This window comes from Capnocytophaga sp. oral taxon 863 str. F0517, assembly GCF_000466425.1.
In the GTDB taxonomy this organism is placed as follows: Bacteria; Bacteroidota; Bacteroidia; order Flavobacteriales; family Flavobacteriaceae; genus Capnocytophaga.
On record NZ_KE992174.1, the window covers coordinates 47,779 to 105,449 of the forward strand.

The 57,671-nt window shown below is 40.8% G+C and carries 51 protein-coding genes (1 of these 51 running past the window's edge); 36 read left to right on the plus strand and 15 right to left on the minus strand.

Features of this window, described 5'->3' with window-relative positions; translation table 11 throughout:
• The 3 genes from HMPREF1551_RS11275 to HMPREF1551_RS11285 form a co-directional block, all read left to right on the plus strand.
• Window positions 1–800, plus strand: an 800-nt coding sequence (locus tag HMPREF1551_RS11275; RefSeq protein ID WP_021629281.1) for a TaqI-like C-terminal specificity domain-containing protein, incomplete at its 5' end; no start/stop codon positions are given.
• A gap of 55 nt (window positions 801–855) precedes the next feature.
• The gene (locus tag HMPREF1551_RS11280; RefSeq protein ID WP_034544665.1) at window positions 856–1,140 is read left to right on the plus strand and encodes a hypothetical protein; all 285 of its coding nucleotides are present in this window, start codon (window positions 856–858) and stop codon (window positions 1,138–1,140) included.
• Entirely contained in the window at window positions 1,124–1,570 is a 447-nt protein-coding gene (locus HMPREF1551_RS11285) for a PIN domain-containing protein (RefSeq protein ID WP_021629283.1), read from the plus strand. Before HMPREF1551_RS11280 ends, HMPREF1551_RS11285 begins: the two co-directional genes overlap by 17 nt.
• 435 nt (window positions 1,571–2,005) lie before the next feature.
• Here the strand turns inward: HMPREF1551_RS11285 and HMPREF1551_RS14290 are convergent, their stop codons facing one another.
• The 3 genes from HMPREF1551_RS14290 to HMPREF1551_RS11300 all read right to left on the minus strand — a co-directional run bounded on the left by HMPREF1551_RS14290 (window position 2,006) and on the right by HMPREF1551_RS11300 (window position 11,996).
• The gene (locus HMPREF1551_RS14290; protein ID WP_021629285.1) at window positions 2,006–5,689 is read right to left on the minus strand and encodes an Eco57I restriction-modification methylase domain-containing protein; all 3,684 of its coding nucleotides are present in this window, start codon (window positions 5,687–5,689) and stop codon (window positions 2,006–2,008) included.
• An 8-nt stretch (window positions 5,690–5,697) separates the two neighbouring features.
• Window positions 5,698–9,042: a helicase-related protein gene (locus HMPREF1551_RS11295; RefSeq protein WP_196800725.1), complete on the minus strand. Its 3,345-nt coding sequence runs from the start codon at window positions 9,040–9,042 to the stop codon at window positions 5,698–5,700.
• A gap of 455 nt (window positions 9,043–9,497) precedes the next feature.
• The gene (locus HMPREF1551_RS11300) at window positions 9,498–11,996 is read right to left on the minus strand and encodes a TonB-dependent receptor (RefSeq protein WP_021629287.1); all 2,499 of its coding nucleotides are present in this window, start codon (window positions 11,994–11,996) and stop codon (window positions 9,498–9,500) included.
• Window positions 11,997–12,281: 285 nt separating this feature from the next.
• Here HMPREF1551_RS11300 and map point away from each other — a divergent pair, with 285 nt between their 5' ends.
• Together map and HMPREF1551_RS11310 are read left to right on the plus strand one after the other, a co-directional pair.
• Window positions 12,282–13,088 (plus strand): type I methionyl aminopeptidase, encoded by an 807-nt coding sequence (map, locus tag HMPREF1551_RS11305; RefSeq protein WP_034544666.1) that lies wholly within the window; start codon window positions 12,282–12,284, stop codon window positions 13,086–13,088.
• A complete protein-coding gene (locus tag HMPREF1551_RS11310; protein ID WP_021629289.1) occupies window positions 13,088–13,852 on the plus strand; it encodes a class I SAM-dependent methyltransferase in 765 nt (254 codons plus the stop codon). Before map ends, HMPREF1551_RS11310 begins: the two co-directional genes overlap by 1 nt.
• Window positions 13,853–13,885: 33 nt before the next feature.
• Here HMPREF1551_RS11310 and HMPREF1551_RS11315 read toward each other — a convergent pair whose 3' ends face one another.
• Window positions 13,886–15,562 (minus strand): putative transporter, encoded by a 1,677-nt coding sequence (locus HMPREF1551_RS11315; protein WP_021629290.1) that lies wholly within the window; start codon window positions 15,560–15,562, stop codon window positions 13,886–13,888.
• Window positions 15,563–15,651: 89 nt separating this feature from the next.
• Window positions 15,652–16,719, minus strand: a complete 1,068-nt coding sequence (gene pdxA / locus HMPREF1551_RS11320; protein ID WP_196800726.1) for a 4-hydroxythreonine-4-phosphate dehydrogenase PdxA — start codon at window positions 16,717–16,719, stop codon at window positions 15,652–15,654.
• Between the two features lie 73 nt (window positions 16,720–16,792).
• On the opposite strand from pdxA, the gene HMPREF1551_RS11325 reads away from it, so the two are divergent.
• From HMPREF1551_RS11325 to HMPREF1551_RS11385, 13 genes are all read left to right on the plus strand, one after another.
• Window positions 16,793–17,392 (plus strand): riboflavin synthase, encoded by a 600-nt coding sequence (locus HMPREF1551_RS11325; protein WP_034544680.1) that lies wholly within the window; start codon window positions 16,793–16,795, stop codon window positions 17,390–17,392.
• A 5-nt stretch (window positions 17,393–17,397) separates the two neighbouring features.
• The gene (locus HMPREF1551_RS11330; RefSeq protein ID WP_021629293.1) at window positions 17,398–18,066 is read left to right on the plus strand and encodes a hypothetical protein; all 669 of its coding nucleotides are present in this window, start codon (window positions 17,398–17,400) and stop codon (window positions 18,064–18,066) included.
• Between the two features lie 46 nt (window positions 18,067–18,112).
• Entirely contained in the window at window positions 18,113–18,895 is a 783-nt protein-coding gene (locus HMPREF1551_RS11335; RefSeq protein WP_021629294.1) for a DUF695 domain-containing protein, read from the plus strand.
• An 89-nt stretch (window positions 18,896–18,984) separates the two neighbouring features.
• The gene (locus HMPREF1551_RS11340; RefSeq protein WP_231374982.1) at window positions 18,985–19,752 is read left to right on the plus strand and encodes a hypothetical protein; all 768 of its coding nucleotides are present in this window, start codon (window positions 18,985–18,987) and stop codon (window positions 19,750–19,752) included.
• A gap of 32 nt (window positions 19,753–19,784) precedes the next feature.
• Window positions 19,785–20,825 carry a DUF445 domain-containing protein gene (locus HMPREF1551_RS11345; RefSeq protein WP_021629296.1) on the plus strand — a complete coding sequence of 347 codons (1,041 nt, stop codon included), beginning with the start codon at window positions 19,785–19,787 and terminating at the stop codon, window positions 20,823–20,825.
• Between the two features lie 44 nt (window positions 20,826–20,869).
• Window positions 20,870–22,000 carry a tRNA guanosine(34) transglycosylase Tgt gene (gene tgt, locus HMPREF1551_RS11350; RefSeq protein WP_021629297.1) on the plus strand — a complete coding sequence of 377 codons (1,131 nt, stop codon included), beginning with the start codon at window positions 20,870–20,872 and terminating at the stop codon, window positions 21,998–22,000.
• Between the two features lie 23 nt (window positions 22,001–22,023).
• A complete protein-coding gene (locus HMPREF1551_RS11355) occupies window positions 22,024–23,103 on the plus strand; it encodes an LptF/LptG family permease (RefSeq protein WP_021629298.1) in 1,080 nt (359 codons plus the stop codon).
• A gap of 63 nt (window positions 23,104–23,166) precedes the next feature.
• Entirely contained in the window at window positions 23,167–23,865 is a 699-nt protein-coding gene (locus HMPREF1551_RS11360) for a carboxypeptidase-like regulatory domain-containing protein (RefSeq protein ID WP_021629299.1), read from the plus strand.
• A gap of 22 nt (window positions 23,866–23,887) precedes the next feature.
• Complete coding sequence (gene fabG, locus HMPREF1551_RS11365; RefSeq protein WP_021629300.1) at window positions 23,888–24,640, plus strand: 3-oxoacyl-[acyl-carrier-protein] reductase; 753 nt, start codon at window positions 23,888–23,890, stop codon at window positions 24,638–24,640.
• Between the two features lie 133 nt (window positions 24,641–24,773).
• Complete coding sequence (locus HMPREF1551_RS11370) at window positions 24,774–25,544, plus strand: ParA family protein (RefSeq protein ID WP_021629301.1); 771 nt, start codon at window positions 24,774–24,776, stop codon at window positions 25,542–25,544.
• A gap of 3 nt (window positions 25,545–25,547) precedes the next feature.
• Window positions 25,548–26,471: a ParB/RepB/Spo0J family partition protein gene (locus tag HMPREF1551_RS11375; RefSeq protein WP_021629302.1), complete on the plus strand. Its 924-nt coding sequence runs from the start codon at window positions 25,548–25,550 to the stop codon at window positions 26,469–26,471.
• Window positions 26,461–27,051: a DUF5683 domain-containing protein gene (locus HMPREF1551_RS11380; protein WP_021629303.1), complete on the plus strand. Its 591-nt coding sequence runs from the start codon at window positions 26,461–26,463 to the stop codon at window positions 27,049–27,051. Before HMPREF1551_RS11375 ends, HMPREF1551_RS11380 begins: the two co-directional genes overlap by 11 nt.
• 48 nt (window positions 27,052–27,099) lie before the next feature.
• On the plus strand, window positions 27,100–28,125 hold the full coding sequence (locus HMPREF1551_RS11385) for a DUF3078 domain-containing protein (protein WP_021629304.1): 1,026 nt from the start codon (window positions 27,100–27,102) through the stop codon (window positions 28,123–28,125).
• 2 nt (window positions 28,126–28,127) lie between these two features.
• Here HMPREF1551_RS11385 and hemW read toward each other — a convergent pair whose 3' ends face one another.
• The 3 genes from hemW to HMPREF1551_RS11400 are packed head-to-tail and all read right to left on the minus strand — an operon-like array spanning window position 28,128 to window position 30,790.
• On the minus strand, window positions 28,128–29,261 hold the full coding sequence (gene hemW, locus HMPREF1551_RS11390) for a radical SAM family heme chaperone HemW (RefSeq protein WP_034544667.1): 1,134 nt from the start codon (window positions 29,259–29,261) through the stop codon (window positions 28,128–28,130).
• Window positions 29,262–29,264: 3 nt separating this feature from the next.
• The gene (gene ruvC, locus HMPREF1551_RS11395; protein ID WP_034544681.1) at window positions 29,265–29,816 is read right to left on the minus strand and encodes a crossover junction endodeoxyribonuclease RuvC; all 552 of its coding nucleotides are present in this window, start codon (window positions 29,814–29,816) and stop codon (window positions 29,265–29,267) included.
• A gap of 11 nt (window positions 29,817–29,827) precedes the next feature.
• Window positions 29,828–30,790, minus strand: a complete 963-nt coding sequence (locus HMPREF1551_RS11400; RefSeq protein ID WP_021629307.1) for a type I phosphomannose isomerase catalytic subunit — start codon at window positions 30,788–30,790, stop codon at window positions 29,828–29,830.
• Window positions 30,791–30,961: 171 nt separating this feature from the next.
• On the opposite strand from HMPREF1551_RS11400, the gene HMPREF1551_RS11405 reads away from it, so the two are divergent.
• The 12 genes from HMPREF1551_RS11405 (at window position 30,962) to nadD (ending at window position 39,352) form a co-directional block, all read left to right on the plus strand.
• A complete protein-coding gene (locus tag HMPREF1551_RS11405) occupies window positions 30,962–31,600 on the plus strand; it encodes a hypothetical protein (RefSeq protein WP_021629309.1) in 639 nt (212 codons plus the stop codon).
• Window positions 31,601–31,698: 98 nt separating this feature from the next.
• Complete coding sequence (locus HMPREF1551_RS13525) at window positions 31,699–31,983, plus strand: hypothetical protein (RefSeq protein ID WP_021629310.1); 285 nt, start codon at window positions 31,699–31,701, stop codon at window positions 31,981–31,983.
• Window positions 31,973–32,359, plus strand: coding sequence for a hypothetical protein (locus tag HMPREF1551_RS11415; RefSeq protein WP_021629311.1), 387 nt, complete (start codon window positions 31,973–31,975; stop codon window positions 32,357–32,359). Before HMPREF1551_RS13525 ends, HMPREF1551_RS11415 begins: the two co-directional genes overlap by 11 nt.
• A gap of 627 nt (window positions 32,360–32,986) precedes the next feature.
• Window positions 32,987–34,015 (plus strand): hypothetical protein, encoded by a 1,029-nt coding sequence (locus HMPREF1551_RS11420; RefSeq protein WP_021629312.1) that lies wholly within the window; start codon window positions 32,987–32,989, stop codon window positions 34,013–34,015.
• Between the two features lie 154 nt (window positions 34,016–34,169).
• A complete protein-coding gene (locus HMPREF1551_RS13740) occupies window positions 34,170–34,388 on the plus strand; it encodes a hypothetical protein (protein WP_021629313.1) in 219 nt (72 codons plus the stop codon).
• A 65-nt stretch (window positions 34,389–34,453) separates the two neighbouring features.
• Window positions 34,454–35,029, plus strand: coding sequence for a hypothetical protein (locus HMPREF1551_RS11425; RefSeq protein ID WP_021629314.1), 576 nt, complete (start codon window positions 34,454–34,456; stop codon window positions 35,027–35,029).
• Between the two features lie 284 nt (window positions 35,030–35,313).
• Window positions 35,314–35,769: a 50S ribosomal protein L13 gene (gene rplM / locus HMPREF1551_RS11430; protein WP_034544668.1), complete on the plus strand. Its 456-nt coding sequence runs from the start codon at window positions 35,314–35,316 to the stop codon at window positions 35,767–35,769.
• The gene (gene rpsI / locus HMPREF1551_RS11435) at window positions 35,769–36,155 is read left to right on the plus strand and encodes a 30S ribosomal protein S9 (protein ID WP_021629316.1); all 387 of its coding nucleotides are present in this window, start codon (window positions 35,769–35,771) and stop codon (window positions 36,153–36,155) included. The genes rplM and rpsI overlap by 1 nt, the downstream gene beginning before the upstream one ends.
• Before the next feature lie 132 nt (window positions 36,156–36,287).
• On the plus strand, window positions 36,288–37,013 hold the full coding sequence (gene rpsB, locus HMPREF1551_RS11440) for a 30S ribosomal protein S2 (protein ID WP_021629317.1): 726 nt from the start codon (window positions 36,288–36,290) through the stop codon (window positions 37,011–37,013).
• Window positions 37,014–37,082: 69 nt separating this feature from the next.
• Entirely contained in the window at window positions 37,083–38,048 is a 966-nt protein-coding gene (tsf, locus tag HMPREF1551_RS11445) for a translation elongation factor Ts (RefSeq protein WP_021629318.1), read from the plus strand.
• Window positions 38,049–38,185: 137 nt separating this feature from the next.
• Window positions 38,186–38,749, plus strand: a complete 564-nt coding sequence (gene gmk / locus HMPREF1551_RS11450; RefSeq protein ID WP_021629319.1) for a guanylate kinase — start codon at window positions 38,186–38,188, stop codon at window positions 38,747–38,749.
• A 15-nt stretch (window positions 38,750–38,764) separates the two neighbouring features.
• Entirely contained in the window at window positions 38,765–39,352 is a 588-nt protein-coding gene (nadD, locus tag HMPREF1551_RS11455; RefSeq protein ID WP_021629320.1) for a nicotinate (nicotinamide) nucleotide adenylyltransferase, read from the plus strand.
• 76 nt (window positions 39,353–39,428) lie between these two features.
• On the opposite strand, the gene HMPREF1551_RS11460 is transcribed toward nadD, so the two are convergent.
• The 3 genes from HMPREF1551_RS11460 to HMPREF1551_RS11470 form a co-directional block, all read right to left on the minus strand.
• On the minus strand, window positions 39,429–40,124 hold the full coding sequence (locus tag HMPREF1551_RS11460) for a metal-dependent hydrolase (RefSeq protein ID WP_021629321.1): 696 nt from the start codon (window positions 40,122–40,124) through the stop codon (window positions 39,429–39,431).
• A gap of 27 nt (window positions 40,125–40,151) precedes the next feature.
• The gene (gene bshC, locus HMPREF1551_RS11465) at window positions 40,152–41,792 is read right to left on the minus strand and encodes a bacillithiol biosynthesis cysteine-adding enzyme BshC (protein ID WP_021629322.1); all 1,641 of its coding nucleotides are present in this window, start codon (window positions 41,790–41,792) and stop codon (window positions 40,152–40,154) included.
• A gap of 176 nt (window positions 41,793–41,968) precedes the next feature.
• Entirely contained in the window at window positions 41,969–42,445 is a 477-nt protein-coding gene (locus tag HMPREF1551_RS11470) for a cytidine deaminase (protein WP_021629323.1), read from the minus strand.
• 156 nt (window positions 42,446–42,601) lie between these two features.
• Here HMPREF1551_RS11470 and HMPREF1551_RS11475 point away from each other — a divergent pair, with 156 nt between their 5' ends.
• Both HMPREF1551_RS11475 and HMPREF1551_RS11480 read left to right on the plus strand, forming a co-directional pair.
• Window positions 42,602–43,165, plus strand: coding sequence for an NfeD family protein (locus tag HMPREF1551_RS11475; RefSeq protein WP_021629324.1), 564 nt, complete (start codon window positions 42,602–42,604; stop codon window positions 43,163–43,165).
• Between the two features lie 93 nt (window positions 43,166–43,258).
• Window positions 43,259–44,812, plus strand: a complete 1,554-nt coding sequence (locus HMPREF1551_RS11480) for a flotillin family protein (RefSeq protein ID WP_021629325.1) — start codon at window positions 43,259–43,261, stop codon at window positions 44,810–44,812.
• 55 nt (window positions 44,813–44,867) lie between these two features.
• On the opposite strand, the gene HMPREF1551_RS11485 is transcribed toward HMPREF1551_RS11480, so the two are convergent.
• Window positions 44,868–47,789 carry a VIT domain-containing protein gene (locus HMPREF1551_RS11485; RefSeq protein WP_021629326.1) on the minus strand — a complete coding sequence of 974 codons (2,922 nt, stop codon included), beginning with the start codon at window positions 47,787–47,789 and terminating at the stop codon, window positions 44,868–44,870.
• Between the two features lie 72 nt (window positions 47,790–47,861).
• A complete protein-coding gene (locus tag HMPREF1551_RS11490) occupies window positions 47,862–50,840 on the minus strand; it encodes a VIT domain-containing protein (protein WP_021629327.1) in 2,979 nt (992 codons plus the stop codon).
• Between the two features lie 97 nt (window positions 50,841–50,937).
• Here HMPREF1551_RS11490 and HMPREF1551_RS11495 point away from each other — a divergent pair, with 97 nt between their 5' ends.
• Entirely contained in the window at window positions 50,938–52,611 is a 1,674-nt protein-coding gene (locus tag HMPREF1551_RS11495; protein ID WP_034544684.1) for a murein L,D-transpeptidase, read from the plus strand.
• Between the two features lie 11 nt (window positions 52,612–52,622).
• On the opposite strand, the gene lipB is transcribed toward HMPREF1551_RS11495, so the two are convergent.
• Window positions 52,623–53,315, minus strand: a complete 693-nt coding sequence (gene lipB / locus HMPREF1551_RS11500) for a lipoyl(octanoyl) transferase LipB (RefSeq protein ID WP_021629329.1) — start codon at window positions 53,313–53,315, stop codon at window positions 52,623–52,625.
• A gap of 89 nt (window positions 53,316–53,404) precedes the next feature.
• On the opposite strand from lipB, the gene HMPREF1551_RS11505 reads away from it, so the two are divergent.
• Together HMPREF1551_RS11505 and HMPREF1551_RS11510 are read left to right on the plus strand one after the other, a co-directional pair.
• The gene (locus tag HMPREF1551_RS11505; protein ID WP_021629330.1) at window positions 53,405–53,653 is read left to right on the plus strand and encodes a hypothetical protein; all 249 of its coding nucleotides are present in this window, start codon (window positions 53,405–53,407) and stop codon (window positions 53,651–53,653) included.
• Window positions 53,653–53,997, plus strand: coding sequence for a Txe/YoeB family addiction module toxin (locus HMPREF1551_RS11510; RefSeq protein WP_034544685.1), 345 nt, complete (start codon window positions 53,653–53,655; stop codon window positions 53,995–53,997). The genes HMPREF1551_RS11505 and HMPREF1551_RS11510 overlap by 1 nt, the downstream gene beginning before the upstream one ends.
• A 668-nt stretch (window positions 53,998–54,665) precedes the next feature.
• Here the strand turns inward: HMPREF1551_RS11510 and HMPREF1551_RS13245 are convergent.
• Complete coding sequence (locus HMPREF1551_RS13245; RefSeq protein WP_021629332.1) at window positions 54,666–55,205, minus strand: hypothetical protein; 540 nt, start codon at window positions 55,203–55,205, stop codon at window positions 54,666–54,668.
• Between the two features lie 400 nt (window positions 55,206–55,605).
• Between HMPREF1551_RS13245 and HMPREF1551_RS11520 the strand changes: the two genes are divergently transcribed.
• Window positions 55,606–57,671, plus strand: partial view of a gliding motility-associated C-terminal domain-containing protein gene (locus HMPREF1551_RS11520; RefSeq protein WP_021629333.1) — the 5' portion only. 10,468 nt of this gene lie beyond the right edge of the window; the window shows 2,066 of its 12,534 coding nt (coding positions 1–2,066); the start codon lies at window positions 55,606–55,608; its stop codon lies off the right edge, out of view.

Below are 57,671 nucleotides of genomic sequence, written 5' to 3' on the forward strand. Positions count from 1 at the left end.
CAAAGATAGAAGCTATAGGGACACCACTCAAGGATTGGAATGTTAATATTTATAGGGGTATTCTAACAGGATACAACGATGCTTTCATTATTGATAAAGCTAAGAAAGAGGAAATTTTAGCCAATTGTCAAAGTGAAGAAGAACGTAAGAAAACAGACGAACTTATAAGGCCGATACTTCGTGGTCGTGATATTAAGCGATACGGATATGAATTTGCGGATCTTTATCTCTTATTCATTCCTTGGCATTTTCCTCTTCATCAAAGAACACCTGAAATAAAAGGAGCTTCTAAAGAGGCAGAGAAAGCATTTGAAAATCAGTATCCTGCAATTTATAATCATCTTTTACAATACAAAGAAGAGCTTTCTAATAGAAATAAAGCAGAGACAGGAATACGCTACGAATGGTATGCTTTACAACGTTGGGGGGCAAATTATTGGGAGGATTTCTTTAAAGAAAAACTGTTATATAGTGAGATAGTGAGGGAGCCTCAGTTTTTTTTAGACAAGAATGGGCAATTTTTTGCAGAAGCAACAACTTTTATTATGACAGGGGAAAATTTGGAGTATTTATATCATTTATTACATTCTAAAACAATTACTTATTTCTTTAAAACTTTTTATGCAGGAGGAGGTCTTGGTAGTGATGGATATAGATATAAAAAAGTATTTTTAGAGAAACTACCAATTCCTAAACCTATATTATCTATCTCTTTAGAAGAAAGCGCCATAGAAAATTCTATTTATAAACTTTATGGCTTTTCAGAAGAAGAGATAAAGTTTATTGAAAACCAAAAATAGACTGTTGCTTATTTTGATTTTTAATCGTATTTTTGCACTTAAAAATAATACTATTATGACTGTTACATTTACAATTACGGATGATAATTCATATTCTTTGGCTTTTTTGGAATATATTAAAAAACTTGATTTTATAAAGAATATAAAAATAAAAGATAAAAAAGTAACTTCCGTTAAGCCCATAGAAGAGGACTTAGAAGAAGATGAGTATGGTATGCCTATCAAATACCGAGATGAGATTATGGCTCTTTCCAAACAAGCCAATCGAAATATGACTAAACGTTGGGAAGCAGCCATTGCAAAAAAAGAAAAAGAGCAAGAACATGATAGTCATCTCTGATACAAATATTATCTTTAGTTGTTTCTATACACCTAATGGAGCCATGGCAACCATTCTAAAAAATGAAAAAAATAGGTTACAGTTTATTGCTCCATCCTATCTCTTGGAAGAGGTAAAGGAACATCTGCCTATTCTGATGGAACGTAATCATCTCACTAAAAAGAAAGCGATTGATATTCTAAAGGAAGCTACAAAGAATATTACCTTCTATGATTTAGAAGAAATTAAAAAGAAAAATAGAGAAAAAGCTGCTGAAGTAGCTAAGGATATAGACCCTGATGATTATCTATTTATAGCACTTCATTTTGAGACGGGACATAAGATTTGGACTTGCGATGCTAAACTTGCTAATGGGTTAAAAGAAAAAGGGTATGATATGTGTATAACAACTAATGAAATTAGAGAAAAAACCTATAAAAAGAAAGAGTAAAAAATTCTTCTATAAGGGAGGATTTTTATAAACAGAAAATTGCTTGGGCTAGTGTTGGTGAAACATACTATTCATTAATCCCTGAAGGAACCTTCCTATTAGATACAAATTACTTCTTTTCAACAGAAGATAGTTGGTTTTTAGGATTCCTAAATTCAAAACTGATCACCTATTGGATAAATAGTGAAGATACTCCCATCGGTAATGGAGGTGCTTATAGACATTATAAGTATAATTTAGAGAAACTTCCTATTATAGAAATAGATGATTTGATAAAAACATCAATAATGGAATTAGTTAAAAGTAAGGAATATAATAAAATAGACCAATTACTCTACAAACTTTATAATCTATCAGAAGAAGAAATAATTTTCATTGAAAGTATCTGATTAAAGATGCCATAATTTACTTTTTATGATTTATGGCATCTAAAAATCAAAAAGATCTGATAAAATCAATCTCTTCAGGGCTTAAACTAAGGATATTATTTATAATTTCATCAAGTTTATTTTCTAAAAGTATTGTATCTATATTTTCTTTTTTCCCCTCAATGATTTCAGAGATTATATTTTCAACCTCTTCCTGATTGTTTATAGAAGGTTGAGGTATAGGTATTTTTACTAGGGATTGTATATTCAACATAATATCACCAGCTCCTGTTGTATCACTATTATTGTAAATAAAATACTTTGCAAAAGAGCTACATAAAAAACCTAAAATATAATATAAACTATTTTCAGAAGTGATAAAAGATGCTGGGGCTGTTACAAATTTCCCTTCCTCTAGAATAGAAAAAGCTAAATTTCGTCCTACAGCTTTCCACACGATTTTCTGTTTATAAAAATCCTCGATATAAGCACAGTTTCTTAGATTATAGGGAGTGTCCCCTTGGTCAGCACGCTTTTCCAACTGTGGATAATACAAATCTAAATGAGCCTTTACGGCTGGATAATCCTCTATATGAATACGTTTTATGTCTTTCTCCTTTACACCATTATGAGTGTTTATAAGGTACAAATCAGCGAAGTCATACCCATAGCGTTTTATATCCCTGCCGCGTAAAATCGGCCTTATAATCTCGGCACTTTTAGGGTCTTGAGCGATAAGTTCAGCACGCTTCTCTCCATTGATGATAAAAGCATCATTGAAACCTGTCTTTATGCCATAGTTTATCTGTATATCCCACTCCTTGAGTGGTGTCCCTATAGCTTCTATCTTTGCTTTGATACGTTGTTCTATCTCGGAGAGAATCACCCAACTTTCGTCTGAGGAAAAGGAGGTTTTTCCTCCATGTTGCCGAACATAAAGGCTCAATTTTTTTAACTCATTGTCCTTGATGGTACAGCCCCAAGTGTTAAAAGTGGGTTTTTCTTTGACATATAACAGGATATTAACATCCACAGTGGCGGTTTCGAATACCTTTATTCCTGCAAAGTCTATCAGGATAAGTGGATTGGTATGTTCTATGAAAAACTTACGAGTGGCTTGTCCATAGCCTGTACGCATCCACTTATTGGAGGTGATAAAATTGCAAATACCACCTTGCTTTAGTAATTGGTAAGCCTTCTCATAGAATAAACAATAGATATCTCCTGTACGGGCAAAGGTTTCATAGCCTTGTTTTTCATAAAGAGTATTATGCTTTATGGGAGTCCCTGTTCTTTTGTCTTTTTCAGGACTATCTGTTGTTAAAGAAAAGTATGGTGGATTTCCTATAACTATATCAAAGCCATCGGAGATACCGAACATCCATTCGGGATCAAAGAATTTAGCTTCACCATTTTGCTCATAAGGATTCCAAGAGGCAAGGGAGTTCAATTCTTCTTGAAGTCCTTTAGGAGCTACCTTGTGATATTCCTTTTCAATAAGAGCTTGTAAATATCTTATTCTATCTTCAATATCTCTACGTTTGGTTCCGTTTAAATCTATTCTAATTAGAGTGATTTCTCCAAAGAGATCTGATTGTTGGATTTCTTCCCATTTTTCATCTTTATATTTTTCAAATTCTTTCTGTAAGCGTAGAATTTCTTTTTCCCATATACCAATATGCTCTGTATTGGGTTTAGTGAGATTATCCCATATATGTTTCTTTATCTGATTACGTTTGTCTTCATCATCTTTTCTATATTTTATTTTTTCTGCTACAGTTTTAGCATAAAAATGATTATAACGTATATCTAATAATTCTTTTTTCAGGTTTTTGAGCTCGGGGTCATTGTTATCAAATAGAGTTAATGTATCACTTTGTTCTTCTAACTTTAGTTGAATAAGTGTATTGGCTGTGACAAATTTGGTCTCTAGGTTAGGAAGGGTCTCTATGCCATAGTTATCTTCACTACTATCACTTGTTTCAGATTGCTCTACGATTAATGAAATGAAAAATCTCAACTTACTAATCTGTGAAGCTATTTTTTGTATATCTATCCCATAGATACAGTTTTGAATAAGGTGTAGCTTTAATTCATAGAGACTTTTTTTATTGTTAAAGTCTAATTTTTCTAATAGGTATACCATACGATTGAGTATTCCCATGGGAAAAGCACCTGAACCACAAGCAGGATCAAGTATTTTTATACTTTCAAGAGCATCTACTACTTTTTGGCAATTAGTAGGATACTTTGACCATTCTATAGGGAGGTCTGTATCTTCAAAAAGAACTTCAATATCTTCATAAGTAATATGAGGTAGATGTTTTTTTAGATAGGCTTTAAGTGATTCATCTACCATATAGTGTACTACTTCCTTAGGGGTATAGAAACTACCTGATTGCTTGCGAGCACTCTCTTTGGTCTCAGGGTTGAAGGCTCCTAAGAGGTTCTCAAATACATTACCCAAGAGTTCGGGATCAAGGGCTACTTGTACGTCATTAGGGCTATTTTCTTCTATGGTAAAGTGGTAGCGATTAAGCAAAGGGAATAAGCCTTTTTCCTTGTCAAAGAAAACAGCATTGGGGATAAAAGCACGATGGGTATAGTGTCCATTGGCTTGAGACCTACGATCATTACGACTAAATCCATCTAAGTGATAGCGTACTCCATCGTTGCCTTTGTCTTTATCAAGACACTCGAAGAGACCTCCGTTGAGGAAGGGGATAGGAGCAAATAGCTTTATGATCTCCTCTTCGCTACAGTTGAACATCTCTTCATAGCGATAAAGGGTCTTGATATCACGAGTGTTTTTAGCTTTAGCAAAGGCACGTTCAGTTACTTTTTTGTTGAGGGTAGCAAAGAATAGGTTTTGCAAGATAGCATTATAATAGCTTCCTTCGCTTAGTGAAGTAGGTTTGAAATCTTTAAGAAGCTGATTTAGCGAATCTTCCTCGAATAACTCATTAGGGATTAATTGTTTCTGCTTGATGAACCAAACGAAGAGTACACGAGTAATTAGGCGGATGACTTGTTCTTCCAATTGTACACGGTCATCTTGGTCGGTTTGGGTATCATTGGGATAGGTAACCCCTACTTCTTCCGAGATAGTCCACTGATACCAAGCGAAGAGTTCATTATAGAATTTCTTATTCAAGGTGGATACATTGAATACTTCTTGCCAATGCTTATATAGATCCTTGAAAGTCTTTATCTTAGCTGGTATCTTTAGGGTTTCCAATATATCTAAATGTCCACGATGAGGATTTTGGGTGTCAATATCTTTGAGGATAGAGACTTTACCTATTTTTTCCCCTTCGCGGAAGGCCTGTTTGTACTCGGTACGTTCGGCATTGGCAAGAGCAATATGATTTCCATAGCGAAAAAGTACTGCTACAGGTATTGCATTGAAACGACGGTTAAAAAGACGTGTAAGGGTTGAGAGCTCGGTGCGGGTAGCGGTTTTATCTTCTAAATCTACAGCTATGATGAGCAGCCCTTGGTAATCATAACTAAGCTCATTATCTATTTCAGCTAATGATTTTCCACTAAATACTTCATCAGTTACCATCCCTACCAAATAGATTTCTTTTATTACTTTTTGTTTTTCAGGTTTGTATAAGTTTTTTAAGAAATCCTGAGGTAAGAAAGCTTGTTTTTCAAAAGTTTGAGTTGAAATATTGAGATGCTTAAAAAAAATTGTAGTTACTTCAAAAAGGTTACTATTTTTAAAAGTATGTATAATATTTTCCATAAGTCAGTTTATTTTTTAACGATGAGCCAAGTAATTAAATCCCAATTATCTTTGTTGTATTTTGTACCCATTGTTTGTGTATTTTTCATTTCTTCAATAGCGTTTTTTCTACCTTTGCTGAGTTGGTCTAGCATATCAAGGCTTGCTTTTCCTGCTACCTTTTTGGTATGTCCATCCCCGTCTACAACTATGTGGGCTTGTTGTTGTTCAAACCATTTAGAGAGTGCGTTGGCATAGTATTTTACTTCCTCTTCCTCTCCTATATCCAACTTTTCACAACCATAGCGTGGGGCATTTTTTATCTTGGCGAGATAATTAAGTATTTCAGATTCGTTAAGGAATACTTCTATTCCTTGGCTATCTATATAGATCAGTCTTAGGTGTTTGTAATCTTTTCTCTCTTTGGCCTTTCTCACAGGCGAGCCTATCAGAGCGATGACACCTTCTTTGGCTTGAGGTTCATCGGTAGGGGATAGGGCTATTCCTGAGAAAATACCATTGGGCAATTGTTCGTAATAGCGCCTTCTTTGGTCAAGCTCTAAAGCCAAGTCTTGTCGGAAATTCTCAAGAGAGAGGTCGTCAAATCCGAATGATTTTTCATCTTCTAAATCATCAATACTCTCTTGCATTTGTTCGAGCATTTTTCTGTTCTGTCTTTCCTCTAAGGTCTCATCAGTCGCAATTTCAGCATAGTTTTCGGTAAAATCCTTAATATCTTCAGCCCCTACTACTTTCATGGCGGCCATACGTTTCTCTATACGTGTCTGTAGATTCAGGTAGTCATTGATATTAGGTGCAGGCCAGAAGTTTACGGTATATACTTGCTGGTTAGGAGAGCCAAGTCGGTCAATACGACCTACGCGCTGAATAGCACGTACAGGGTTCCAGTGGATATCATAATTGATTACCATATCGGCATCTTGGAGGTTCTGTCCTTCACTGAGTGCATCGGTGGCAATGAGAATATCAATGGGGGTTTGTAGCTGTTGTTCTACTTTTTTATCTATAGTAACTACCCATTCTTTCCATGCTTCGAAACGCTTTATAGGGTCTTGTATATCAGATGAAAATTCTTCCCATTTGCGTTCGGTAAAGAGTTTGGTGAAGGGGGCAAAACGCTCTAAGATGGGTTCAAAATTTTTGACCAGTTCTCCATTATAATCAGTAATAGTCCCTTCTCCACTGATCATGGCGATTTTGGAGAAGCCACGAGCGGAGAGTTGATCAAAGAGATACTGGGCAGTATCTCGGTAAGTGGTGAAGATAATCACTTTAGGATTGTGGGAGTATTCACTCTTTTGGTGAAGCACTTTGATAAGTTCTTGCAGTTTGGTATCGCTACTTTTAGACCTATCGGTATGTTTTTCTTCTTTCTTAATGATACGTGCAAAATTACCCATGCCCTCGGAAAGGCTTTCAAGGCATTCTATATCGGCTCTGAGGTCATTCTCGAATAGCTCCAAACTGCCAGCCTTATCTATATCGGCTATTTTTATTTCTCTTTTTCCTAAGGAGAAGTCTTGAAAATCATCTTCCTCATCAAGGAAGTCTTCTATATTATTGTCAATATGCTGATTGGCTTGTAAGGTCTTATAGGCTTCCAGTTTCTCTAAACTACTGGTGAAATTACTCAATATATTATCTATAGTAGCATGAAAAGAGAACCAACTAGACTCTAAACGTTTTAGTAGGAGAATACGGATCATTTTTACCAAGAAGAAGTCTCGCTGTACCTCATCGGAAAGTACATCATGACTGGTTTTTTCTCTATTTTCGTTATCTCTTTCTCGGCGTTGTTCTTCTGTAAGAGCATAGTAATTAGGTTGATACCCAGCCAAGTAGGGGGGGAACATACTTATAAGGTCATTGAGAGTCTCCACCTCAATCATGATTCTTGGGGTGATATACTTATTCTGTGGTTTGGCCTTGATAGGAAAAGAGAGATTATGCTGTTGTCCTACAATCATCTTTCGTGTACGTGCCACAATAAGCGAATCGGTGAGCTTATAGAAATAAGGATCAAATGAACGGGTGAGTTCGGTAATGGGGGCGTTCTTCTTTTCCTGCCAGCGGTTGAAATGATTGGTAGTCTTGTTGAATAAATAATATAGGTTCTCTATATCTAGACTTTCTTTAAAGGCCGCATTGTTATCCTTGGTCAGGAGCTTGATTTGGTTGCGTATATCCTTGAAAGAGTTGTTGATAGGAGTTGCTGAAAGGAGTAGTATTTTTACTTCTTTGTTTTTCTTAATAATCTCTTCTAATAGGTATTGAAAACGCTTGGACTTATCATTACGCAAGTTATGACTTTCATCAATGACGATGAGTTTAGGAGTGTTATTGACAAAGTTGTAGTCTTGTCTATCCTCTATATAATGAGGTTTTTGCATGAGATTCTCATCCAAGTCGGTATGAAATCGAATGGCATAACGCAGTTTATCGGATTCGAAACGTGAGTTTTGTCCATTTCGGTATTTGAGCCAGTTATAATGTAATTTCTTAGGACAAAATAGGACAACATCATAGTCTCTATTTTGGTAAAACTTCATTACTGCCAGTGCAGTCCAAGTCTTTCCAAGCCCCACTGCATCGGCTAAGATAGCCCCTTTGAACTGTTCTAATTTGCGGATAAGACTTTCTGCGCCCTTTTGTTGAAACACGTATAGAGCGTTGTATATTTCGGAGCTTTTGAGTCTGTCGATACTTCTTGCTAGATCAGGGTTGTTGATACTGAGTTGTACATCTTTGGCAAAGTATTCAAAGAGAATTTTATAATAGATATCTTGAGGGAGGAAGTCTTTGAATAACTTAGCAATTTCTTGGATAAGATATTCTTTGAAATCTACTTTTATTTCTTTGCCTTGCTCATTGATAAGATATTTTTCAGTATGGGCTTTGGGATGTTCCCATAAGGCATTGAACCAGTTAAGGATTTCAGTGTATTGTTCATTTCCTCCAAAATCAGCAATATTTAGTTCAAAATTATCAGATTGCTTGATGCCAATACCAGCTTCAGTAAGATTAGAGCTGCCAGAAATATAAAAATTCTTTTGTCGGTCGTTTTTCTCGCTTTTGAATAGATATAGCTTAGCATGGCAGAAGTTAGGCTCTAAAGTTTTAAGAGATACCTTGTTTAGTCTTAAGAACTCAATAGCCTCATTAGCAAGTTTTTTTAGACTAAGAGCTTTTTCAATGCTTAGATCAGCATTGAGTAGGTCTAAAGAACTAATTTCAGTAACATCACGTTGAGTAATATCACCTAAAATAATGCGATATTGTGCTATTCTCTCATTAGTAAGATTAGCAAAATGACATAATGCTCCCACGGTAAAGTAACCGGTTACTATATCCATTGAGCCTTCATTAATATATTGTTGAATGAAGCTATGTACTTTAAATTCTGTTGAATGATTATCTACCAACATACGATACTGATTATTTAGTTATAGTCAGACAAATTTAAATTTATGGTTAATAGAGTAAGTAACTTACTCTAAATTGCTTTCTTTTTAAGGGCTAATTCCAATTAGCCCCTACACCTACTCATGCTATTTTTTACAAACTATTTCTGATCGGCTATACGAAAAGTTATAGAGAAAAAATCCATAAATAAGTAGTGGATATGAGGGTATATGTTCATTAAAGACAAAACTTTTTGAATATTGTCTAAAATAATCCCCCTTTTAAATTAGGTTGCAAAGATACTACATTTCCCTCTAAAAATCAAGGGAAAAACCCTTTTTGGGGTAAGAATTACGCAATAAAAAAGGCTGCCGTTTGGGCAACCTTTTTTCTTAAAATAGGAGGATTAAAACTTATAGGAAACGGTCACATTTATGTTCCGAGGAGCACCAGGGAAGGAGCGTAGCTTATCGTAGCCGCCTACCCAGTGGGTTTTGTTTAGAATATTGTTCAGGTTGGCCTGAAGCTGTATTTGGTTGATTTTGTAGTAGAGTACCGCATTCACCAGTCCATAACCAGGATATACGGTGGTATTGGCACGGCGACCTACTTGTCCGAAGCGCTCGGTGACAAAGTTGTACCCAGCCCCGAATCCTAAGTGCTTGAAGAAGCCTTCGGTGATGATGTATTTCGTCCAGATATTCCCAGAGTGGCGAGGGGTAGAGGGGCGCTGCATATCGAAATCCTTTTCGCTATTGCTGGCGGTCTTGGTGATACGAGCATCTATGTAGGCATAGCTAGCCAAGATATTCCAGTTGGGGGAGATTTCTCCAGCGAGGTCGAACTCGAATCCGTTGGACTCCTCCTCACCGATTTGCATTTTGTAGTCAGGCTTACCAGGCACCGCAGGGGAAGCAGGGTAGAGGGTGTTCTGTTGGATAATCTTAAAGACGGAGGCGGTAGCACTCAGGCGCTTGTTGAACCAATCCGTCTTAAGCCCAGTCTCGAAGAGCTCGCTATAGACAGGGTCGAAGGGGCCTCCATAGCGGTCAGGATTGGATTGCGTATCAGCACTCTGTGGCTCGAAGCCTTTCATCCAAGTGGAGTAGAAGTTGATGTTATCCGTAGCGGTAATGACCAAGCCTACACGAGGGATAAGGGCTTGCTGTTCTATGGTTTCCTCATTGTTTTGTTTGTAGTTGAGGTAGTCTTTGAAAAACTCCTTACGAAGCCCTAAAAGCAACTTTACCATACTGATTTCCAATTGTTCTTGTAGATAGATTCCGTGCGAGGTCTGTAGGGTAGGTTTGGTATTTCCTGAGGTAAAGATATATTTGTTGGTTTCTTTCATCACATTACCACCAGTAGGGTTGTTTAGGTCAAATACGGCCACATTGGTCAAAGGTTTGTTATTGGAATCCAGTACATAAGTATTGAGTTTGGTAGGGTCAAAGGTTGTGGTAGTCTTTCCATTTCTAAGCAAATAGCCTCCTGCGGTAAGTTGGGAAGCTCCAGGGAGTTGTTCTACTTGGAAGTAGTCATACCCTACCAAAAGGGTATGTTTTACAATACCTGTGTTAAAATTATAATTGAAGTAGTTATTAAAGCTATTGTTTCGGAAAGTACGTTGTCTCAGTAGTGCTTGCATGAGGATTTTGCTTTGGTCACCTGTGTTGGCTTTGTTTCCTTGTTGCATATAGTAGCTATTAGCTTGGTTATGCTCCCTGAGGTCTTCGCTGTAGGAGGAGTTCAGGTAAGTACTATTGAAGGAAAGCGCATCGGTAATCTTGTGAGTAAGCCCTAAGGTGATATTCATTTGAGTTTCCTTCAAAAAGTCATTGGTGGCACTAAGGGAACGGGTGATAGGCACAGAGGAGAGGTCGCCATCGCCGAAGATCGTTTGTCCACGGTCTACCTTGCCGTCCAAGCGGTAATAAGTCAAGTCCACATTGAAGCGGGTTTTCTCGTTAGGGATAAAGGAGAAAGAGGGGGCGATGGTCAGTGTATTACGTCCTTGTAGGTCTCGGTAGCCATCGGTGGTTTCATAACCGAGGTTGAGGCGATAGAGCAGGCTTTTGCTTTCGTTCAAGGGGCCAGTGAAGTCGCCATAGCTCTTGAGTGTACCCCAGCTACCGGTATTTACCGAAACGGTATGTTGGCGCTCCAAGAGGGGTTTTTTGGTCACACGGTTGATGAGTCCTCCTGGGGAGGCGTTGCCAAAGAGGGCGGCGGCGGGGCCTTTGATGACCTCTACACGCTCTATATTGGCCAAGGAAGAGGCTGACCAAAGGCTGGTTTGGGCGCGCATCCCATTGAGCAGGTTCCCTGAATTGCGATTCCCAGTGGTGCGGAAGCCGCGAATACTGAAGTCGTTATAGGTGGTGTATTGGCTTACCCCACTGACGTTCTTTACCACATCGTTCACCGTGGAGGCACCTTGGTCGAGGATGACCTCTTTGGTTACATAGTTGATGGTTTGGGGAATGTCGCGAATCGCAGTGGCCGTCTTGGTACCAGAGAAGGAAGTGGTGTTCTTATAGGAACTTTCTCGGCGACCTATGATCTCTACCTCTTGGAGCTGTTGGGCTTCCTCTTGGAGGGCAACGTCCAAGTGGGTATGGGTACCCGATGGGTTAGGGGTGACCTCAAAGGTTTGCTTGAGGGTTTGGTAGCCTAAGTAGCTGAATACAAAGGTCTGTTGCCCTATAGGAACATGGCGCACCTCATAGAAGCCTTTTTCGTTGGTGGAGGCTCCCTTAGCAGTGCCGTCTAAGAGGACACTTACCCCTAAGAGAGGTTGGCCTTGGCTGTCGGTAACACGCCCTCGTACCGAGATGGTCTCTTGGGCGAACAGGCAGGGAATACTACAGAAGAGTAATCCCCAAAATAATAGATATTTACACATATAAGCGATAGTTATTTAAACTAATTCAAAATAATATTTTTTGGGCTGCAAAAATAATACATTTCCGGAAATTAAAAGTTACGAGAAAGTTAATTTTTCAGCTTCTGTAGATCTTGAAAAACCTAAGTAAGCTAACCGTCATGATTTACTTACTCTTTACAGAAATAGGGTATGTATTTTTTAATAATAGCTAATTGGTTTTGTGAATAATGAGTTAATTAACAATTAACAATTAACAATTGACAATTAATTTCGTACTTTTGCATGTTTGTAAATAAGCATTCGATGATCAAGGTAAAAACAAGAGAACAGATAGAGATTATGTACGAGAGTGCACAGGTGGTCTCTCGCACCTTAGGTATGTTGGCCAGCGAGATCAAACCTGGGGTAACTACCTTATACTTAGATAAATTGGCCGAGGACTACATTCGCTCTCAGGGGGCTAAGCCGGGTTTCTTGGGGCTGTATGATTTCCCTAATACACTCTGTGTGAGTCCTAACGCTCAGGTGGTGCATGGCATCCCCAATAACAAGCCTTTGCGTGAGGGGGATATCATCTCTATAGACTGTGGGGCGCTCAAGAATGGTTACTATGGCGACCATGCTTATACCTTTGCAGTGGGGGAGGTAAGCCCCGAGGTGGCACAGCTGCTGAAGGTGACCAAGGAATCGCTCTATATGGGTATTCGCCAGTTCAAGCTCGGCAATAGGGTAGAGGATGTAGGCTATGCCATACAGACTTACTGCGAGCAACATGGCTATGGCGTAGTACGCGAGTTGGTAGGCCATGGGGTGGGTACCAAAATGCACGAAGACCCCGAGATGCCCAATTATGGCAAGCGAGGTAAGGGTAAAAAATTTGTAGAAGGTATGGTGGTGGCCATAGAACCGATGATTAATATGGGCACTAAGAATATCAACCAGCTAAGCGATGGCTGGACAATCCTTACCCGTGATGGCAAGCCTTCTGCACATTTTGAGCATGATGTAGCCCTTGTAGATGGTAAGCCTAAGTTGCTCTCTACCTTTAAGTATATCTATGAGGCCTTGGGGATCGAAAGCCACGAGGAGGACGAATTTTTGTATAAATAATGCAGCTGATTAAGACAATACTCAATACCCTTCCGCGCCCTTGGCTTATCCGTGCCAGCTATTGGGTACGCCCGCTTTTAGCGTTTTATTACAAGGGGACTCGCTATACGGATCCTATCGATGGGCGTAGCTTCCGTACTTTTCTCCCTTATGGCTATGGGAAGGTACGCGAGGGGGTGCTCTCGCCTTCTACGCTTTCGCTGGAGCGGCATAGGCTATTGTGGTTGTATCTCAAGCGAAAGACAGATTTCTTTTCTGCCCCGCTTAAGGTGTTGCATATAGCTCCAGAACAGGCGTTTTATAAGCGTTTTAGGCAGCAGGCCAATTTGGAATATATCACCTCTGATCTTTATTCGCCCTTAGCCGATGTCAAGGCGGATATCTGCGCCTTGCCTTTTGAGGACGAACAGTTCGATGTGATTCTCTGCAATCATGTCTTGGAGCATATCCCCGATGATACCCAAGCGATGAGGGAGCTCTATCGTGTACTCAAGAGAGGTGGCTGGGGGATCTTCCAAGTGCCGCAGGAGTTAGACCGTGCCGAGACCTTTGCCGATGATTCCATTACCGACCCTAAGGAACGGGCACGTATTTTTGGACAATATGACCATGTACGGATCTATGGTCGAGACTACTTTGATAAGCTGCGAAGTATAGGCTTTTCGGTGCTGCCTTTGCCCTGTGAAGCGGTGGCTACCGCTGAAGAAATAGAAAAATACCGATTGGTGAAAAACGAAATACTCCCTATCTGCTCCAAGCAGTAGGGAGTATTTCCTTATGAAACATATTCTAGGATTCTATGCAAAAAAGACAATGAGTAGCTGGGCAACCATGATACGCAGAAAGGTGGTAAGCGGATATACACTGGCATAGGTAAGAGCTGGTACATCGGAGCCCGTCATGTCGTTAGCAAAAGCCAAAGCAGGAGGGTCGGTGGAGGCACCTGAGAGTAGCCCACAAGCCTCCAAGTAGTTGAGCTTACCTCTCCAGCGGGAGAGCCAAGCGGTAACCACCAGCGGTACTAAGGTGATAATAGCTCCCAGTCCCATCCATAAGAGTCCATCGCCTTCGGTGAGGGTACGGATAAAGTTCTTCCCAGCATCCAAGCCTACACTGGCCAAGAACAGGACAATCCCTATCTCTCGTATCATCAGGTTGGCACTTTGGGATACGTAGTGCGTAACAGAAAGGCGTCCGCCATAGCGGCTGATAAGGATGGCTACAATCAGCGGCCCGCCTGCCAACCCTAATTTGACAGGTACGGGTACTCCTGGGATATGGAAAGGAATACTACCTACCAAAACCCCTAAAGTGATGCCTAAGAAGAGTTCCGCTATATGAGGAGTGCTTAGGCGTTTTTTGGAGTTTCCGAATTCTTTGGTGGCTATCTTTAGTTGCTCTTCACTGCCCACTACAGTAATGGTGTCACCAAATTGTAGTTTGGTATCAGGGGAGGCAACAAACTCCATCCCTGCCCTATAGACACGTGTTACAGTAACTCCAAAACGCTCATAGATATTCATCTCCGACAGCTTCTTGCTATAAGCCTCTTTTTGAGTAACATTGATACGACGAGAGATGAGTTTTTTATCTTTAGTATCTTCAGGGAAGTATTCTTCGGTTTTAGCAGATGCTCCGATGAGGTTATTTAGTTTCTCACTATATTGCTTATCTACTACAAAGAGGATAATATCGCCTTTGGCTAAGGTGATTTGGTCATTGGCCAGTATAACCTCTCCGTCTTTGAAAATACGAGAACAGATAAAATTGAAATCTAAGGTTTGGTGAATGGCACTGAGTTTTTTGCCAAATAGTGCTGGATTTTCTAATTCAAAGGCTACTCGTACAATGGTGGAATGCTCTCCACGATGGCGGAAACTGTGTAGTCGCTTCTCGGCTTCTACATTGATCTTTAGCAGCGCCTTCATACCGAGCATCACAAGGATAATACCCAAGACCCCAAAGGGATAGGCCACCGCATAACCAGTGGAAAGTACTGAATCAGTAGCCGTGGGGGATAGGTCGCTTAGGGTAGCTTGTGCCGCTCCTAATCCAGGAGTATTGGTCACCGCTCCGGACATGATCCCTACCATCGTAGGCATGTTAATCCCTGTGAGATAGTGGATCGCAATTACCGTGAGCATACATAGCCCAACGGCTAAAACAGCCAAGGCGTTGAACTTAATCCCCTCGCGCTGGAAGGAGGCAAAAAAACCGGGGCCTACTTGTAGTCCTATGGTATAGACAAATAGGATTAGCCCGAATTCTTTTACAAAGTGTTGTACTTCACCATTGATAGTAAAGCCAAAATGAGAAGCCGCAATGCCTGTGAAAAGTACACAAGCGATACCAAAGGATATCCCCCCGATGCGCACCTTCCCAAGAGCTACCCCTGCAGCAATTACTATGCTGTAGATAATTACCGTGTAGGCAACACTTTCATGATTGGTCATTAAGTTATAAAACCAGTCCATAAAAAATAGTCATTAGTTATTAGTTATTAGTTTTGAGTTTTGAGTTCTCAGTTAATTAACCATTAATCATTAACCATTAATCATTATGATCAGTCTCCTTTCTCCTTGGATAAGAATCCTTTGTCTAAGCTATTGACGTTTAGTGCATTGGCGATCAGCTCCTCATTTTCAGTACGTCGTCTGTAGATATCAATAGCAGTATAGACGGCCTGGCGGAAGGAACTCTCATCGGCAATTCCCTTGTCGGCAATTCCATAGGCGGTGCCATGGTCGGGGGAGGTACGTACCTTGGAAAGTCCTGCGGTGAAGTTGACCCCCTTACCGAAGGACATCATCTTGAAGGGGATGAGGCCTTGGTCATGGTAAGGGGCTATGACCCCATCAAAATGCTTATAGTCGGATACAAAGAAGCTATCAGCGCTATAAGTACCGAAGACTAAGATACCTTCCTTATAGAGCTTCTGTATCACAGGGTGGAGGATCTTCTCCTCTTCATGGCCGATAACGCCTTGATCTCCACAGTGAGGATTGATACCCAAAACGGCTATCTTAGGGCGAATAATGCCAAAGTCCATACGCAAGGAGGCTTCCATCAGGCGAATTTTCTTCTCTACCAAGGCAGGAGTGATATTTTTCACCACATCCTTCAGCGGTACATGGTCAGTGAGTAAGCCTACACGTAGCTCGTCCGATACCATGAACATCAGGCTATCCCCACCCAGTTCTTGGGCTAAATAGTCCGTATGTCCAGGAAAGTGAAATTGCTCGGATTGGATGTTTTTCTTGTTGATAGGGGCGGTTACCAGTACATCTACCTGCCCTTCCTTCAGCGCAGCCACCGCCGCGGTGAGCGAATCCAAGGCACATTGGCCACTCTCTGGGGTAGGGGTACCCAGATCAATAGGAGGAAGCTCCCGCCATATGTTCATCACATTGAGCTTGTGATCAATAATTGAGTTCAGGTGTACAATCCCATTGTAGGTGAACTCTATCCCAAATTGTTTCTTCCCAAAAGCGATTACCTTGTTCGAGGCAAAGAGTACCGGCGTACAGAAGTCCAACATGCGTTCATCGGCAAAGGTCTTCATAACCACTTCCAAACCTACTCCATTGAGATCCCCTACGGAAACTCCTATACGAATATTTGTTTTTTCCATCTTTTTTTTGTTAATTTGCATCGCCTTTCAGCCCATGCGATTTGAGGTGCAAAAATACGTAATTTTATTGAAAATGTTTACAGGAATTGTTGAAAAAATTGGTAGCGTAGCTAAAATAATTTCCCAAGGAAAGAACCGCCACTTTTTTATAGAAAGCGAATTAGCCCCTGAGCTTAAGATTGACCAGAGTGTCGCTCACAATGGGGTATGCCTTACCGTAGTAGGAATTCAGGGCAATATATACGAGGTGGTAGCCATAGATGAAACGCTCCAAAAGACCTCCTTAAGCGATTGGCAGCAAGGGGATGCAGTCAATCTGGAACGTGCCATGAAGCTCGGTGATCGCTTGGATGGGCATATCGTACAGGGACATGTGGATCAGGTAGGTATCTGTTATGCGATAGAGGATGCTCAGGGAAGCCGTGTCTTTACCTTTCACTACGACCCTTCCTTGGGCAATATGACCATAGAAAAAGGCTCTATTACGGTCAATGGGGTGAGCCTCACAGTGGTAAATTCACAAAAGGGCGCCTTCTCCGTGGCGGTGATTCCTTATACTTACGAGCATACCTCTTTCCATACTCTTAGGGTAGGGGACAAGGTGAATTTGGAATTTGACGTCATAGGTAAGTATGTCTTGGCCAAGGTGGGGGCTTTAGAACTCAAAATCTAACGCTTATGAAAAAAATAGGAATCCATTTGTTCTTCCTGCTCTTCTCCGGGACTGTGTTAGCACAAGATGGCTTTTTCACGGGCTTGGGGGTAGGAGCGGCTTTCCCTTTGGGGGAGAATCAAGTGGCAGGAACCATGCTAAACCCTATATCTCTGAGCTTCCAGCTGGGAGGGGATGGGATCTTTTTAGGGCTTACCGCAGGCTTCCTTATAGCAACCAATAGCCAATATCCGGTTCATTATCGGCGAGATACAGGCGAGCTTCTCTATAGCTATGACTATGCCAAAAGGGAGTTTGTCTCCGAGCCACTTTACGAACACTTCACCTCCGAGCACAATAGCCTCACTGGGGCCTTTGGCTTCTTGGAGTGCACCTATCCTTTTTGGGACAAGGAGCAGTATCACCTCGGCGCCTTGGCTTCTATAGGCGCTTGTGGGGTGAGTTTTACGCCCCGAAAAAAACCGTTGAGGGATAGAGATGACTTGGATAAAAATGAGAAAACGCGTATGGTTTTCGCCATAGGAGTGCAGAATACCTTTGAACTGGAACAGAATATCCTACAGCTAAGCCTACAGTATTTCCTACAGAACCCGACCCTTTCGGGAGTAACCCCCTCCCTCAAAGGGAATTACCTCCTCTTGCGAATGACTTTCTCAGGAGGTTGGTTCCACTAACCACTAATCACTAACCACTAACGACTAATCACTAACAACTAAAAAAATGATAGATCAAATTCCTAAAGAATGGAACGTCTACAGAAGCTGGCTTGATGACGACCCAGCTGTGTTCCGATTGAACTTAGCCCTTAATGAAGTAGCACCTATAGAGGGCTTCTCCTATTGTGTAAAAATCACAGTGGTACTCAAAGAGCCTGACAAAAATGGCTTCTCTTCCGATCAGGAGCGTCCTACCATTTATGCAATAGAGGATAAGATATTTCGTCCCTTAGAGTCCGACAAGGATATATTGGTAGCGGTGCTTACGGCGCGGGGTGAGGTTACTTGGTATTTTTATTCTCAGGCGCCTGAGGCACTGCAAGAGCGCTTAAGTGCCACATGGGATAGTGAATTTGGGTATACTTATCAGGTGGAGTGTTCCGAGGATAAGCCCTGGAATTTCTTCCTAAAAGGCTTGTATCCGAATATCTACGAAAAACAAACCATCTATAACAGAGAGATATTGTCGGCCTGCCAAAAGTATGATGACCAAGTAGAGGTACCACGCCCTATAGAGCATTGGCTTTATTTTGATACCGAGCAGGATATGCTCAGCGCTATAGAAAAAGCAGCTGCTTTGGGCTTTACTGTGTATAGTAGTGAAAAAGTAGAGGCTGAAGAAGGTGAAGAGGATTTGGAGGACTTGGGCTATCGCCTCATCCTCTCCAAGGAAAATACGCCTATTGATATAGATGGCGATACATGGGACTTGATAGATATTGCATTAGACACCCATGGAAACTACGATGGCTGGGAAACCATCTTGGTAACAGAAAAAACAAATTAATTATACCAAATCAAATGAAAAAGATTATTTATATTCTGGTAGCATCATTGCTTGTAAGTTGTAATTTTTTCAAATCTTCATCTTCTGAAATGACAGAAGAACCTCCTGTCATAACAGAAGATGAAGTAATACAAGAGGATACAGAAGATGATTATATCCCTAATATTCCTGATGGAGTGAAAGATATTGCTTTCAAAAGAGAGAAAGGAGAGGCGATTCTTATAGGAGAAATGATAGCTACATATGACAAAAAAGGAGAATTTCTAGAATATCGTACAGATATTGATAGAAAATTTGTAACTATCAAAGCTATTTCGGAGCTTATGTACAATGAAACCGAGGATTTCTGTGAAGAATATTACTTTGTAAAGGCAGAATTGGCTAATGGAGAACCCCTTATTTTGGATGGAAGGCGAGTCTATAAGCTCCAAGAGAAGCCTTTTGAAAAGGTTTTCGATCCTTCACAGGCAATTCGGATTTATCGGACAGAATATTATGGACAACCTTTCTTTACAGATGAGCTTACAGGCTGTGGCTCTCCTTTTGACCCTGTAGTATTGGTCTCCATAGATGGCTTCAAGGGCTTGGTTACTTTGGAGAAAAATGAAATCGCTCATCAGGTATTTAATGATGTTCATTCTTCAAGGGGAAAAGTAGATTTTTTAGAATTTTGTAATGACGAGGGTTGCGGAGAGAAAGTACTTAATGCAGAACTAACTTCAGATGGAATCGTGCTTAAAGTCCATAGAGAATTCCAAGAAGGATACACCGATTATGAGATCTTGCTAACCAAGGAAGAGCAAGGATACAAAGCTACCTATCTGAATTATCCAGAAAGAAAATATGATGAACCTTAACAGGTAAGGAAGAACAAACTATCTCAGTTACCATGAACCAAGATACCAAACAGAAAAAACTCCAACAACATAAGAACCTTGCCTTAGGGCTTTTACTACTGATGTTAGTGCTCTATATAACAGCGGTCATTTGCCAGCGCCGAGCTCCCCAGTGGAGTTGGGTAGGCTATCTGAAGGCTTTTTCGGAGGCGGCTATGGTGGGTGCCTTGGCGGACTGGTTTGCCGTGGTAGCACTCTTTCGCCGTCCTATGGGGCTGAATATCCCGCATACCAACCTCATTGAGGCCAGAAAGAATGATATAGGTGAGAACTTAGGGACTTTTGTAGTGGAAAATTTCCTCAAATTCCAGCAAATACGCCCTTATATTGCCAAGATCAAGCCTTCTTCCTTTCTCTTGGACTGGCTTTCCAAGGAAAGTACGCCCGCTCAGCTAACGGCTTTCATAGAAAGCTATCCGCTCCATACCAAAGCCAGTACACTTTTGGTACAATTCTTGAAAGCGCATAAGCATGAGGGCTTCCTCTCGGATGCGCTCCATAAGGTGGCTTCCTATCTGGATACGCATCGCCAGACTCTGGAGCGACAGATTGATGACCAATTTCCTATGATTGTCCCCGCTTTTATTCGGGAAGCAATAGCCGAAAAGGTGGCCGAAGGGCTTTATCAGTATATCCTCAAGATGGCACAAGACCCTTCCCATCCTATTCGTGAGGAACTAACCCAGGAGCTTTATGGCTTTGCCCAAAGGCTCAATACGCCCCAATGGCAACAGCAACTAACGGCTTTACTCCAAAAGGGGATCACGCACCTTACCGAGGAGCTGCGTGCCAATACCACCCTGCAAGCTCAGTTGGATACTTGGGCACAAAAGCTCGCCTATCAGTTTGTCCTAAGAAACAAACAGGAAGTAGGGCGGCTCATTTCCGCCACAGTAGCACAGTGGGAGGGGCGTCAGCTGAGTGAAAAACTGGAATTGGAGGTGGGTAAGGACTTACAATTTATCCGTGTCAATGGTACTTTGGTAGGAGGATTGGTAGGCCTAATAATTTACTTTATTACTCAGCTTTTCTAAAAGCTAAATTTTGACTATCTTTGCACCCTGAAAAAGCGCCTTATATGAATTTTGAATTACTAGCTACAGATGCCGCCTCTCATGCCCGTGCAGGGCGTATTACCACCGACCATGGGGTGATAGAAACCCCTATCTTTATGCCGGTGGGAACCGTGGCTTCTGTCAAGGGAGTACAACAGCGAGAACTATCCGAGGATATCAATGCCGATATTATCCTTGGAAATACCTATCACCTCTACCTGCGCCCTACCACTTCCATACTGGAGCAGGCCGGGGGGCTGCATAAGTTTATGCACTGGGACCGAAATATCCTTACCGATAGCGGGGGGTATCAAGTGTATTCTTTTTCCAGTACCCGAAAGATTAAGGAAGAAGGGGTACGATTCAAAAGCCATATTGACGGCTCTTATCACTTCTTTTCTCCTGAAAAATCAATGGAAATTCAGCGTAGCATAGGGGCAGATATCATCATGGCCTTTGACGAATGTACGCCCTACCCTTGCGAATATGGCTACGCCAAGCGCTCTATGCACATGACACATCGCTGGCTGGATCGCTGCATAAGTTACTTGCAGGAGAACGCGCCTAAGTATGGTTACCATCAGTCTCTTTTTCCTATTGTACAAGGCTCTGTATATCCTGACTTGCGCCGTGCCTCTGCCGAATATATTGCCTCCAAAGGGGCAGATGGAAATGCTATCGGGGGGCTCTCGGTAGGAGAACCCGCCGAGAAGATGTATGAGATTACCGAAATTGTATGCGACATCCTCCCCAAGGATAAGCCTCGCTACCTGATGGGGGTGGGAACCCCTATCAATATATTGGAGAACATTGCCTTGGGAGTGGATATGTTCGACTGTGTGATGCCTACGCGCAATGCTCGCAATGGTATGCTCTTCACCGCTCATGGTACCATTAATATAAAAAATAAAAAGTGGGAAAACGATTTTTCTCCTATTGACGAAAACGGCTATACTTTTGTAGATACCTATTATACCAAGGCTTACCTGCGCCATCTCTTTGCCGCTGAGGAATTCTTAGGCAAGCAGATTGCGACCATTCACAACTTGGGCTTCTACCTTTGGCTGGTGCGTGAGGCAAGAAAACATATTTTGCAAGGCGATTTCTCCCAGTGGAAAGCCCAAATGGTCAGCCAGATGAATAATCGTTTGTAATCCCTGTGTAAACCTGACAAGGAATGAAATTAATCGACCGATATATACTCAAGCGTTATTTCCTGACCTACTCCGCTCTCTTCCTGATGTTTATTCCCATTGGGATTTTGGTGGATTTCGCTGAGAAAAACCAAAAAATGTTCGATAACCATGCCCCTACGGAGGCGATTGTGAAGTACTATGCCAACTTCGTGGTGCATTTCGCCAATATTCTCTTCCCAATCTTCCTCTTCCTCTCGGTAATCTGGTTTACTTCCAAGCTGGCTGAGAAGACAGAGATTGTGGCCATGCTTAGTTCTGGGATTTCTTACAATCGTTTCCTCCGCCCTTATTTCTACGGAGCGACGATACTATCGCTTTTCGTCTTGGTGATGGGCATGTTTGTGGTGCCTTATTCCAGTGGGGTGTACAATGAGTTCTATGGAACTTACCTCTCTCCAAATCTCTATTCCAAGGGAAACAAATTGTATAATCAGATCAATAAGAACGAATATATCTATGTCAGTAATTTTGATTCCAATCAAAATGAGGGGGCTAATTTTGTTTTAGAACGCTTCAATGGCCTTACCCTAACCGATAAGATTACTGCAAGCAATATACAATGGATTGAAAATGATAGTGTGAGGACTTATAGGCTCTACAATTATACCCATCGCAAGGTAGGGGAGCGTGAAGATATTTACGAACAAGCCTATCAGAAGGATACCTTGCTTAATTTCAAGACGACCGACCTGCTTCCTATAGAATATGCGGCCGAGACCAAAAATTTCTTCGAACTGAATAAGTTTATCGCTGAAGAACGACAAAAAGGCTCTCCTAATGTTCGTATCTATGAGCTGGTGTATTACCGCCGTTGGGCAGCGATTTTCAACGTATTTATTCTTACTATTATCGGAGTAGCGGTTTCCTCGGTTAAGAAGCGAGGCGGTATGGGGGTCAATTTGGCCTTTGGGGTACTCATCGGCTTCTCTTATGTGTTCTTTGAGCGTGTCTTTGGGATCATGGCCGAAAAGTCGGGGATTACCCCGCTGATGGCGGTGATTATCCCCAATGTAATGTTTGCCTTATTGGCGGTTTATATGATACGTAAATCAAGGAGGTAACCTATGAAAAACTATGTACTATTTCTTGTAAGTATCTTATGTACTTCGTGTTTGGTTTCACGAATGGCAAGTCCTATTATCACAGGGCGGGTCTTGGATTACCATGGGAATCCTATAGAACACTGTCAAGTAGGAGAGGTTCTGACCGATAAGCAAGGGTATTTTACAATTCCAGAAAAAAGGTATCACGAATTTACTTTTATTGGATTTGAAGCGCCTCCTGTTCATATACATTTGGAAGTTAAAAAAGAAGGGTATGAGCCTGATGCTATTGTTATGAGAAATCCTTTCGGAGGTGCCGATCCCAAAGGAACCGTTTGGGAAGCTCATGATATTTACCTGAAAGAAATAGATCAGAAGATAGCCTTAAGGGATGTATTGGAGAATGCGGAAAGACAAGTCGTCTATACAGAGGACGGTCAGCTTATGGGCTTTCTTTGTACAGACACAGGAGATATTCCTTCCACACTCAGAGTAAATGATAGGTGGAAAATGTTTGATAGTATAAAAGAAGTAGTATATTATCAGCAGCAGAGAGCATACTATGTGGCGACCAAAATGCTTTTTGATAAAGGAGAATTGTGCTTTTTAGAATATTTGGATGACCAAATGACCAAGGATACGACCTATTATGGACGATATGAGTATCTTTCGGATAGTATCGTACAAATAGAAATGAATCACCCAAAAATAAGTGGGAAATACCATGCAGAGGATTTTGATAAATATTTCTTTAGCCTTAAAAAATCAACTAACGACTAATAAATAATAAAATATAAAAAAAATGAATTTACTAAAAGGAAAGACCGCAATTGTTACCGGTGGTAGCCGCGGTATAGGAGCCGGTATTGTGAAGGCTTTCGTAGAACAAGGGGCTAATGTAGCATTTACTTTCTATGGAACCGCTCCCGAAGAAGCCGAGGCCGAGATAAAAGAACTCAAAGACAAAGGAGCTAAAATTGCCTTTTATCAAAGTAATGCTGCTGATTTTGACGCTTGTGAACAATTGGTTTCTAAGGTATTAGAGGACTTTGGAGGAATTGATATATTAGTTAACAATGCAGGTATTACCAAGGACAATTTGCTGATGCGTATGAGTGAAGCAGATTTCGACAAGGTGATTGCTGTAAACCTTAAGTCTATCTTCAATATGACCAAGGCTGTACAAAAAGTATTCCTCAAGCAGCGCTCGGGTAATATTATCAATATGAGTAGCGTAGTAGGAGTGCAGGGAAATGCAGGTCAGGCCAATTATGCAGCTTCTAAGGCGGGTATCTTAGGCTTTACCAAGTCCGTTGCCTTAGAGTTGGGCTCTCGTAATATCCGTTGCAATGCCATCGCTCCTGGCTTTATAGAAACCGAAATGACTGCCAAGCTCGCCCCTGAAGTGGTACAAGGATGGCGCGATTCTATCCCACTTAAGCGTGGTGGAACTGCCGAGGATATCGCCAACGCTTGTGTCTTCTTGGCCTCTGACATGAGTGCTTACATTACCGGACAAGTACTTCGTATTGATGGAGGAATGATCACCGCTTAATCCCAAAAAGCATTTGTAGTGTGGTTATCAAGCTCCTAACTACAAATGCTTTTTAACGAAAATTGTTAATAACTTTGTTTTGTTAATCGCAAAAATAGACGTACTTTTACCCTCTGAAAAAATAATATGATTTATGGGCAAAATTATAGCTGTAGCCAACCAAAAAGGAGGGGTAGGTAAGACTACCTCTTCCATTAATTTAGCCGCTGCCTTAGGGGTCTTGGAAAGAAAAGTGCTCCTAATAGATGCCGACCCACAAGCCAACGCTACCTCTGGTCTTGGTATAGATGTAGAAGCTGTAGAGAAGGGTACCTATGAGGTCTTAGAACATTCCGTTCAAGCACAGGAGACGATCCAGCCTACTACCTCTCCTAACTTAGACCTTATCGCCGCTCATATTGACCTGGTCGCTATCGAAATAGAACTGGTCGATAAGCCTCGTCGTGAGTATATGCTCAAGGAAGCGCTCGCTCCTATCAAAGACAAATATGACTATATCATCATTGACTGTGCGCCTTCCTTAGGACTGCTCACCCTCAATGCGCTTACTGCTGCCGACTCAGTCATCATCCCGATCCAATGTGAGTATTTCGCCCTCGAAGGGCTGGGTAAGCTCCTCAATACGATCAAAAGTGTACAGAAAATTCATAATCCAGCCCTTGATATCGAAGGGCTGCTCTTGACTATGTATGATGCCCGACTAAGACTCTCTAACCAAGTGGTCGAAGAGGTACAAAAACACTTTAGCGAAATGGTCTTCGAAACTATTATTCAGCGAAATATCCGCCTTAGTGAGGCGCCCAGCTTCGGAGAAACTATTATCAGTTATGATGCGGCAAGCAAGGGAGCGGCCAACTATATCAGCTTAGCAGAAGAAATTATTAAAAAGAATACCAAGGCATAGCGTATGGGAAAGTTAAACAAAGGACAGCGATTGGGGCGTGGCTTAGGTGCCTTGCTCCCTTCTGAGGATATCCAATCGGCCTCTGATGCCAATGCGGATAAGCTTATTGGCAATGTATTGGAACTCCCGTTAGACCAAATTACAGAAAACCCTTACCAGCCTCGTACCGTATTTAGTGAAGAAGCGCTTAACGAACTGGCTACCTCCATCAAGGAATTGGGGGTCATTCAGCCTATTACAGTCAGAAAGATTGATACCCAAAAATACGAACTTATCTCCGGGGAACGCCGTTGGCGTGCTGCTAAAATAGCAGGCCTTACCACTATCCCTGCCTTTATCCGTATCGCCAACGATGAGGAATCCCTCATGATGGCGCTGGTGGAGAATATCCAAAGGCAAGACCTCGACCCTATAGAGGTGGCGCTAAGCTACAATCGTATGATCGAAGAGCTGAACCTCACTCAGGAGCAGATGAGCGAGAGAGTGGGCAAGAAGCGTTCTACCATTACCAACTATTTACGCCTTTTAAGGCTCGACCCTATTATACAAACGGGGATTCGTGATGGCTTTATCTCCATGGGGCACGGACGTGCGTTGATTAATATCGAGGATAAGGAGCAACAATTGGAGCTCTATAACCGTATCGTCGCCCAAGACCTCTCGGTACGCGATACCGAACAGGCTGTACAACAACTCAAGAACCCACAAAAGGTGGCGGTAATTCCTCCTAAGCAAGAACCTAAAGAGAAAGAGGCGCCTGTACCCCTACCTTCTTTTGTGTCTGAAAAGCTTGAGGGGCTACGCCAAAGATTTGGAAAACATTTTGCTGTAAAGATGGATAAATCAGGAAAAGGAAAAATAGAAATCCCTTTCCAATCAGAAGAAGAATTAGAACGTATACAAAAAATACTACACGGTGAGGATTAGTCTTTACATACTAATAACGCTCTTGACAACTCATATATGGGCGCAAACTGATACTTTAGCCCTTAAGAAAAGCCCTATTGTAGCGACCCATTCAGTAGCCCCTACATGGAATACGGATCCGCTTTCTCCCGCTCGTGCTGCTTTCTATTCTGCTATCATTCCAGGACTGGGACAGGCTTATAATAAGAGTTATTGGAAAATCCCTATTGTCTATTTTGCAATAGGTTTCCCTGCTTATCTTTATTTCCAAAATGATAAAGAGCTTGACCGTTATCGTACAGCTTACAAAAGTCGTATGGATGGCAGAACGGACGATGAGTTCTATCCAGGTCGTACCCAGGGGGTACCACGCCTGAGTACCGATGCCCTAAGACGTGCTCAAAACCTATATCGAAGAAATAAAGAAATGGCCTTGCTCTTTGCTATTGGTTTCTATGCCCTTAATATTATTGAGGCCAATGTAGATGCCCACCTCAAACAATTTAATGTAGATGAAAACCTATCCATGGAACCTTTCTTGTATCACAATCATCTTAATAATCCATGTATAGGCCTTACCCTTACCTATAAACTTAGATAATGATTAATGGATTGGGAACTTACCACTAATCACTAATGACCAACGACTATGAAATTAGCACTTAAGATCTTCTTACTATTAGCTGTTCTCCCTTTGCAGGCACAGATAAGGAAAGTAAACCCTAAAATCATGCCGCCTATTATCCAAATGAAACAGGTTGATTTTAGTAAAAATGAACTCAATTATACCTTTGAGAAAATAAAACTTCAAAACGAACGCTGGTATAAGTTCAATGCCTTAGGGCTTAATATGAGCGAAGTGGCTTATTCCAATTGGAATGCTGGAGGGGTCAACTCTATTACTTTCTTAGCGGATGTTAAGCTCCGTCGTCGTTACTTAGTCGAAAACTATTTTTGGGATAACGAATTGGTAGCCAACTATGGAATCAATGCTCAAAAGGGAGAAGGCCTTAGAAAAACGGACGATCAGGTGTCACTGACTTCTTCCTATGGCTATCGTACCGGATTCAGAGATTGGTATTATTCATCCAAACTGACATTTAATACTCAGTTCAGCGATGGTTACGACTATCCAAGAAGTGAAGGGGACGAACCTATTTCTCGATTTATGGCGCCTGGCTATCTCTATATAGGTATCGGTGCCGAGTATGCCCCAGAAAAAGGTAAAACAGCTCTGTTTGTATCTCCATTAACGCTGAAATCTACCTTCGTTCTGGATCAAAACCTTGCCGATAAGGGGTCTTTTGGGCTTCCTGTAGCTGAATATGACAATGCAGGCAACATTACCAAGCACTCCAAACGCAGCCTTACCGAAGTGGGTTTCTTGCTTTCCGGTAAGCATGAGATAGAAATCTATGAGAATGTGACCATGTATAATCAGGTCTCTTTCTATACCCAATATGACAAGAGCTTTGGAAATATTGACGTCGATTGGCAGATGTCTGTCGATATGAAAATTAATAACTATCTACAAGCTCGTATCGGTACCCATCTCAAATATGATGACGATATCAAATTCAAGGAAAGAATACTCCCTAACGGTGCCAAACAATTATACAGCCCTCGGGTTCAATTCAAACAGATATTAGGGGTCGGGTTCAAATATATTTTCTAAGCCTATACCATGAATAGGTCGGAGGCGATCCCATCACTGAGAAACAATCCTGCTTCGGTGGTAATAAGATAATTTTCTTTTTTCAACAATAGGCCTTTCTCTATATAGGGAAGGGCTTCTTTTTGTAGGTAATTCATATAGGTCTGCCCAAAATCGGCTCGGATACGCTCCAAGCTGATGCCTTTTCGGATCCTCAGCCCTGTCATAATGCGCTCATTGTAGAGGTCTTTCTTAGAGAGTTCTTCCCACTCTTGAGGGAGCACACCTTGTGCAATTTGTTGGATATATTTTATGTTATGGGCAATATTCCACATACGTGCCTGCCCATTGTAGCTATGGGCTGAAGGGCCTACCCCCATATAGGGCTTTTGCTCCCAATAGGCGGTATTGTTTTGGCTAAAATAGCCTTCTTTCCCGAAATTGGAGAGCTCATAATGTACAAAACCCGCCTGTTCCATACGCTCCTTCAGTAAGTAAAAGTGTTGGCGAGCTTGCCCATCATCAGTAGGGGGGAGCTTGCCTTTTTGGATAAATTGATATAGAGCAGTACGGGGTTCTACCGTGAGGGCATAGGCCGAGAGATGGGGAATCCCAAAGGAAAGGGCGCGCTCTATATTGGTGAGCCAACGCGCTTCACTCATATGAGGAATCCCATAGATGAGGTCTATAGTGGTGTTGGTAAATAGGGGCACCGCTTGTTCTAAGAAAGCTATCGCTTGCGCAGCACTATGCGCCCGATTCATCAGCCGTAAGTCTTCCTCATAGAAGGATTGTACCCCTATACTAAGGCGGTTAATGCCCAATTCTTTTAAATGAGCTAAGGAAAGTTGTCCACTTGAGTGGGAAAAATCATCAGGATTGACCTCTATAGTGATTTCAGCCCCTTCATTGACTTTGTAATGCTGGTAGATAGTGGCAAAAATAGTACTTAGCTCTGCATAAGTGAGTACCGAAGGGGTGCCTCCCCCCAGATAGAGGGTCTGTAGGGGAGTGGTAGCCTCTGTTTTTCTCAGTTCCAATTCCTTGCATAAGGCCTCCACCATTGCTCCCTTGTGCTTTAGAGTGGTAGAGAAATGGAAATCACAGTAGTGGCAGGCCTGTCGGCAAAAAGGAATGTGGATATAAAGGCTATACATCACTCAAGAGACTCTGTTTTCGTTTTGCTTGACAAAGGCTTCCCAAGAGGAATAACTTTGCTGCTTTTCGGCTTTTCCACCATTGAAAAAGTGGCAGACAGCTACGGCCAGTCCGTCAGTGGCATCAAGGTGAGAGGGGAGCTGCTTGAACCGAAGCAACTGCTGCAACATCTTGGCGACTTGTTCCTTAGAGGCATTCCCATTGCCGGTGATGGCCATCTTTACTTTTTTGGGTTCGTATTCGGTAATAGGTAGGTCGCGGGCTAGGCCGGCTGCCATGGCAACTCCTTGGGCACGTCCCAGCTTGAGCATGGATTGTACATTCTTCCCGAAGAAGGGAGCTTCTATGGCCAGCTCATCCGGGTGATAGGTATCTATAAGCTCCGTAGTTCGTTCGAATATGAGCTTGAGCTTCAGGTAATGATTGTCATATTTGCTCAAAAGCAGTTCATTCATTTGGACAAAACGCATCTGGTTCTTCACTACCTCTATGATACCAAACCCCATCACAGTCGTACCGGGGTCTACCCCTAAGATTATTTTCTCTACTACCACTTTCCTTTCTTTTAGCAAGATACTTGTAAGACCTCCATATGTCCCTTAAGGCTGATTTCCTTACATGAGGCAGGCACCAATAGCGTTTGTCCTTTTTCCAAAGGCAGTTCCATATCCCCATATTGTAGGCTGCCCTTACTGGCAACTCCTATATAGATGTGGAATGATTCTCCAGAAAGGGTCAGGGGCATCTCTTGGTTGATTTTCAGATAATCTGTAGTAAAATAGGGTGATGCCACAGCAGGATTAACGGTGTTTTCCGCCTTGGTATAGGACTTGCGGAAATCGTCTTTTTGCTCAAAATCAATGGCATCTAGGGCAAGTTCTGTATGTAGTTCTCGGTAATTGCCATTTTTGTCCTTGCGGTCAAAGTCATATACGCGGTAAGTGATGTCGCTCGTCTGTTGGATTTCAGCCAATAAGACTCCAGCTCCTATCGCGTGGATTTTCCCTGCTGGGATAAAGAACATATCCCCATGGGCTACCTTCTCATAATGAAGCAATTGGCTAAGAGTTTTATCAGCCAAGTGGGCTTGGTATTCCTCACGGCTTACATTTCGGTTGAAGCCAATGATGATAGAGGCCTCAGGGTCGGCATCCATGATATACCACATCTCGGTCTTTCCAAAGGAGTTATGGCGGGCTTTGGCCAAAGCATCATCGGGGTGTACTTGTATGGAAAGGTCTTGAGCGGCATCGATGAATTTGATGAGCAGCGGGAAGTCTGTCCCAAATCGCTTATAAACAGCACTTCCTAAGAGTGCTTCAGGTACTTGCTCTATGAGTGCCTGTAGGGAAGTACCCTTTAGAGCACCATTGCTAATGACAGAAACATCTCCTTTCACTGTAGAGACCTCCCAACTCTCCCCTATAAGAGGCTGATGGATAGGCTTATGGAGTTCCTTCTCGAGTTTCTCTCCGCCCCAAATACGTTCCTTAAAGATAGGGGCAAAGCTAAGTGGATATAGGTTCATTTGTATCAATATTTGAAAGTACAAAAGTACAATTTTTTTTAGAATTACAATCAGCCTTAGGAGTGTTCTATATATTGGCTATTTTTGTTATTTATTTGTTAATCATAAGTGGTTTGGATGTAAATAAAAAGATAAATTTTATCTTTGCACTTTATAGAAAAGCTGTATAAAATGAAAAAAGAAATATGGATACTCTTATTTTTGTATGTCTGTCTTCCTCTGAGGGCACAGAATTCTAAAGAGTTGATAGAGATATTACTTGATTTCTGTCAGCAGGTAACCCAAGAAGAGCCTTCAGAGGAGAAGATATATGCTATTTTTCAAAATATATCCCCTGAAAAGAAATATCTTCTCCTTGAAGAAAAGAAAAGCAGCTTTGCAGGATTTACCCAAGAAAAAGTAGCTTATATAGATCCGGATAAGGAAAAATATAATAATACCAAGCTAATATCTTATAAGAGAGCAGCTGAGCGCGCATACACCTTAGACTTATTCCTCCATAGTCCCTATAGTATCAAAGCAGGAAAAGTGAGCTATGAAAAGGCCATATATCCTATCTCTTTTCCTGAGCTGACAGAGAAGTTGGGGCGTGTTTTCTATGATCCTATTTTCCAATTCAAGGATACCAAAAGGAGTAACTATATTTATCAGAATCCCCAGACACATAAGAAAGTAGTATTTTTTATACTATCCTATAACCCACCTGAGGCACCCTATAACATCATATATCGCATTAAGATAGAGGACATTCGTTTCTTTGATGAAGCTTCCTTAAGCAAAGGTAAGTTTTATATGAAAGGAAAGAACTAAAAATCACCAGAGAGAATTGGGAACTATTGCGTTTTGGTACAATTTTTGCACTTAGCACAAAAAATAATTTGTATCTTTGTACCCCAAATAAGAAGTTTATGGCTTACACTATCACCATTACCAGCAATAGCCCACAAGCATTAGCTTTTGTTGAATATCTGAAAACGCTTAGTTTTGTGGAATTTACAGAAACCCATCCTAAGGAAAAAGACCCTACCAAGGCAAAGGCTAAAGCAGGACTAGCCAAGCCTGAACCTGCCGTGTCCTCCCAGAAAGACGAAACTTTTAGAAAGAAATTTTTAAAAGCACTACAAGAAACCGCTGATGTAAGAGCAGGAAAGAAAGAAGCTATACCTTTTGAAGATTTTATCAATGAAATATAAATTTCATGTGCTACAGAATTTCAGTAAGGAGGCCAAACCCTTATTGAAAAAATACAAATCTCTCAAAAAGGATCTGATAAAACTAAAGGAGGAAATAGAAGCAAACCCTCTCTTAGGCACCTCTTTAGGTGGAGGGTTTAAGAAAATACGCCTCAACATTACCACTAAGAGTAAAGGTAAAAGTGGAGGAGCCAGAGTAATTACGCACGAAGTGGTGTTCAATATAGATACTGATGATGAAACAAAATCCGTTATTTTTGTCTCTATCTATGACAAATCGGAAATAGAAAGCAAGAAAACCAGTGATTTTAAGGAAATAGTGGAAGAATTTAGAAATATGGAAGCACAACAATCCAAGGAAAAAACAAAGAAATAACTCCTCCCAGAGAGAGTTATTTTTTTATATCAATACCTTGCAAAAACTTTCACTTGTAGGAGGAATGGGCACCTATTAAATTTTGTAGCTTTTGTATTGGCGTTATGTACTGGTACGAGTTTGCAGCTCTTTTGTCAAAGAATAAAAGTTCTTAACGACAAAAGAAAAGATCAAATCCGTTTTTATTTAAAACCTTTATAACTAACTATATGTCAGATGTTTAAAAGAGTATTCTTATTTATATATTATATGTAAAAAAAGTTATTTATTTGTTAAATAATTATTTTTATTGATTTTAAATAAAAAAAGAACTTATCTTTGCAGAGAGTTATAAAAGATAATATATCATGAAAAAGTTAATCATTTTTGAGGTCTTTTTATTACTATCATACAGTAAAAATGAATAAGAAGTGAAGGATACTTCTAAAGAACCTTTTGTACAAGAGAAATCATACATTTATTATAACGAGAGTTCGATATAAGTAAAATTATATTTTCAAAGCAAAAAAGCCTGCAAGTGCTCCCAGCTGAGTATGTGAAACACGGAGAGAACTATACAACAACTAAGCGTAACTCTGTAATTCCTAAGGATAAAGAAAACTTTTGGTCTTATAAAAATCAGTGTAAATGAAACAACACAATAACACAGATATAGAAAATCTGGGGGAGCTTTCGTTATATCGAACTTGTATTAAAATAATTAAAAATATGAGAATATTTAACAAATACATAATAATTTTTATTTCTACCTTTTTTATTTGTGCTCAGTGTGAAAAAAATGAAATAGAATTGCTAAATCCTGATGCAAAAGTAATATTACAGCATAATTATTTAATAATAACCTCTGCTGATGGACAACCTGCTCAAGTGGAACTGAAATATACCGTTTTGGGTACAGAAGGTGAGAATGAACAGAAAACACTAAGGAAAACGACACCTTTTATATTTGGAGGAGAGAATGTTTGTTGTTCTTATAGTATAAAAAGAGAAAGTGCTAATGGGTACATTCGTCATTATTTGAATAGAAATTATCAACCTAATGGTGCAGATTATCTTAGTATAAAGAATTTGTCTTCTTCAGAGATAGAGTATGCAGTAATAGGAAATAACAAAATAACTTATTATGATGTAAATGATTTATCCAATGGGAATAGTACTTATTTTACTCAAAATTTGAATACTTTATTGGATAAAACGAAAGTTATAGAACAACCACCTATTCCTATTTATAAGAAAGCCCCTATACTATATTTACTATTTCCTGATAAGGCACCTCAACATGTTTGTTATGCACTGCTTGAAGGTGATGGTACTACAGATGGAGGATTATTTAAGGCAAAAAAAGTACCTTTAAAAAGTCCTTATATAGGAGACCTTACACTTACAACTCCTTATACAATTGAGCAAATAATGGAGCTGTATAAGCAGGAATATGAGAATCAAGGTTCTATACTTTTTTCAAATTATGTTGCTTATACACTCAAGCTACAGGGGAAAAGATATACTTATAGCCTCAAAGAAGAGGGGGAACGAGGAGATAGAAAACTATTGTATTATGGTAAAATAGCTCCTCATCAATCTCTTGATAATCAAGGTGAAATTTGGTTTATTAATTCTGCTGAAGCTAGATATTATGATGTACTTAATTTAGAATAAATGTTAAGAATATGAATATTTGTATAAATATTAAAGTGATAGTATCAAAATTACTCTAAAAGTACTAAATTTTGGAGATATTCTAACGAATACGCCCTATTCTATACAGCAAATACTGGATATATATCGTCAAGAATACACAAAAGGAGGAGTATTGTATAGAAATTACAACTATAGCAAGGATTATTCAGGTGCTTATAAGGCAAGCCTTCGTGAGACTTCCTCTTCTGAGCTGTATTATGGTTCTTACAAAGAATCCATTCATTATGGTAAGATTTCAGCACACCATACACTTACTAACGAAGGTAAAATTTGGTTTCTCAATAATCAAGCAGGAATAAGAGGAGGTGATAAACTTATAGGAGACTACTGAAAGCACCTCTTTTATTTTTTAAAATCAAAATGCACAACGGGTTATAAATCATAGATAAAGGAATAATGAGTGTTTTTTTAATCCTGATAAGTATTTTATTATTTTCTTGTGAAGAGAGTAAAAAGGTAAAATCTAATTTTACTAAGAATACTTTTGTTACTGAGAATGAAAGAATAAAAGTTAATGATTCTTTACCTCTTTTAAAAGACTTTCTATTACTTGAAGATGAATTGCTACAAAAGGACTTGTTTAGAAAGATAGATTCAGTATCTGCTATTCATTATCCAATGTATAAAAAGGAGGATATTGTAAATATAACTCCTAAGATGTTAGGTAGATACCTATATGATATTAATCAATTAGATTTGAAGGATAGCATCATCTCTTATGATATAACTAAAAAAGAATATTATCATAAAATGATCCATAGAGAGATGCAGAAATATAAGACCTCTGATTATAAAAATATTATTTATGTAGAGGCTTATCCTAACAAGACTTTTCGACTGATTATTAATTATTCTTATACTGTCCAATTTGGAAAAGGTGAAGAACCAATTAGCGTAGAATCCTCAATATCCTATTCTTTCAAAATTATTAATAGAAAGATAGAGGAATTTGATATACAAGAATCAGGATAAAGCATAAATAGAAAATAAGCACACTTTATGGAAGATGTTTTTCTAATTTTTGCTCTTAAATTCATACCAAACACCTTAAATGTCAAATTTCGTTTTGCTTCTCCTTATTTTTAGGAAAATATATTTATGCAGCTTATTTAGGGAATAAGAGCATACTAAAAATAAAAAAATAAAAAAATAAATTTGCAGATTTGATAAATTGTTGTACCTTTGCACGCTGTTAGAAATACCAATAAATCAGGGTACTAACACAATTAGGAATGTTTAATTAAAATAATTTAAGTGTGGACACATTAAGTTACAAAACACGCTCAGTGAACAAGCAAACCGCTGAAAAACAGTGGGTTGTGGTAGATGCTGAGGGTCAGAAATTAGGACGTCTTGCCTCCAAAGTTGCCAAACTCCTCAGAGGTAAGTACAAGCCAAGTTACACCCCCCATGCCGATTGTGGGGATAATGTAATCATTATCAACGCTGAGAAAATAGAACTTAGCGGATTAAAAACCGACACTAAGGAGTATCTTCGCTATACAGGATACCCTGGCGGACAACGTATTCAATCTTTCAAACAGGTGCTTGCTAAGTTCCCTGAAAGAATTATTGAAAAAGCTGTAAAAGGGATGCTTCCTAAAAACAAATTAGGTGCTGCTCTTTTCCGTAATCTTAAAGTATATGCAGGGGCTACTCATAACCATGAGTCTCAAAAGCCTGTTTCTATTAACCTAAATGACCTTAAATAATGGAAGTAATTCACAAAATTGGACGTAGAAAAACCGCTGTCGCTCGTATCTACTTGAAAGAGGGAAGTGGTGTAATCACCGTTAACAAGAGAAATTTTACCGATTATTTCACTACGCCTACCCTTCAGTATAAGGTAAAACAGCCTTTCGCCTTAGTCGGTGCTGAAGACTCTTACGATGTAAAAGTAAATGTATACGGGGGAGGTATCACCGGACAAGCTGAGGCTATTCGCTTGGCAATCTCTCGCGCTCTTTGCGAAGTAGAGGCTGAAAACCGTGCCATCCTTAAGCCTGAAGGACTCCTTACTCGCGACCCTCGTATGGTGGAAAGAAAGAAATTCGGTCAGAAAAAAGCCCGCAAGAGATTCCAATTCTCAAAACGTTAATGTTTTATTTAAAATTATTTATTTATTGCCGTATTCCCCGCATAGGGAAGTTAGTTTAGCATCCAAATACCATGGACAGCATAGGCACCATGTATTGCTAACTCTTAATACGGAACGTAAACTATTAAAAAAATGGCAAATTCAATAGAAGTAAAAGACCTATTAGAAGCTGGAGTGCATTTCGGGCACCTTACCAGAAAGTGGAACCCTAATATGGCGCCATATATTTATATGGAAAGAAATGGTATCCACGTGATTAACCTCTACAAGACAGCTGCCAAAATCGAGGAAGCCAACGAAGCACTTAAGAAAATTGCTGCTTCTGGACGTAAAATCCTCTTCGTGGCTACTAAAAAACAAGCTAAGGATATCGTAGCTGAAAAAGCTACTTCAGTGACTATGCCTTACATTACTGAAAGATGGCCTGGTGGTATGCTAACCAACTTTGTGACCATCCGTAAGGCGGTAAAGAAAATGTCGTCTATCGACAAAATGAAAAAAGATGGTACTTACGATACCCTTTCTAAAAAAGAAAAACTACACATTACCCGTCTTAGAGAAAAACTCGAAAAGAACTTAGGCTCTATCGCGGATATGACTCGCCTTCCTGCAGCGCTTTTTGTAGTCGATACCCTTAGAGAACACATCGCGGTGAAAGAAGCTCAAAAATTAAACATTCCTATTTTCGCTATCGTGGATACCAACTCCGATCCTCGTGAGGTGGATTACGTAATTCCTGCCAACGATGATGCTTCTCGCTCTATCGACAAAATCCTTTCTTATGTAGTGGAAGCTATCAAAGAAGGACTCGAAGACAAAAAAGTAGAAAAAGCAGAGGAAAAAAATACTGAAAACTAAAATTATTAATTCATAAAGTGATTATTTAGAACTATAAATAATCACTTTTTTAAAAAAATATACAAGAATATGTCAAAAATTACTGCCGCAGAGGTAAACAAACTTAGACAAGCTACCGGAGCTGGTATGATGGACTGCAAGAACGCTCTAGTAGAAGCGGATGGCGATTTCGATAAAGCCATCGAAGTCCTCCGTAAAAAAGGACAAAAAGTGGCTGAAAAACGTGCTGACAGAGAATCTTCTGAAGGAGCCGCTATCGCTAAGGTAAATGCTGCTCACACCAAAGGGGCTGTGATCTCTCTTAACTGCGAAACAGACTTCGTTGCTAAAAATGAATCTTTCGTAGCCTTGGCTAATGAATTGGCTGAATTGGCTCTTAACTATAATGACAAAGAGGCTTTCCTTGCTGCTCCTTTCCAAGGTATTACCGTAGCTGATAAGCTTACTGAACAGACAGGGGTTATTGGTGAAAAAATCGAAATCGGTCAGTTTGAAGTATTGGAAGGAAACTATGTGGATTTCTATATCCATGCCGGTAACAAGATCGCTGCTTTGGTTGCTCTTTCTGCTGCTATTGATAATGCCCATGAGGTAGCTCGCAACGTATGTATGCAGGTGGCTTCTATGGGGGCTATCGTACTCTCAAGCAAGGATTTTGATCCTGCATATGTAGCTAGCGAAACAGAAGCACGTATCGCAGCTATCGTGAAGGAAAACGAAGAGCTTCGTCGCCTTGGAAAAACAGAAAAACACGTACCTAAGTATATCTCTGCCCTACAGCTTACTCCAGAAGTGCTCAAACAAGCTGAAGAAGATGCCAAAGCAGAACTCCAAGCTGAAGGTAAGCCTGAAAAGATTTGGGATCGTATCCTTCCTGGAAAAGTACAACGATTCATCGATGACAATACTACCCTTGACCTTGAAAAAGCCCTACTTGACCAATACTACATCAAAGATGAAAGTAAGAAAGTAGCTGACTATGTGAAGGGATACAATGTAGAAATAACAGGATTCAAGAGAGTTTCTCTTGTGTAAAGTTTTCTCCATATTTTAATTATTATAAAGGATAAAAGGTGTTTTCTTAAGCAATTAGGGAAACCCTTTTATTTTAATTTTGAGTTTTGAGTTCTAAGTTAAAACTCAAAACTCAAAACTTAAAACCCAAAACTCAAATGAAAATAATTGTTTTTTCGGCTCCTTCGGGTACGGGCAAGTCCAGTGTAATCAGAGAATTGCTTAAACAGACAGATCTGAATTTGGCTTTTTCGATCTCTACTACCTCTCGTGCTCCCAGAGGTACAGAGCGAGATGGGGTAGAGTACTATTTTATCTCCGCCGAGCAGTTCAAAGAAAAAATCAAGCAACAGGCCTTTATTGAGTGGCAAGAGGTATATGCTGGGAATTATTATGGTACTTATTCCAGCGAGATAGAACGACTTTCGGCAATGGGCAAGCATATCATCTTTGATTTGGATGTCTTTGGAGGGATTAATCTTAAAAAATATTTTGGGGAAGAGGCGCTTTCCATCTTTCTACAACCCCCTTCCTTGGAAGAGCTTAAAAAACGCTTAGAACGTAGGCAAACTGATACCCCTGAAAAGATTGCTATGCGTATTGATAAGGCTGCTTACGAAATAGAACAAGCTATTTATTTCGATAAGGTAGTGGTCAATGACAATTTGCAAACCTGTGTAGAAGAAGTATCCCAACTAATTCGTACTTTTCTTAATCATTAATCTATAAGGCTGTTTATGTATTCTAAAAAGATAGGACTTTATTTCGGTTCTTTTAATCCGATTCATATAGGTCATCTGATTTTGGCTAATTACTTAGTTGAACATAGTGAGCTGGACGAGGTTTGGTTTGTCGTAACTCCTCAAAATCCCTTCAAGGACAAAAAATCTTTGTTGGATAATGCGGCTCGCTTGGAAATGGTCTCACTTTCCCTTGGGGAGTATGACCGACTGAAGCCTTGTGATATAGAATTTCATCTCTCGCAGCCTAATTATACAATTGATACGCTCATTCACTTGGAAGAGAAGTATCCCCAATACAGTTTTTCCCTAATCATGGGAGAAGATAACCTAAAATCATTTCCTAAGTGGAAGAATTATGAGGTGATACTGGATCGTTATTCTATTTATGTATATCCACGACTTAGTGAAGGGAATGTTCCCGAAGCGCTACAAGCTCATCCGCATATAGTATATGTAAAAACACCTATTATAGAGCTATCCGCCACTGCGATACGAGAAGATATTTCCAAAGGGAAAGATGTGAGACCTATGTTACCCCCTTTGGTGTGGAGTTATATAGATAAATGGGGGTTTTATAAGTGATTTTATAATAGAAATTTGCTTTTTTGTAGTTATATAGGAGAGAATCTAAATTCTCTCCTATATTTTTTTCTTTTTATTATATAAGTTCGTTTACTTCTAAAGATTTTCCTATTTCCAAGAGATGCAATCTCTTGTGAGCGTCACTGAATTTTCTTTTAGAGGCTTCTTTGTCAATCTTTATAACCTCAAAAGTATCGTAGTGTACTCCTAAAACATTGTTAGTTTCTACAAATTTGGCAGCAGTGAGGGCATCTCTTACCCCCATAGTATAATTATTACCTATAGGGAAGATGCCTAAGTCTATTTTGTACTGATGGGGAATAATCTTCATATCCATTGTAAGGGCTGTATCTCCTGAGATATAGATAGTTTGATCATTATAGTTGATGAGAAAGCCAGCAGGGTTACCGCCATAACTACCATCGGGGAAGGAAGAAGAGTGTACCGCCTTAATCATCTTGATTTTCACCTTTCCATCAAGGAAACGATGAGAGCCCCCTATGTTCATATCATGTCCATCGAGCCCCAAGGCACGGTAGTGAGCAAGTATTTCTGGATTAGTAATCAGGCTGGCACCGGTACGCTTGGCAATAGCCTCTGCATCGAGGATATGGTCGCCATGGGCGTGGGTAAGGAGGATGTAAGTAGCCTCAATATCATTGATATTGATATGTTGGGCAAGTGGGTTGGCACTGATAAAGGGATCCACCAAGAAGTGAGCGCCCTCTATTTCAATATTGACACAGGCGTGTCCTAAATAAGTTACTTTCATATTTTTAGTATTTTAGCGTTTTTTGTTCTATATAAAGTATTCTATACAGTCTTCCTCATTTGCTTTGCTTTCATAAGATAGGATAACAAAGCGGAAATCAAAGGGGCTTAATTCCTTGATTAAGATATCGATGAGTTGTCCTTGGCTTTCGATCATATACGCGCTGAAGTTATCCACGCGCTCCTGAAGAGATTCCTTGGGGAAGAGGCTCACACGTAGCGCAAGCACTCTATCGAGGGTTTCTCTATATTTCTTTTTTTGTGCCTTGAGCAGTCGTTTCTCTAAGTGTTCTAATCCCTTGAGTTGCTTAGCTTCTTGGGCTTTTACGGCTCCGAGGAAGGACTTATCGGTATGGGCAGCTATTTGGTGCAGTTGGGTAAAATGCTCCTGTAGGGATGCTTTTTGAGCGGAAAAGTCGATAGGGTATTCGGAGAGCCTTTGGGTGATTTTATTTTCTAAAAGGCTGTTTTTTAAGAAAATATCTTGATGGGTAAGTCCCAGCTTATGGAGCTTTTTCTCTTGTGCCTCACTGATAAGCAGTACCGAATTGCGCAACATAAGGATAGGGAAAGGCACCTTGTGTAGGGCAAACATTTCCTTGAGTTCCAGCCAGTAAGCGATTTCGCCTCCACCTCCGATATAGGCTAAGTTAGGCAATATAACTTCCTGATACATAGGGCGCAAAATCACATTGGGAGAGAAGTATTCGGGGAAGCACTCCAAGTGCCGCAGGATTTCCTCCTCGGTGAATCGGATAGGAGTATTCAGTACGGCATATCCTTGTTCGTCCTTTACGATACGCTCTCGGATACCATCTTTTACGTAGAAAATATTAATCTCGCGAGGGTGTACCTGTTCGGGGTAGTTCTTATTGATACTCTTGATATAGGCAAGGGTCTTTTCCACTTCTTTATGAGCGGCACTCTCTAAGAGTTCTCTCCTGAAATGAGGGATAAAGAGTTCCTTGAGGTGTTTGTCATTGGCATCGATAATCACCAAACCATAGGGGGTGAAGAGTTCATTGACGAGATAGCGGGTAGCGCTGGCCAAGGTAGTATGTTGGGTATAGGCTCTTTCGAAAAGGGAGGCCAAGTGCTGTCCTTGGTGGCTTTTACCTAAGAGTGTTTTGAGTAGGTTGGCTATTCTATTGAGCTCTTCGGTAGCGAACTGGCCTACCATACCTTTTTGATCAGAATGCCAAGAGATTTTTTGTCCTTGAAAGCTAAAATGGTTAATCTCTTCGAAATCATGGTCTTCGGTAGCCATCCAATAGATGGGGACAAAGTTGTATTCAGGATATAGTTTCTGAAGCTGGTCGCAGGTTAGGATCGTAGTTACGATTTTGTAAATGAAATACAAGGGGCCAGTGAAGAGGCTCAGCTGGTGTCCGGTAGTAATGGTAAAGGTGTTATCCTGTTGTAGCAGTTCTATATTGTGATAAGTTTTTCTCGAAACGGCCAGTCTTTTATATTGTTGGGTAATAGCCTCAAAAAGAGTATTCCTATTCTCAGCAGAATAGGAGGCTTGTTTTTCTTTGACTTGGGCAGGAAAATTGGTAGCTACGGGGAAGCGATGGTATAGGCAACGCAATTCGGGCTTTTGGGCAAGGTAATCAGTGATAAATTCAGAGAAATACCCTGTTTCTTTGAAGGGAATATAGTCAATCATATAATTATTTTTGAATCAATATTGTTCGATAAATAAGAAAAAATCCCACAGATTTTTATAAGACTGAAGGCCTTATTTTTCCTTGGAAATTAGAATGAGATACTTAGAAAAGATAACACCTCTTTCTAAGGAAATCTATGAGCGTTTATTTTTATAGTTTGTTTTTATCAATCTTCTTAATACAAAAGCTCAAAACAGAAAGGTAATAAATCCTTTATGGAGCCTATTTCCAAGATATTTCCTTGGGTGCTGGCGCAAAGTACTACAATAGGGCTGCCTTGGGTACATTCGTATTCCAAGAGTGCTTGCCTACAGTTTCCACAAGGAGTGGTGATCTCTCCTTGGGGCTTATTGGCATTATCTCCACAAATGGCAATCTTGAGGATTTTCTCCTGAGGATAATTGGCTTTGGCATAGAAAAGCGCAGTGCGTTCGGCACATAAGCCAGAGGGATAGGCAGCATTCTCCTGATTGTTTCCATTGATAATCAATCCATTGCTCAAGAGTAGTGCTGCCCCCACCCAAAAGGACGAATAAGGAGCATAGGCCTGCTCTCTGCTCTTCATGGCACTGATTATAAGTGCTTTATCCTGCTCATTGAGTTCGCTTAGCAATAGGGTCTTATATTTGAATTGGAAGCAATGTTCGTCCATAGGAAGCCTATTAAAAGAGCAAAGGTAAGAAAAAAATAAGTAAAACCTACTAAATCGAGAAAATATTTTTTCTATAATAGAATTAAAAAAAAGCTAAATAGATTTATTAAAATAAATTTTTTTCATACATTTGTTGCCGAATTAATTAGGATCATTATGGAATTTTTCAGTTCGATGGAGCCCTACCTACAGGGATTTTGGTTTATAGCCGTTCCGGTATCAATCATCTTTGTCATCCAGACGGTGATGACCTTTGTGGGGGCGAATGCCTCGGATGGCTTAGCGGCTGATTTTGATGGAGACTTCTCGGGGCATGATGCGCCTTTTCAGCTCTTTTCCTTGCGCAACTTGGTGAATTTCCTATTAGGCTTCAGCTGGACAGGTATTTCTTTTTATGAATTGATATCTAACAAAATAGCACTGATTATCTTTGCGGTGCTTATTGGAGGCTTGTTCGTATATATCTTTTTTTTGACCATGCAAGCGCTCATGAAGCTGGCCGAGGACAATTCCTTCAAGATAGAGGAGACCCTCGGCAAGACCGCTCAGGTATATATCCCTATTCCGGAACATCTATCAGGTAGGGGCAAAGTAACGCTCAGTATACGTGGTTCCTTTCATGAATTGGAGGCTGTGACCGAAGGCGATCGAATCCCCACCAATGCCACTGTAAGGGTGGTCAAAGTACAAGACCAATTGCTCTATGTTGTTAGGGGTTAGGTCTTAGGGGTTAGGTTTTAGGTTTTAGGTGTTAGGGGGCTAATGGCAATTAGCGTTATTAACCATTGAGTAATCATTAATCATTAAAATAGAATGGATTTTTCATCACCCATTAGTTTGATTGCAGTATTTGCAGTCGTATTGTTTGTGACCATAGTGTCGCTTACGGCGCGTTACAAGCGTTGTCCTTCGGACAAGATATTAGTTATTTACGGGCGAACCGGTGGTTCATCGGCACGTTGTATCCATGGAGGGGGAGCCTTTGTGTGGCCTGTGATTCAGGACTTTGCCTATTTGGATTTGCGTCCGCTCTCCATTGAGGCCAACCTCTACAATGCCTTGAGTAGGCAGAATATCCGTGTGGATGTGCCTTGTCGCTTTACTATAGCTATCTCCACTGAACCAGAGAATATGAATGCGGCTGCCGAACGCCTCTTGGGGCTTTCTCCTGAGCAGATCCAAGAGTTGGCCAAGGATATCCTCTTCGGGCAGCTCCGTTTGGTAATTGCTACCATGACTATTGAGGAGATTAACTCCGACCGAGATAAATTCCTTGACAATATCTCCAAGAATGTGGATAGCGAGCTTAAGAAAATCGGTCTGAAGCTCATCAACGTCAATGTAACCGATATCAAGGATGAATCAGGCTATATAGAAGCCCTCGGTAAGGAAGCCGCTGCGAAGGCTATCAACGAAGCTAAAATCAGTGTAGCCGAACAGGAAAAGATAGGGGAGACCGGTAAGGCGCTTGCCGATAGAGAACGTGATACTCAAATTGCTGAAACACAACGAGATAGAGACGTAAAAATTGCCATTACTCAAAAGAACAAAGAAATCAGTATCGCCCAAGCGAAAAAAGACGAGACAGTAGGTATTGCCGAGGCTAAGAAGGACGAGTCCATCGGGAAAGCCGAGGCCGACCGTGATAGCCGTATCAAGATTTCCGAGGCCAATGCCTCTGCCATCAAGGGAGAGAATGAGGCCAAAATAGAGATAGCCAACTCTGATGCACTTCGCCGAGAAAAAGAAGCCGAATCCCTACGTATTGCGATTTCTGCCGAGAAGGTACAACAGGCCAAAGCCTTGGAAGAAGCTTACTCAGCAGAAGAAAAAGCCGAATCGGCTCGTGCCCAAAGAGAGCGTGCTACCCAACAGGCCAACATCATTGTCCCTGCCGAGATAGCCAAACAACGTGTGATCATAGAAGCCCAAGCGGAAGCCGACCGCTTGCGTGAGAACGCCAAAGGGGAGGCAGATGCTATCTATGCGAAAATGGAAGCCGAAGCCAAAGGTCTTTTTGAAATCCTTACCAAGCAAGCACAAGGATACAAGGATGTGGTCAGCGCCGCAGGAGGCGATCCTACCAAGGCATTCCAATTGCTCCTCATAGAAAAACTGCCTGAACTGGTGAAAACCCAAGTGGAAGCGGTTAAGAATATCAAGATTGATAAGATTACCGTATGGGATTCAGGTCAGGGCGAAAATGGTAATACTTCTACAGCCAACTTTGTCTCTGGTATGATGAAGACCGTGCCACCGCTCAATGACCTCTTTAACATGGCGGGGCTCAACTTACCTACTTATTTGACGAAAGCCAATGAAGCTCCTGAAGAAGTAAAGAGCGAGGAAGTGAAGGGTGAAGAATAAATAAGAGAAAAGTGAAGAGTGAAAAGTGAAAAACGCTTTTCACTCTTTTTTCTTTTTACTTAAATTCAAAACTGCCTACTTCGATAGTCTCCTTTTCATTGGAAAGCCTTACGGTGGTTTCTTGTTTTTCTTCCTTATCGGTACCGAAATGGGTATAGAAGGTAATACGTAGATTCACCGGCATAAGTTGCTTTTGGGAATGTGTACCATAGTAATCTACCGCTATTTTATAGGTACCCTTGGGGGCTTTTTTGATCATAAATTCCTCTGGGCCATAGCCTTGAGTTACATCATCGGAGATTTTCCCACCGAGGTAGGTAAGGGTATTTGAGAAATAGCACTTCTCATCGGTGGGGTCGGTTACCCATAAGTCCATATCACAGTTGTCGGTATCCCAAGAGAGTACTACTCGTATATCCACCGGTTCTTTTTTAAGCAAACGCTTATCCATAAAGTTTGTTTTGATTTCTTTATGACGTGTGATGAGGCTATTAATGTCGTTCATGGTCACCAATTGTACATCACCGAAGCGATCGCCCCAATAGTTTTTCACTACTTTGTAGAGTGTTTCCACAGCTTCCTGGTACTGCTTATCTTCGGCTAAGGCCAATCCCAAATCACGATAGGACTGGGGTTCTTCCTCGCGGATAGCCACCACCTTACGGAATACCGCAATGGCATCCTTGTAAGCCTTGTAAAAACTAAGTTTGTAACCCAAGACACGGAGCAGTTGGGCATCTTCCAAATTCAGTTCGGCTAAGTTGGACACCACCAATATAGCCTGTGCGATGTCTCCTTTTTTGAAGAAGTAATCCGCCACATCCACATAGAAGGAAGGTGTTTGTCCATATTCCTTTTTGAGTTTGTGATAAGTCTCTATCACTTTATCAGGATCGGCATATTCCATCACCTTAAGGTAAGGGGTATCAGGATCGTAAGCGTTCAGAACCATAGTGGCTTGGGGTGGTTCGTATCCCAAAGTTTTAGCGACAGATCCAGCCAGTTCCATTTGTTGAGTACTATTGTCTGCAATTATATCATATCCAGCAGTACCCATATCAACCATCTTAGCATCATCATAGGAAATATCTTTAAGAACTTCTGCCGAATTGTTGTACTCCGCCATTATTTTTAAAGGAGCCATCTTAGCATCATCATGGGAAATATCTCTAAGAATTTCTACTTGTGCCTTGATAGGATAGGAAGTTTGCCACCACGAAGTTTGTTCTTTGGAAAGGGCAAGGACCTCCTCTAAGGCTTCTTTTTCGGTTATCTTTTCTGTTTCTATCTCGGCAGAGCGTTTGTTATATTCCTGTTCAAGTTCCTTGGGTGGGGTAATCTGGTAACGGAGGTAATCCTCCACTGTTTCCAGTACGATTAGGGAATTGCCCTCGGTTACGATACCATAACGGCGACCTATGGCATCAATAGCTTTGTTTTCAGCGCCTTCTCGTCTGAGCTGTGCTATCTTCTTTTCTGCCCATACGCGGCGCAAGAGCGCAAATTCCTCATCGCTTGCAGCTGTATTTTTACTAAAGGTAAGCTCTTTTTCTACAATGACCTTGTTTGGATAGCCTAAAGATACGACCAAAGTAGCTTCTTCACTATTTAGATAAGCTGAAAAAGTAAAGTTTTCCCCTACTAAAGTACCTTTTTGAGGGTAAATATTTACTATTTTTCCCTTCTTTACCTTATAATCCAATACTTGGAAGGCTTGATATTGTAATGCTTTCACCGCTTCAGAGACCTCTTGGGTATTGAGATTGATAAAACTACCCCCAGTGGCTCCCGCCAAGTATTGTAACTTGTCCAAATTGGCTACCAGTTGGGAGCAAACAACATTGACAGGAGCATCTAGCTGCCCAATGAGCTGCGTAAAGTCAAAATTCTTATCCCTAAAGTTAAAGATACCATCGGAGAAAAGGAAGTACTCATCACTTTCTTGAGGGAACAGCATCGCTTGAGGGTCTGTTGCTCCGTCATAGATTAGTTTTTCTAAGTACTGTCGCAGTTCCTGCCAATTGCCGTTTTCCACTTTGAAGGGGATTGCAGCAGAGGAACGGATATGAAAGGTAGTAAGGGCTACCTTTACCTCCTTTATTTCCTTAAAATAAGCATCCAAAAGGGCAAATTCCTTGGCAAAGTCTCTTTTCTGGCTGGAAGAAGAGCCATCCCATAGGATACCTATGCGCTTGGGTTTCTCTTTTTTCTTTAGCGTTTGCTTTTCCAAGGCTATATTCCCATAGAGGTAGCTATCTGTCCCTTTGGTAGCCGTTAGCAATTGTGGTTTGTCTATTTTAGGGAAGGTCAGCCCTATATTTTTGTCCAAGGTATAGTTTTCTTTCTTTACCTCACTGATATAGCTGTTGCGACTTTGTCCGAAATTGAGCTGTAGCGTATTTTCTATATCCGCTTTGACTAAACGTGAAACCACTTCAGCACGTAGCTTAAAGTGCTTGAGCTTCACTCCAGAGGCGATGGGTAGGAAATAGAAATCCCGTCCGTCCTTTTGGGAGAGTTCTTGCTCGAAGGCGATGAGGATTCTACGTACCCCTTGGGCAGGCATAGGATATACACGGGCGCGGAAGTTGTTACCTTCGGTTTTTTCCAAAAGCCCAGGATCTACATTGCGCCGTGCAATATCCTCAAAGGCTTGGCGTCCTAAAGCCTTATCCACGACCACGCCCTCGCGGAGCTTACCGTTGATATCTAAGGCAAAGCGGGAGACCTCTTGGCCATTGGATAGGGGAAACTCAAACTCGCCTTCCATCACCCTATCATTGGGGTTGTAGAAGGTCATTTCCATAGTAGTTACGGCCGTTTGTCCCATGACCAATATATCCATAGAGAGTTCTTGTAATTGCATGGGGTTGGCATTGTACTGACCCCTGACCTTCACTTCGGGCAGGACAGTTTTTTGAGCCATAGCACCTCCTACTGAGGCAAGGAGGGCTATGAGGGTTATTAATGATTTCATAAATCTATTGTTTATTTTGGACGAATAGTCATTATTTTAAGGACGAATTACAATTACCTTAAGGGCAAATTACTAAAATTCAAAACTTCCCACATCTATGACCTCTCTTTCGTTAGAGAGGCGTACAGTGGTTTCTTGTTTTTTCTCTTGAGGGGTGCCGTAGTGGGTAAAGAAAGTGATACGGAGGCTTACGGGCAGTAGCTGCTTTTGGGAGTGATTGCCGTAGTAATTCACTTCTATTTTGTAATTACCCTTAGGGGCTTTCTTGAGCATAAACTCCTCAGGACCATAGCCACCTCTAACATCTTGGCTTATGATACCACCTAAGTAGGTCTGTCTGTAGAGATAGAAACATCTTTCTTCTTCGGGGTCGGTAACCCATAAGTCCATATCGGAGTTGTCGGTATCCCAAGTGAGTACTACACGGATATCCACGGGTTCCTTCTTAAGCAAGCGCTTGTCAATAAAGGAAGTGCGGAGACCTTTTTGGGTATTTATGATGTTGTTAATCTCGTTCATAACGATTAGCTGTACATCTCTGAAGCGCTGATCCCAAGGGCGTTCCACTACTTTGTAAAGGGTCTCTATCGCTTGCTGGTATTCTCCTGCTTGGGCTAAAGCCAATCCCAAATCACGATAAGATTGGGGTTCCTCCTCACGGATGGCTACCACCTTGCGGCTAATGGACACTGCCTCTGGGTAGGCTTTGTAAGCGCTGAGTTTGTAAGCCAATACGCGGAGTAGTTGAGCATCCTCTAAGCTCAGTTCGGCCAAGTTGGACACCACCAATATGGCCTGCTCGGTATCTCCTTTTTTAAAGAAATAATCAGCCACATCTACATAGAAAGAAGGCGTTTGTCCGTATTCCTTTTTGAGTTTGTAATAAGTCTCTACCGCTTTGGCTGGGTCGGCATATTCCATCACCTTTAGGTAGGGCGTATCAGGATTATATTCATTGAGGGCTATTTTGGAGGTATTGGCCAGCTCACCACTACGATCTTCCACCTCGCTTTCCTCTTCATCATTAAGAACTTGCGCAGTTTCTTTAGCAGCTTTTTTGTTCTGTCGTCTTTCTTTTCTGGAAGAGCGACTATAGCCACTTACCACTACTTCAGCCAACTCGGCCTGACTACTCTCTGAAATAGAGCCAATGCCACGTATAGCGAGGGAGCTGCCGACACTGGCGCTGGCACGCATATTTATACCAGCGGCACTCTCGTCGGAAGAGCGTTCTGCTGTATTCTTGACAGGTTTGGTGCCTGCGATAGGGAAGGAGGTATTCCACCATTTGCTTTGTGCTTCGGAGAGTTTTATCACGTAGTCAAGGTGTTCTTTCTTTTCTTTTTCCTTGTCTTGTTTTTCCTTATTGACAAGACGTTCGTATTCCCTTTGGAGCTCCTTGGGAGGGGTAATCTGGTAACGCACATAGTCTGCTACGGTCTCCAAAACGATCAGAGAATTACCCTCGGTGACGATGCCATATTGGCGACCTACGGCATCAATATCCTTAGCTAAAGCGCCTTCTCTTTGTAGCTGTGCAATCTTCTTTTCAGCCCATATACGACGCAAAAGGGCAAACTCTCCCGCACCTGCGGTATTATCTTTGCTAAAAGTAAGCTCTTTTTCCACGATGACCTTGCCAGGGTAGCCCAAGGAGATCACTACAGTCGCCTCTTCGGAGCTTAGTTGCCCCGCAAAAGTAAAGTTTTCCTCTACCAAAGCCCCTTTCTGAGGATATATATTGGTTACATTTCCACTTTTTACTTTATAGTCTAAGAGCTGGAAAGACTGGTAACGCAGTGCCTTGAGTGCTTCAGGGAGTGCTTGGGTAGTAAGGTTGATCAGTGCTCCTCCAGTAGCTCCAGCCAAGTATTGGAGTTTGTCCCAGTTGGCTACTTGTAGCGAGCTAATCACACTCACAGGAGCTTGTAAGGACTTGACAAGTGATGGCAGATCAAATTCTTTAGCACCGAAATTGAAAATCCCATCGGAAAAGAGTAAGTACTGGTCGGCACCCTTAGGGAATACCATAGCATTGCCATCGGTTGCTCCGTCATAGACTTGTTTTTCCAAATATTCTCGTAGCTCCTGCCAATTACCGTCCTTCACCTCAAAGGTTACGGGCTTGGCAGCACGGATATGGAAGGTGGTGAGGGTTACTTTTGTATTCTTGATCTCCTTAAAATAAGCATCTAAGAGCGCATATTCCTTGGCAAAGTCTCTTTTCTCGTTAGAAAGAGAGCTATCCCAAAGGATACCTATACTTTTGGGTGCTTCTTTTTCCCTTAAAGACTGTTTTTCCAAGGCTACATTTCCATAAAGGTAGCTTTCATTCCCGTTGGTAGCGGTAATGAGCTGTGGTTTGTCTATTTTAGGGAAGAGAAGGGCGATATTTTTGTCCAAAGTATAGTTGGCCTGCTCTACTTCACTGATATAGCTGTTGCGGCTTTGGGTAAAGTCCAGCTGTAGAGTGTTCTGAATATCGGCTTTGACAAAGCGAGAAACCACTTCGGTATGAATCTTGAACTTCTTGAGCTTGACGGCATTGGCTATGGGTAGGAAGTAAAAATCCTGACCATTCTTTTGGGAGAGTTCCTGCTCGAAGGCGATGAGAATTTTGCGTGTTCCCCTGCGAGGCATGGGATATACACGAGCACGGAAGTTGTTGCCTTCGGTTTTTTCGAGCAAACCAGGGTCTATTCCACGGCGTACGATGTCCTCAAAGGCCTTGCGTCCTAAAGCCTTATCCACGACTACCCCCTCGCGGAGCTTGCCGTTAATGTCCAAGGCGAAGCGGGAGACCTCTTGGCCATTGGATAGGGGAAACTCAAACTCGCCTTCCATCACCCTATCATTGGGATTGTAGAAAGTCATTTCCATAGTAGTTACAGCCGTTTGTCCCATCACCAAGATATCCACTGAAAGATCTTGCAGCTGCATGGGTTGGGCATTATCCGTTTGACTTACTTTTACCTGAGGTAGTATGATTTTTTGGGAAAAAGCACTACTGATTGTAAAAAAGAGTAGTATAAGGGAGCATAATTGTTTCATATAGCTTTAAATAAGTACTTTAATAGTACAAAAAATATGCCAAAGAATGGCTATAGTTTTAAAAAAAATACTTATCTTTGCCGCTCAAAACAATTTTATGTTAAAACATATACTTGTCTTTTCTTTTATTATTCTTCTGAGCGCTTGCAAGCAAAGTAAGGATAAGTCTTCGCAGTGGTTCTCTGATGAGCCCGAAGAGGTGTATGAGCCTCTTACACTGCAAGATACGGCAGTGGCGACCCTCCAAAAAGTTACCATTAAGGATGACTACTATAAGGCAGCGATAGAGAAGGAAGTCGCTCATTTTTATAAAAACAATCACTACCAAGCGCGTTGGCTGTACCAAAATAAGCCTTCGCCCCTATTTGCTTCTTACCTGAATGCACTTACGGAGCTGAGTGATTATGGGCTTTTCCCTCAGAACTATAGGCAACATGAATTGGATTCCTTGGTCACAAGCCTCTACCAACATAAGGATTCCCTTTCCTTAAAGCAGTTGGAGACGACCGATCGTGAGATCACCGCCTCCTTTCTGTTGCTCAATCGCCACCTTACCCAAGGACGTATTCCCAAGGTAGGGGATGATGTCCGGGTATGGAAACGCAAGAAATCCACCCATGACCCTATAGCACTGCTACAAAGCCTTAAGGATGGCGATAACCTTTCCGAAGTCCTTGCTGCACTACAGCCCCAGGAGCCTACCTATAAGGCAATGGCACAGAAATACAAGGAATTGGAAAAGGATACAGCTCGCTATGAAACACTTAATCTAGATCCTAAGAAATTTGCCATAGGCTATAAGGATAGTATCATCGTTGCTCTACGCAATCAGCTAAAGCGCAAAGGGTATCATTCTCCCGCACAAGCAGCCCCAGAGGAGGTAGATTCTCTATTGGTGGATGCCATCAAGCAATTCCAACAACATATAGGACTTGCGGCCGATGGAGTGCCAGGGGCACACACCCTCAATTACTTACAGATGTCGGGGGATCAGCAGCGCGATTTGCTCCTACTGAATATGGAGCGCCTACGCTGGCAGCAAAAGGATTTGGGAGAGGACTATATACTGATCAACATTCCCGAATATCGCCTGCGCTTGTTCCATAAGGACAGCCTCAAGTTTGCCACTCGGGTGGTAGTAGGCAAGCCCGATACGCCCACTCCTATTTTCTCCGATAGCCTGAAGTTTGTAGAGTTTCGCCCTACTTGGTCGGTGCCGGCCAGCATCATGCGCAAGGAGATGATCCCTCGTATTGTAGACAGTGGTGATTCGCTCAAGTATGCCAAGCGAGGGTATAAGCTCTATGAAAACAATAAGGAGATCAATCCGGCAGAGGTTAATTGGAAAGATGCCAGCACCCTCAAGCGCAATTTCTTCTTTGTAGAAAATCCTTCGGCGAATAACTCCTTGGGCCTAGTCAAGTTTATCCTCTATAATGATATGAGTATCTACCTACACGATACACCAGGGAAAAAACTCTTTGACAATACCCAACGCACTTATAGCCATGGATGTATACGAGTTCAGTACCCCGATAGCTTGGCCTACCAACTGCTCAAACACACAGCGGCGTGGGACTATCTGAAAGTAAGCGATGCCATGCACAAGGGGCGCAACCAGTATAGGGTACACCCCAAGCAACACTTCACGGTAGATGTCTCCTACCTCACCGCCTGGGTTGATGAAGCTGGGCGACTTATCATTCGCAATGACCCTTATGGGTTCGATAAGGAGCAGCTCAAGCACTTAGAGCGCTATAAGAAGCTATAAAAGCATAAAAATCACAGAGAAGCAGCGAATACCTCCAAGAAATGAGTGGTAATATGCTGCTTTACTTCTTCTAAAGAAACCTCTCTACCCAGCTCCGCTTGTAGGGAGGTTACTGCTTTGTCGGCAATACCGCAAGGGACGATATAGCCAAAGTAACTAAGATCCGTATTGACATTCAGAGCAAAGCCATGCATGGTTACCCATCGGGAAGCCCTTACCCCCATAGCACAGATCTTACGTGCCTTGGGAGTACCTACGTCCAACCAAACCCCTGTCTCTCCAGGACTGCGCTCACCCCGAAGGCCATAGTCGGCCAAGGTGAGGATAATGACCTCCTCCAAGCAGCGTAGGTATTTGTGGATATCAGGGAAGAAGTTGTCCAAGTCCAAGATAGGGTAGCCTACCACCTGTCCCAGTCCGTGGTAGGTGATATCGCCCCCACGATTGACCTTATAGAAGGAGATATGCTTAGCCTTGAGGAAGTCCTCTCCCATAAGCAGGTGCTCCATGTGGCCGCTCTTTCCGAGGGTTAGTACATGGGGATGTTCTACGAAAATCAAGTAGTTAGGAGTAGGGGAGGGGTTTTCAGCATTGCGATTGGCCGTTTTTTGGTCGATAGTAGCTTGGAAGAGCGCTTCCTGAGCTTCCCAAGCCTCTTTATAGTCTTTCAGACCCCAATCAATAAGGGTAATTTTTTTGTTCATCTTTATTTCTTACGTCTTGCAAAGGTACGAAAAAATCTTGTTTTTTAGAGATATTTGTTGTACCTTTGCAAGACTTTAATATTCAAATTATGATAACCACCATACAACCAGGAGTAAGATATTCTTTTAGTCTAAAGAATAAGAAACAAGTAGCGCTACTTGATAGTTTTTTAAAAGCACTTGATATAACTCTTAGAGAGGATAAAACAGAAGAAAACTACCAGCTTTCTCAAGAAGCATATTATGAACTTATGAAAAAATCAATGGAAAGCCTCCATAGTAGTAAAGAACTCAAAGGAGAAAAAGCCATTTTGGAACATCTCAATACTTTGAAATGATGGAATATACACTAAAGCTAAGCCATATCTTTGAGCAACAGTATATAGAACATCGCAATTCAGGCAGAACAAAGGTATTAGAGAAAATCAATAAACTACTACTTGAATTATCTACATCTCCAAGAAAGGGGACAGGGAAGCCTGAACGATTAAAAGATGTAGATAAAATAGACCTAACCTTAGATCCCCAAGAAATTCATATTTGGTCAAGGAGAATTACAGATGAGCATAGGCTTGTCTATAGAATATATGATGAAGCGCAACTGATATTTGTAATGCTTTGTTGGGGACACTACACAGATTTGAAAAAATTCTATGGATTTGAGTTTCTTTTTGAGGATTGATGAAAGCTACTATTTCTTACGTCTTGCAAAGGTACTACTTTTTTTGTAAAAATGATACCTCTTCCTACAAAAAGCAGTCATTAATACGAATCAATAGTTAAAGGATTAGAAATATAGACATTTGGGAAAAGTTGTAAGTAACTCATTATCAATCACTTATTGTCACATCCCCCCTTCACATACTCCGCTCTCGCGGACTTCCCTCAAGAGGGGAGTTACGGAGTGGTATCGAGCAGAGTGGTGAAAATTCAACCTAAGTATACTGATAACCAGCATGATAATTCAACGACATCCTACTCCCCCCTTGAGGGGGGCTAGGGGGATGTAGAAAAAAACATACTGAATATCAATGGATTACTGTGAGAAGAAAAAGAAAAAGTCCTACATAAATCCGTTTTTCAAGGAATATGAAAAGCTATTGAGATAAGTAATCATATTCTTAGGCATTTTTCTACCGATAATTACAAATAAGTATAATCACTTCGAAAATATTTTTTTCTTCAAAAAAACGCTATTTCTGCAAGTTAAAAATTTAACATTTTGAATTTTATCATCAAAAAATTAGAAATATCAAAAAATCCCCTCTTTGCCCTCTCTTTATAGCTTTCTTTGAGGCAGATCTACACAAATGCCGATGATGCTTTTTTGAAACTTATCACCTCTTTTCCTTAAGGAGGAATAGCTATTAAGGTACTTGATAGGTATCTATTTATATAATTTGAATAGATATCATTATATAAATTAGCTGTATGATGATTATAGAAAGTATATTTAGGTATATTATTCATACATTTTCTAAATCTAAAACTTTTATGAGCTATTCTTTTTTTGATTTTATATTTAGGCTTGTTCTTATTTTCAGCAAGTGTTATTATTTCATTAGGCGCTACAGAGTTATTTTCTATCTGTATAGGCTCTATAGTGCTATTTTCTTTGTTTTTTTCATCATATTCAGCGGTAGTTTCTATATTTTCAATTAGGTTTGCATTTTCTTTATCATACGTATTATCAAGTTCTGGATTTTGGATTGGTTTTTCACTTTTTTTCTTTTGTTTTTCATTTTTTATTTTTTCCTCCCATCTTTCCAAACGCATGATCAATCGGATAGCGGCAATACTTTGGTTGATGGTAGGGATTACGATCTTACCATTGCAGTTGATCGGCTCACGGCGAGCATAGGTCCATAATATTTGTATAGCTTCTTCCATAAAAAAATAACCACTAATCTGGGGCAAAGTTACTATATTCCAAAAGTGAAGTCAAGGAAAAGTCATTTGAGAAGTAAGAATTTGTACGATAAAATAGTTTGTTAACAGCTATTGATGAATTCTATACAACTATAGGATTTATGAATAGTAAGAGGAGAGATACAATATAAAGTTTTTCTAAATAACGTATTTTTGTATTATAAGATATAGTAATAAATATATTTTATAATATTGGAAATCAACAAATTAAATTACCTATTTAATAATACAAAAAAGTCTTTTTTGGCAAATAAAAAAGAGATTGGATGGTTGATAAATCATAAAAAATAAAAAAAAATATGGTAGAAAAAAATTTTTATTCTACCTTTGCGCCCGAAATATCACATCAAATAATTGTAAGATGATAGAAATAAACAAAAAACGGATTATTAATTTACTGACGATTGTGGTCTTACTACTCTCGTATTCAGGTATTTGGGCACAGAACTGTACCTCTATGCCTGAACCTGTGACCTATACAAGGGTAACTACAGGTGGAGATCCTAATAAATATGTGGAGGAATATGCTTATGTAAATGGTATAAAGGTTACACGTATTTTGCAGGCGGGAACTCGTAGTTTTGACAAGATTAAGTATTCTAATGAGGATACGAATACTCCTACAGAAAACTATTGTGGTATTAACCGCAGGAGTAAATATATAGGAAAAAAGTATCCCTTTATGGACTCCGACAAAGTAACTAATATTATCTATACATTCAGTGAGCCTGTTGTGGATGTAGAGGTGTTTTTGGCTGCTTTTGGGTATAGTGGTACTACAACAAGAGTTGAAGATCAGATAGATGATGTGATCTTTAGTGTAAATAGAGGAAGCCTCTCCTTACATAACAGAGCAGATTGTAATAGTGGTACTATCCAAATTGTAAATGGGAATGAAGTAAAATCTCTTAAAAGGAAAACAACAAATGCTAAAATAGGGATTACTTCTACGGCTCCTTTTACACAACTTACCTTGACCTATAATGAGCCAGGTGGAGGTGTCATAGGAGGAGCAGGTTTCTATGTGGAAATATGTACACAATCTATTAAGCCACATAATTCAAGTGCTTGTAATCCAGGTAATATAAACAATAATTTTACAAAGGCAATTTCGGCAACTAAAACCCTTAATGGGGTAGAAGTAGAGCGTATCCTTGATGCAAATCAATTTGCTGACTTACACTCTCAAAGTTATTGTGGAAGTTCTGTAACTTATCCTAATAACTTACCTTATATGGGAGATACAGGAGCCAAAAAATTGACTTATAAGTTCAAAGCACCTGTTACTTCTGCAGAAATTTTCCTATTTGCTTTTGGGGAAAGTACAAAAGCAACTCAACCATGGCGTTATGATCAGGTCAGGTTTTCTATTAATGGAGAAGGAACAATGAGTCTTTCCCAAACCTATAACTGTATACCTACAGGAACGACTGTTAATAGTAGTACGGGGGAGGTGAAAAGTGCAGATGATAAGCTCATTACAACAGATGTAGGGATCAAAGTCTCTTCTAATAAACCATTTACAGAAATTGTTTTGGATGATCAAACTCCTGGAGGGAATAACTCTGGAATAGGGTATGTAGTGGAGATTTGTGCATCTTCTATTACAAAGGCCAATGTTAATAATTTTATCGTTTTGGATGCTGGGATCAATAACTTAGCTAACCAAACGATCTGTGTATCTAAGACGGCACCTGTCTATAAAGCAAAAGCAAGTGCAGGGGCTTTCGCTAATACTGCCACTTTTGACTATGAACTACAAGCAAAAAAAGGAGCTGGTGCCTGGACTAAGATAGAAGAGTTTAAAGATGTGGCTCCTGGAACAGAAAAGACCTTTACAGGAGTGGCTCTTAAATCCAACACATATAATGGTGCTTCTATAAGAGTGAAATATACCTATAAGAACTCTCTTTTCTCTTCCGTGACGGGGGTAGCGTACTCTTCTGAGGCTACTCTTACGGTAAAGGAAGTGGCTTCTATCACCTCCCTAACGGCTTCGCCTACCTCCCTTAACGAAACAGGAGCAACCAATATTACCTATACAATAAAAGGTACCCCTGGGGCAACCGTTACTTATAATATCAATGGTGGCACTCCTGAGACCTTAGTACTTGACCCTGTCACTGGGGTGAAGACTGTAGATAGAAGTGGAGAAACTGCCAAAACTACCCTAACCATTACCAAGGTAGCCAAAACAGGGCTTTGTGACTTGGACAATATTGCCTACAAGGCAGAGGTGGATGCATTAGGTAATAGCTGTACTACTCATCCTTCGGTGCAGTTTGCCCAAACCTCTCCGGCAACGGCTACTATGAATGGTATACAGGTAACTCGTACTATTGCAGGACCGCAGAGTTACTTCCAGTCCTATACCACAGGTGATATGTGCCAGCCTACCATTATGCAGGGTTATCCTTCAATGAATGC

Excerpts from the sequence above, each read along its gene's own strand:
- HMPREF1551_RS11335 (WP_021629294.1), top strand. The coding sequence starts at position 18,113 with ATGATAGATCAAATTCCTAAAGAATGGAACGTCTACAGAAGCTGGCTT.
- gmk (WP_021629319.1), top strand. The coding sequence starts at position 38,186 with ATGAAAATAATTGTTTTTTCGGCTCCTTCGGGTACGGGCAAGTCCAGT.
- HMPREF1551_RS11280 (WP_034544665.1), top strand. The coding sequence starts at position 856 with ATGACTGTTACATTTACAATTACGGATGATAATTCATATTCTTTGGCT.
- HMPREF1551_RS11425 (WP_021629314.1), top strand. The coding sequence starts at position 34,454 with ATGAGTGTTTTTTTAATCCTGATAAGTATTTTATTATTTTCTTGTGAA.
- HMPREF1551_RS11400 (WP_021629307.1), bottom strand. The coding sequence starts at position 30,790 with ATGAACCTATATCCACTTAGCTTTGCCCCTATCTTTAAGGAACGTATT.
- tgt (WP_021629297.1), top strand. The coding sequence starts at position 20,870 with ATGAATTTTGAATTACTAGCTACAGATGCCGCCTCTCATGCCCGTGCA.
- HMPREF1551_RS11285 (WP_021629283.1), top strand. The coding sequence starts at position 1,124 with ATGATAGTCATCTCTGATACAAATATTATCTTTAGTTGTTTCTATACA.
- HMPREF1551_RS11295 (WP_196800725.1), bottom strand. The coding sequence starts at position 9,042 with ATGGATATAGTAACCGGTTACTTTACCGTGGGAGCATTATGTCATTTT.
- tsf (WP_021629318.1), top strand. The coding sequence starts at position 37,083 with ATGTCAAAAATTACTGCCGCAGAGGTAAACAAACTTAGACAAGCTACC.
- HMPREF1551_RS11325 (WP_034544680.1), top strand. The coding sequence starts at position 16,793 with ATGTTTACAGGAATTGTTGAAAAAATTGGTAGCGTAGCTAAAATAATT.
- HMPREF1551_RS11475 (WP_021629324.1), top strand. The coding sequence starts at position 42,602 with ATGGAATTTTTCAGTTCGATGGAGCCCTACCTACAGGGATTTTGGTTT.
- HMPREF1551_RS13245 (WP_021629332.1), bottom strand. The coding sequence starts at position 55,205 with ATGGAAGAAGCTATACAAATATTATGGACCTATGCTCGCCGTGAGCCG.
- bshC (WP_021629322.1), bottom strand. The coding sequence starts at position 41,792 with ATGATTGACTATATTCCCTTCAAAGAAACAGGGTATTTCTCTGAATTT.
- hemW (WP_034544667.1), bottom strand. The coding sequence starts at position 29,261 with ATGTATAGCCTTTATATCCACATTCCTTTTTGCCGACAGGCCTGCCAC.
- HMPREF1551_RS11470 (WP_021629323.1), bottom strand. The coding sequence starts at position 42,445 with ATGGACGAACATTGCTTCCAATTCAAATATAAGACCCTATTGCTAAGC.
- pdxA (WP_196800726.1), bottom strand. The coding sequence starts at position 16,719 with ATGGAAAAAACAAATATTCGTATAGGAGTTTCCGTAGGGGATCTCAAT.
- HMPREF1551_RS11355 (WP_021629298.1), top strand. The coding sequence starts at position 22,024 with ATGAAATTAATCGACCGATATATACTCAAGCGTTATTTCCTGACCTAC.
- HMPREF1551_RS13525 (WP_021629310.1), top strand. The coding sequence starts at position 31,699 with ATGGCTTACACTATCACCATTACCAGCAATAGCCCACAAGCATTAGCT.
- HMPREF1551_RS11370 (WP_021629301.1), top strand. The coding sequence starts at position 24,774 with ATGGGCAAAATTATAGCTGTAGCCAACCAAAAAGGAGGGGTAGGTAAG.
- HMPREF1551_RS11385 (WP_021629304.1), top strand. The coding sequence starts at position 27,100 with ATGAAATTAGCACTTAAGATCTTCTTACTATTAGCTGTTCTCCCTTTG.
- rpsB (WP_021629317.1), top strand. The coding sequence starts at position 36,288 with ATGGCAAATTCAATAGAAGTAAAAGACCTATTAGAAGCTGGAGTGCAT.
- HMPREF1551_RS11415 (WP_021629311.1), top strand. The coding sequence starts at position 31,973 with ATGAAATATAAATTTCATGTGCTACAGAATTTCAGTAAGGAGGCCAAA.
- lipB (WP_021629329.1), bottom strand. The coding sequence starts at position 53,315 with ATGAACAAAAAAATTACCCTTATTGATTGGGGTCTGAAAGACTATAAA.
- HMPREF1551_RS11460 (WP_021629321.1), bottom strand. The coding sequence starts at position 40,124 with ATGAAAGTAACTTATTTAGGACACGCCTGTGTCAATATTGAAATAGAG.
- map (WP_034544666.1), top strand. The coding sequence starts at position 12,282 with ATGATCAAGGTAAAAACAAGAGAACAGATAGAGATTATGTACGAGAGT.
- HMPREF1551_RS11495 (WP_034544684.1), top strand. The coding sequence starts at position 50,938 with ATGTTAAAACATATACTTGTCTTTTCTTTTATTATTCTTCTGAGCGCT.
- HMPREF1551_RS11345 (WP_021629296.1), top strand. The coding sequence starts at position 19,785 with ATGAACCAAGATACCAAACAGAAAAAACTCCAACAACATAAGAACCTT.
- rpsI (WP_021629316.1), top strand. The coding sequence starts at position 35,769 with ATGGAAGTAATTCACAAAATTGGACGTAGAAAAACCGCTGTCGCTCGT.
- HMPREF1551_RS11330 (WP_021629293.1), top strand. The coding sequence starts at position 17,398 with ATGAAAAAAATAGGAATCCATTTGTTCTTCCTGCTCTTCTCCGGGACT.
- fabG (WP_021629300.1), top strand. The coding sequence starts at position 23,888 with ATGAATTTACTAAAAGGAAAGACCGCAATTGTTACCGGTGGTAGCCGC.
- HMPREF1551_RS11300 (WP_021629287.1), bottom strand. The coding sequence starts at position 11,996 with ATGTGTAAATATCTATTATTTTGGGGATTACTCTTCTGTAGTATTCCC.
- HMPREF1551_RS11480 (WP_021629325.1), top strand. The coding sequence starts at position 43,259 with ATGGATTTTTCATCACCCATTAGTTTGATTGCAGTATTTGCAGTCGTA.
- HMPREF1551_RS11405 (WP_021629309.1), top strand. The coding sequence starts at position 30,962 with ATGAAAAAAGAAATATGGATACTCTTATTTTTGTATGTCTGTCTTCCT.
- HMPREF1551_RS11505 (WP_021629330.1), top strand. The coding sequence starts at position 53,405 with ATGATAACCACCATACAACCAGGAGTAAGATATTCTTTTAGTCTAAAG.
- HMPREF1551_RS11360 (WP_021629299.1), top strand. The coding sequence starts at position 23,167 with ATGGCAAGTCCTATTATCACAGGGCGGGTCTTGGATTACCATGGGAAT.
- HMPREF1551_RS11490 (WP_021629327.1), bottom strand. The coding sequence starts at position 50,840 with ATGAAACAATTATGCTCCCTTATACTACTCTTTTTTACAATCAGTAGT.
- HMPREF1551_RS14290 (WP_021629285.1), bottom strand. The coding sequence starts at position 5,689 with ATGGAAAATATTATACATACTTTTAAAAATAGTAACCTTTTTGAAGTA.
- HMPREF1551_RS11315 (WP_021629290.1), bottom strand. The coding sequence starts at position 15,562 with ATGGACTGGTTTTATAACTTAATGACCAATCATGAAAGTGTTGCCTAC.
- HMPREF1551_RS11375 (WP_021629302.1), top strand. The coding sequence starts at position 25,548 with ATGGGAAAGTTAAACAAAGGACAGCGATTGGGGCGTGGCTTAGGTGCC.
- HMPREF1551_RS11485 (WP_021629326.1), bottom strand. The coding sequence starts at position 47,789 with ATGAAATCATTAATAACCCTCATAGCCCTCCTTGCCTCAGTAGGAGGT.
- nadD (WP_021629320.1), top strand. The coding sequence starts at position 38,765 with ATGTATTCTAAAAAGATAGGACTTTATTTCGGTTCTTTTAATCCGATT.
- HMPREF1551_RS11340 (WP_231374982.1), top strand. The coding sequence starts at position 18,985 with ATGACAGAAGAACCTCCTGTCATAACAGAAGATGAAGTAATACAAGAG.
- HMPREF1551_RS11310 (WP_021629289.1), top strand. The coding sequence starts at position 13,088 with ATGCAGCTGATTAAGACAATACTCAATACCCTTCCGCGCCCTTGGCTT.
- HMPREF1551_RS11510 (WP_034544685.1), top strand. The coding sequence starts at position 53,653 with ATGGAATATACACTAAAGCTAAGCCATATCTTTGAGCAACAGTATATA.
- HMPREF1551_RS11420 (WP_021629312.1), top strand. The coding sequence starts at position 32,987 with ATGAAACAACACAATAACACAGATATAGAAAATCTGGGGGAGCTTTCG.